The organism is Aureivirga marina (genome assembly GCF_015767265.1).
Lineage (GTDB): Bacteria > Bacteroidota > Bacteroidia > Flavobacteriales > Flavobacteriaceae > Aureivirga > Aureivirga marina.
This window is the reverse complement of record NZ_JADPIB010000003.1, coordinates 288,357-346,027: the sequence shown is the minus strand read 5'-3', so window position 1 is coordinate 346,027 and position 57,671 is coordinate 288,357. Positions and strand designations below refer to the sequence as shown.

Genomic DNA, 57,671 nt, shown 5'->3' with positions numbered 1-57,671 from the left:
CCACTGAATCATATTTTTGCTTTGAATTAAATAAGTTGTTAAATTAAAATGAAAGTTTTTAAACTGAAAATAGTTCCCAATTTCTATTTGTTTTGAATCTTCTGGTTTTAAATCTGGATTTCCTTGATTTGGCCAATATAAATCGTTGAAAGTTGGTGTTCTGAAATTTGTAGAAGCACTTGATTTAATTGTATAAAATGGAAGAATTTGATAAGAAAAATCAATAGCATAAACGAAAGGAACCTCATAAGATTTTGTCCATTCCTTTCGAATATTTACACCATAATCAAATTTGTTGGTTAAATAGTGTCTAAATAAAAAATAAGAAGCATAAGTATTTCGTTGGTGACTTTCTACAGTTCCGTCACTCCAATTTTTTGTGTATTCGACACCAATTCCTGCTTTAATTTTTTCTGAGACTTTATGGATAAAATCGTATTTCGAAATAAAAGTTCTTCCTTTTCCAAAATCATGATTTTCATTTTCTCTATTAGAAAAATATTGATATAAATCTTGAATAAAACCAAATTTTAAATTTGAATTACTTTTTTCTGAAATGAAATTCCATTCCAGTAAAGTTCGAAGATTTTCATCTTTTTGTTTATCTCTTGCTTTATTAAAAAGGGTAGAAGAAAGGTTTCGATCTAATAAATTTCCTAGAGAATAAAACTTTAAAGTATTTTTAGAATTAATTTTTGTAGCAACATTTAATCCAATATTTAAACCTTCATAACTTCCATTATTTTTTTTAGAAGTTCCTAAAAATTTATAATCATTTTCAGATTTAAATGCATTTGCTGAAAATTTAATCGCAAATTTTTCCGTTGCAAAATCCAATTGATATCTTGTTTTATAAGTATCAAAACTTCCAACAGTTGCACTAATTTGATTTTTAAATTTATCATAAAAAGCAAAGGTGTTTTCTAAAAGAATTGTTCCACCAATTGCTCCAGAGCCATAAATTACACTTCCTCCACCTTCACGAACTGAAATTTGATCTATACTATTCGTGAAAACAGTATTAAAATCTGTCTGTCCATTCATAAAAGAATTAATTGGAATTCCGTTCCAAACAACTGAAGTTTGCGAAGAAGAAGTTCCTCTAAAAGAAATAGAAGACAACATAGAATTGGAATAAGATTTTAAATAAATGGAAGTATTTTCTTGTAGGAAATTTCCCAAAGATTTTGTGTTTTTTTCTAATTCTACTTTTTTGAAATTATAAATGTTTAAACCAGAAGAAAAATCGCGTAATTTGATTCCTGTGATAGTAACTTCTTCTAATTGCTGAATGCTATCTTTAGATTGTGAAGTTTGTGCGAAAGAAAATAATTGTAGCAAAAATACTACAAAAAATAGTATAAAATTTCTTGTTTTGTTCATGTTTGTTCACTTAACCTTTCACCCGAAAGTTGTTCTTAACTTAGTTTTTGGCAGGTCTCCTGGCTTGCATTTTATCAAATTCCTTCCCATTTAAAAAACAGTGGATTTTTTATCTGATAATTTTTCTAGCTTACAGTTGCGGGGACAGCTTATGATTTTCACATAATTCCCTTTTAAGAATTAACAAGAATTTTATTAATTCTTAAAACCAATTTAATTGGTACACCAAAAACTTCGGCGAATGTAATTCAAATTTTTTAATTATTTGATATTTTAGATAAAATTATTTTATTGCAGTTTTTTTGAAAAGAAAAAAGCAAAAGAATTAAAAGTCATAGAAAAAATGACTAAATTTTATAAAAAAATAAAACGATATGATTTGTTATATAACTGGAGGAGAACGTTCTGGGAAAAGTAGTTTTGCAGAAAAATATGCAAAAAAAATAACAGAAAAACCTTATTATTTGGCAACTTCAAGAATTTGGGATACAGATTTTCAAGAAAGAGTAGATCGTCATATTTCAGATAGAGATGAAAATTGGACAACAATTGAAGAGGAAATTAATTTAGTAAATGTAATTCCAGAACATTCTGTGGTTGTTATAGATTGTGTGACACTTTGGTTGACAAATCTTATTTCAGATCATAAAAACGATTTTGAAAAGTGTTTGATTATTGCTAAAAAAGAACTTTTTAAATTAAGTGAAAAGAAAGCGACAATTATCATTATTTCAAATGAAATTGGAATGGGATTACATGCGCAAACGCATGTTGGCAGGAAATTTACCGAATTACAAGGTTGGGTGAATCAAGAAATTGGAAGATTGGCAAACGAAGCGTATTTTATCGTTTCAGGGTTACCAATGCGATTAAAATAAAAAAAGCCGATTCATTCGGCTTTTATTACTTTTTATAACGTTCTTGAATTTGATTTCTATGTCGAAGTTTAAACTGTTTTAAGAGTTTTCGATTAAAATCAATTTCCGCCTTTCTCAATAATACAATTTTTTTTGGAGGTAAAATTTGCTGAATTTTCTTGTAAAATTCTACCTTACTTGTATAATTTCGTTGTTCAATATTCTCTATATCAATTAATAGTTTTTTTGCTTCAGTTTCAGAAAAACTATCTGCTTCTTTTATTTTTTTAAAAACACGATGTTCTTTTTTTCTATTTTCATCATGTTTATCTTCATAAGCATTATACAAAGGCCAAAATTCTTGTGCTTCTTTCACTGATAAATCCAATGTTTCAGTGATGTAAGCTACTTTAAGAGCTCTAATTTTTTCCATTCGCTCCTTAGACATTTTTCCAGGAGGATGTGGGCGAGGTGGTCTTTGTGCATTTACTTGATAAGAAGTAAAAATGAACAAGAAAAATGTTACTATGTAAATGTGTACTTTCATTATGATTTAATTTTCAGAATCCAATAAATCTTCTATTTCAATATCGTTTAAATATAATTCTAAATCTTCGTCACTAATAGTATTAGTGAAAAGTATATCTTGTCCTAAAAGATCCTCATTATCTTCGTATAAAGCAGCTAATTCATAAGTTCCTAAATCACCAGTTTCATTAGTAACCCAATTATTTAATTCATTATTAGAAATAGAATCAAAATTTAAGGAATTTTGTTCTTTTTTCGTTGTCATAATCCAAATAATTAGAATTGCAGCAGCTGCAACACTTGCAAATCTATAGAAATTAGAAGTATTTAAAAATCGTATTTTTGATTTCTTTTCTTCTTTAGGTAAATTCTCAAATATTTTTTCCTCTAAAGAGTCGAAATATAAATCTGGAACTTTCATTCCTGTTTTCGTAGATGATTTTTCTTTAATTTCTTCTTCCAGAATTTTAGACATAAGGTCATCTTCAAATGATTCAAAATAAGCATCTGGTGTAGAGAATCCATTTTTTTGATATAAATCTTTTTCTCTATTTAAAAAATCATTATGTTTATCATCTTTTTTCATACTCTTTTGACTATCTGTTATAAGGAAGGTTTAATTTGTTCTTAAAAATTCTTCGATTTTTTTAACCGCATGATGATAGGATGCTTTTAAAGCACCTACAGAAGTTTCTAAAATATCTGCAATTTCTTGATATTTTAAATCATCAAAATATTTCATGTTAAAAACCAATTGTTGTTTTTGTGGAAGACGAGAAATCGCTTTTTGTAATTGAATTTGCGCATGATCTCCTTCAAAATAAGAGTCACTTTCCAAATTATCAATCATTTTTGTTTGCATTTCTTCTAAAGAAATATTTTTTTGTTTTGCTCTTTTATTTATAAACGTAATGGATTCGTTTGTAGCAATTCTGTACATCCATGAATAGAGTTTACTTTCTTCTTTAAAGTTTTCGATGTTTTTAAAAACTTTGATAAAAGTATTTTGGAGTACATCATCAGCATCATCATGGGAGATAACAATTTTTCTTATATGCCAGTATAATCGCTCTTTATAAACAGAAATTAACACCCGAAAAGCTTTTTCTTTACTTTTCGGGTGTTTTAATTCTTGTATTAACTTTTTTTCGTCTATCACCAATTAACATTTTTTGGTTTAGACTATTTAATTTACAAAAGGTTTAAAGAACTTTAAAATTTATTTATCAATTTTGATAAATTTTCTTTTAGAGTATCCAAATAATTTTTCAGCTTTGATAATCTCAGCTACACCTTCTGGTAACATTTCTTCCCATCCTTCTTCACCTTCAGAAATCATACGAAGTACATTTCTTGAAAATACATTTAAAATTTCAGGATTGTAATTTTCAATATCTAAAACTTTTCCATTGTATTTAAAGTACTTATAAAGTTCTTTCATACGAGGATGTACTTTTAAGTTTTCACTTGTGCTAAGTTCTCCAGTTTCTTGATTTTGTAGAGGGTATAAGTAAATTTTTAAATCTTTAAAGAATAATTTACCAAATGCTTCTAAAATTCCTCCACTTAAATTTCTATAATATTTCTCGTCAAAAATTTGAACTAAATTATAAACTCCCATTGCAAGTGCCATACGAGCTTTTGTAAATTCAGAGAAATATTCTACAAGTTTATAGTATTCTTGGAAGTTTGTAATCATTACATATTGTCCAAGAGAACAAAGTAATTCTGCTCTGTCTAAGAAATCTCTTTCGTTAATTTTTCCTTCCGCTCTTAAGTTTGTAAGCGTAATTTCAAAAATAACTTTAGTTTTATCTTTATCTACTCTTTTTTCCTGTAAAAACATGTCTCTTGCTTTTTCAAACATATCCATGTTTACTTTTGTTACAGGACGGAAACTTCCTCTTAATGCTAAAATATTAGCTTTGTATAATTGTTGTGCAGGTAATAAGTTATTTCCATCAGGTCCGAACATCACAGCATTTGTCATTCCATTCTTCACTAATTGCAAACTCATTAAACGATTGTCTACATATGTAAATCTTGGTCCAGAGAAATTAATCATATCAATTTCAATCTGGTCTTTATGTAAATTATCGTAGAAAGATTTTAATAACTCTTTTGGATTATCATTTAAATAAAACGCTCCGTAAATTAAGTTTACACCTAAAGTACCTAACGTTTCCTGCTGTAATTTTGCATCATTCTCTTTAAAACGAACATGCATAATGATTTCATTATAATCTTCTAATGGATCTAATTGAAATCTAATTCCTAACCAACCATGACCTTTAAATTTTTTAGCAAAATCAATAGTTGTAACAGTATTTGCATATGCAAAGAAAATTTTATTTGGATGTTTGTCTCTACTTAATCTTTCTTCCACTAGCTCTATTTCGTGTGAAAGCATTTTTTTAAGACGATTCTCCGTTACATATCTTTTATCATCTTCAACACCGTAAATTGCATCTGAGAAATCTTTATCATAGGCACTCATTGTTTTTGCAATCGTACCAGAAGCTCCTCCAGCTCTGAAAAAATTTCGAACCGTTTCTTGTCCAGCACCAATTTCAGCAAAAGTTCCATAAATATTCTCATTCAAATTAATCTGCAACGCCTTTCTTTTTATAGAAGGAACGTGTGATATTTCTTTATCTCCTTTTATTTTTAGAGCCATTTTGTTTACTTTATATTTTAATACAAAAGTACTAATTTTCAATATTAATTTTTAAATTTAGCCATTAAATTTACAGAAAAAAATAATTTTGAAAGTTACATTTTTAGGAACAGGTACATCTCAAGGAATTCCAGTGATAAATAGTACACATCCCGTTTGTTTTTCGGACGATTCAAGAGATAAAAGATTACGTAGTTCAATCGCTGTTGAATGGGATGGTTTTCGTTACATAATTGATTGTGGCCCAGATTTTAGATATCAAATGTTACGAGCAAATATTTCGAAAATAAATGGAATTCTTTTTACACATGAACATTCAGACCACAGCGCTGGTATGGATGACATTCGTCCTTTCTTCTTTCAGATGGGACCTATACCTGTTTATGCACATAAACGAGTTTTAAAGAATTTTGAAAAAAGATTCGATTATATTTTTATCGATGAAAATAAATATCCTGGAGCTCCAAGTGTTCAACAACATTCTATTGAGAACAAACCTTTTCAATTAGGGAATTTAGAAATAATTCCTGTTGATTTTCTTCATGGAAATTTACAAGTTTTTGGATTTAGATTTAATGATTTTTGTTATGTAACAGATTTAAAATCAATTTCTAACGAAGAAAAAGAAAAACTTAAAGGTTTAAAAGTTTTGGTGATTAACGCTTTGCAAAAAGAACATCATTTTACACATTTAAATTTAGAAGAAGCTTTGGAAATTATCAAAGAAGTTAAGCCTGAAAGAGCATATTTAACGCATATTAGCCACAAACTTGGATTTCATGAAGAAGTTGAAAGAGAACTGCCAGAAAACGTATTTTTAGCTTATGACGGCTTAGAAATAGAAATATAAAACCAAAAATGATGTATTAAATACATCATTTTTTTTATTAAAATCGCTTCAAATCTTTTTTATAAAAAGTCCATTCAGGTGTACTCAATTTATTTTCAATTTTATCTAAAGAATACCAAGGACTATTTTCTGTATTATTTAAATTTTTCAAAATTTGCGTTTCTTGTGCTGGCATATAACTTTGAGCCAACATAAAAATTTTCTCTTTTGTTTGAGAGTTTATAGCAACATCAACAACAATTATCGCATGACCAGGAAATCCACCTTGAATAAAAACATCACCAATTTTTAAATCTTTCAATGGAATACTTTTCAATTCTTTGGATAAAGAAGCTGTTCCTGCGTATGAAAAAACAATTTCCATGTATTTCCAGAAACTTTTATAAGAATTGGAAGGTTTTGCAGATTTTTTCCACCAAGTTTTATTTCCTTTAATTGCAATCCGATTTCCTTCCATCCATTTTTTATAATCCACTCGAAAACCATTGGTAAAATTAAAATGGATAGAATCATATTTTTTTTGATTCCATAAATATTCTGCTCGCAATCGCATCACAGCATCTGCACATTGATGTAAATTTTTTTTTCCAATTTCTAAATCAACTACAGCTTCATAAACATTTTTATTCCATTTAAAAGAACCATCATAATATTTTACAATTGCATTTGCTAGTTTCAAAGGTAAATTTTGCAGATAATCTCCAAAAGAGTTTTTTTGAACAACAATTCTTTCAAATCCTTCAGGAGTATTAAATCGTGTTTTAATTGTATTTCCTTGAGAATTTATTTGCTGTTTCTCTATTTTTTCTTCTTCTATTTTGGTTGTTTTATCTTGACTTTTTACTTCATTACAAGAAGTAAATAATAGACTAGAAGCGAATAAAACATAAATTAATTTCATTTTTCTTTTTTTATAGCTTTAATGGAATACATCATTGGAATTTTATTTCCAAATTTTTCAATTCTATATTTGTTTGGTTCAAATTCAATAGTATGATTAAAACAATTATAAACAGAATAATCAAACTCTTCTAACGACTGAATTTCTAAATTATTTTGAATTAAACTTGAAACAACCTCTCCAATTCCATGATTCCACATCACATATTCTGCTTCGATAGCTGCATTTTTATCTGCATAAGTTCCTTCATAACTTTCGATAATTGCTTCTTTACTTGAATAAGGATAATTAACTCCTTTAAAGTCATCATCAAACATCCAAACAACTGGATGAAATTCTACAAAAACAAATTCACCATTTGGTTTTAAAAAATGAGAAATAATTTTCGCCCATTTATCCATATCTGGAAGCCAACCAATGGTTCCATAACTTGTATAAACAATATCAAATTTTTCATCTAAATGGTTAGATAAATCATAAATATCACAACATATAAATCGAACATCAGTATTTGTTTTTTTGCTAATTCTTTTCCTGTTTTAATCGCTTCATCTGACAAATCAATTGCTGTAACATTTGCTCCAAGTCTAGCTAAAGAAATCGAATCTTGTCCAAAATGACATTGTAAATGCAAGATTTTTTTGTTTTTAATATCTCCTAATAAATCTATTTCAATTTGATTTAAAGAAGATTTTCCTTTTAAAAAACTTGGAACATCATAAAACGCAGAATTAATATGAATTTTGGTTTTTTTATTCCATGAGTTTTTATTGATTTCTAAATATTTTTTTTCTTTTTCCATTGTGTGAATTTTTATGTGAGTTTAAAACTAAAAAAAGCATTGTAATTAAACAATGCTTTTCAATTTATTTTAGTTCATCAAGTGTTTCCAAAATGATTTGGCAACCTTTTCGAATTTCTTCTTCTGATATTGTAAGGGGAGGAGTGATTCTTGCTGCTTTTCCTTCAAATAAAAGCCAGAAAAGTAACAATCCTTTTTCCATACATTTTAAAATTAATTCTGTAGCTTTTTCAGGAGATTCTAAAATGATTGCTAACATCAAACCTTTTCCTCGAATTTCTTTAATTTCAGAATGTTTTAGTACATCTCTAAACAATTTCTCTTTAATTAAAACTTCTTCCATCAAATTTGTTTCAACAACTTCTTTTAAAGTTGCTCTTGCTGCTGCTGCAATTACAGGATGTCCACCAAAAGTTGTAATATGCCCAAGTTTTGGACCATCTGTTAAACATTCCATGATTTCATTTGAAGAAATAAAAGCTCCAATTGGCATTCCGCCACCAAGACCTTTTCCTGTGATAAAAATATCTGGAACGACATTATAATTCTCAAAACCAAATAACTTTCCAGTTCTTCCAACTCCAGATTGAATTTCATCTAAAATTAACAAAGCACCAACTTCTTCACATCGTTTTTTTAATTTAGCTAAATAATCGTTTTCTGGAACTAAAAATCCTGCACCTCCTTGAATTGTTTCTACAATTACACCTGCAGTTTTAGAAGTAATTTTCTGTAAATCTTCTTCATTATTAAATTCAATAAATCGAATTCCTGGAATTAACGGACGAAAAGCGGCATTTTTTTCTTCATTTCCACAAACGCTCATCGAACCTTGTGTGTTTCCATGATAGGAATTTTTAAAAGAAATAATTTCTGCTCTTCCTGTATGTCTTTTCGCAAGTTTTAAAGAACCTTCTGTAGCTTCCGTTCCTGAATTTGTAAGATAAGTAGCATTTAAAGGATTTGGTAAATTATCTGCTAGCATTTTTGCTAAAAGAACAGGTTCATCTTGAATAAATTCACCATAAACCATTACATGAGTATACGAATCTACTTGCTTTTTAATTGCTTCAGAAACTTTCGGGTGTGAATGTCCTAATGTGTTTGCAGAAACTCCTGCGATAAAATCTAAATAAGCTTTATCATTTTTATCATACACATACGAACCTTTAGCCGATTTGATTGAAATTGCTAAAGGATGTTTTGATGTTTGTGCTTGATATTTAAAAAAATCTTCTTTCAATGTTTTTCTTTTTTGCTATTCTTGAACAAGTTTTTTGGTTAATTCTTTTGATTTTTCTTCACCATCATCATCAGGAATAAAAATATCTTCCATAATTAAAGGTTTTTCAGATTCTCGCCAAATAAAACCTTTTAAATATCTTAATTCTCTTGGGAATTTCGAAAGAGGATATGTTTTTCCTTCTGGTTTTCCCATTGCTTGAACTTCAACAATTTCATTATTTTCAATGATGAAACGTAAACTATTTGATTCTTGTTTGTCAACACCAATTAATTTTCCATCTTCATCTCTTGTATAATAAATAGACATACTAAAACCTAGCATATCTACAATTTCTAAATCATTGTTTTTAAATTTTCCAAGAAGTTTTTTTCCACTTAATTGAGTATAACCAGCAGAATCTTTTTGAACAACAAATGCATTATTATATACTTTTAAAGAATCCATTTGTTCTGTTTTTACATTGGAAATTAATTCAATTGTATCTCCTGTAATTTGATTTCCTTGCGCCCAAACAACAGGACTTCTATACATAAAAGTTAATCCAGAAGTTTGATCCGAATAGATAGAATCACATTTTCCTTTTAAATCTTTACTGAAAATTTTCACATGATGAAAAGCTCTTAATTTTCTAGCTTCTGGTTTTCCTGTTAACAATAAAGTATCTCCATGCATATAAAGCGAATCATTTTCCATCACAGAGATTGCAACTGCTCTTTCAGTAATAAAAACAGAATCTTTTACTTCAAATAATTCTGCATAATTTCCTTTTACGACAGAATTATTTATGGTATCTGTAACTTTGATATTTCCAGTAGCAGAAGCAAATCCATCATTTTGATCATAATACAAACTATCTCCTTCAATTATTCGATCGGAATAATGAATTTCAGCATTTTTATTAAAATAAGAAATATTTGTTTTTGTATTAAAATAACCCTTTTCACAATAGATAGAATTTTCTTCATTGGTGATTGTTGAAGGGCCGTGTAAGTATGCGATTCCAGAGTTTGTGTAATAATCTAAATGATTTGATTTTAAAATATGATCTTCACCAGTTACAACAACATCCGTTTGTGCTTGAAATTTATTTGTTTCTAGATAATAATTTCCATATTCACTTTCCAATGTGTTGATACTATCTCGAATTACACCATGATCTTTATAAAAAACAATTTGCTTTTCTCTATCAAAATGAAGCGTGTCCGTAGTTAAAGTCATTTGAGGATCTTTTAAAACTACATCTCCCCAAGAAATAGCTTTCTTAGTTTTTCCGTCATAATTAGCATATTTACTTGTTTGCGTAATTGTATCACCTTGATTTAGATACACATCACCATAAGCTTGCATAAAATTTCGTTTTGGAAATAAAATAGCTCTTTTACAAGTTAGAATTGCGCCATCATGCTCAAATTCTACATTTCCTGTTGCAATTACAGCTCCAGGATATTCTTTTTCATTAACAGTAGTAAAATCAGAATTTACTAAATTGATTTGTTTTTCCTGCGCCATTCCTAAGGCAGAAAAAAGTAGAAACGATATGTAAAGTATTTTTTTCAAATGTCTTTAATTTTGAGCAAAAATACTGAAAAAATTCCGTTTCAATAAATTATTCATGAAACGGAATTTAGATATTGTTTATCGATTTGATAAACAAAAAAATATAAAGTATTGTTTCTAATTTTTATGCTAAAAGTGCCACAGCAACTCCTACAAGAATTGAGATAAATTTATAGGAATTAAATTTGTGATTTTCGGAACTTTCGAATAAAATTGTTGTTGAAATATGTAAAAATATACCAATAATTAATGCTGTTATTTGTGTTTTATAAGTGATAAATAAAGTAATGTATTCTCCAGCTAAATTTCCTAAAGGAGACATTAATGCAAAAAATATTAAAAATAAAAGAGAAAAACTCTTATTGAATTTTGCTTGATTTAAAAATGTTCCTAGAATAATCGTAACAGGGATTTTATGAATTACAATTGCCCATAAAAGTGTATTATGACTTTGGTTATGTGCTAAAGGAATTCCTTCCATAAACGCATGAATACATAAACTTAAAAATAAAAGCCAAGGAATTTTTCCTTTATCATGCACATGAAAATGTCCGTGTTCTGCACCTTTTGAAAAGAAATCTAAAATGATTTGGAGCAAAAGTCCTAAAACAATAAAAATTCCGATATTAAAAGATGTTTCGTGTGCATGAGCTTCATGTCCATAAACTTCAGGAAGCAAATAGAGAGCAGTTATTGATAATAAATAAGCTCCACTAAAAGCTAATAAATAATGAACTATTTTCGCACTTGGTTTTATCCCATAAACTACAATGATTCCGGCTAAAACTGATAAAATAAGCGCAATGTTTTTCATTCGACAACTAAAATTAATCTATTTGATGTTTCTTTATTAAAAGGTTCTAAATTGTAACCGCCAAAAGTAGTAATTAATTTTAATCCTACCTGCTCTAAATATGATTCAATCTTACTTAAATTTAAGTATTTTACTTTTTCATAAAACACATAATCTTTATTTTTTGCATGAAAAGAGATCTTTTTAATAATAAATCCATCTTCAATTGCTCTTTCAATTTGGAACTTTATTTCTCCACGTTGTTGAATTTCATGTGTAACTAATTGTTGTTTTACTTTTTCAGCGTTCATAAAATCAATTACAGCAACTCCGTTTTTATGTAAACCGTTTTTAATATTTTTTAAAACCTGAATATCGTGATTATCATCTTCAAAATATCCAAAACTTGTAAAAAGATTAAAAATTGCATCAAATCTCTCAGGAAATGGTTCACGCATATCATGAACTTTGAAATGTAGATTTTCGTTTTCAAATTGTTTTGCAAATTCGATACTATTTTCTGACAAATCCATTCCTGTAACATGATATCCTAAAGAACTTAGATATCTTGAATGTCTTCCTTTACCTGACGGAAGATCTAAAATTGTTGCATTTTTAGGAAGTTTTAAATAGGAAGTTAAGTTTTTCATGAAGCTTTGTGCTTCTGAGTCATCACGATTATTATATAATAAATGGTAATATTCTGTATTAAACCATGTTGTAAACCAATCCTTTGGAACCTTCATACTTTCATTAATTTCTCTTGCTAAGGTAGTTTATAAAAAGAAACGAATTTTTTGCCAATTATTAGTTTTATTAATAGTATCATTGATGAAATTGATATATTAAAACTAAAAATTTACAGTTTTGTTTCTAATATAAATTTACGAACTTCATTTAGAATAAAATAGGGTTAAGCTATAAAAACTTAACCCTATTTTTTTATTTACATAAATATACAAATTATACGTTGAATCGGAAATTCATCATATCTCCATCTTCTACAACGTATTCTTTTCCTTCAACTCTCAGTTTTCCAGCTTCTTTTACTTTAGATTCTCCACCTAAATCCACGAAATCATTAAATTTAATTACTTCCGCACGGATAAATCCTTTTTCAAAATCCGTATGAATTACTCCAGCAGCTTGTGGCGCTGTATCTCCAATATTGATTGTCCAAGCTCTAACTTCTTTAACTCCAGCAGTAAAATACGTCTGTAAGTTTAATAATTTATAAGCAGCTCTAATTAATTTTGATGATCCAGCTTCTTCTAATCCTAAATCTTCTAAGAACATTTGACGCTCTTCATAAGAATCTAATTCTGTAATATCTGCTTCAGTTCCAACAGCTAAAATGATAATTTCAGCATCTTCGTCTTTAATTGCTTCACGAACTTTTTCAACATAATCATTTCCAGAAACAGCAGCACTTTCATCAACATTACAAACGTAAAGAACTGGTTTTGCAGTAATGTATTGCATTTTGCTTACCACATTCTCCATTTCATCTTCTGTAAATTCTAAAGTTCTAACAGATTTTCCTGCTAATAAAGCTTCTTGAATTTTAAGTAAAACTTCTAATTCTTTTTGCGCTTCTTTATTTCCAGTTTTTGCTGTTCTTTTTATTCTTTCTAATCTTTTTTCTGTAGTTTCAAGATCTTTCAATTGAAGTTCCATATCAATTGTTTCTTTATCTCTTACAGGATCTACAGTTGCATCAACGTGAACGATATTATCATTATCAAAACATCTTAAAACGTGAATAATAGCATCCGTTTCACGAATATTTGCTAAGAATTGGTTTCCTAAACCTTCTCCTTTACTAGCTCCTCTAACTAATCCAGCAATATCAACAATCTCTACGGTTGCAGGAACAACACGTTCTGGATTTACCATTTCTTCTAAAGTCTCTAAACGACGATCTGGTACATTTACAACACCGATATTTGGTTCAATTGTACAAAATGGAAAGTTTGCCGATTGTGCTTTTGCGTTGGACAAACAGTTGAATAAAGTTGATTTTCCTACGTTAGGTAATCCTACAATTCCTGCTTTCATATTTATATGTGTATTCTTTTAGTCTAAATTTTAAGGTGCAAATATACTATTTCCTTTGTAATTTTTCTTTAAATAAATCTTTATAAAATAAATTATGAAAATCTAGCATTTTTATCTATGTTAGTCGCAATGAATTAAAGAGAGAAAATTCTTGTTTTTAGCTATGAATAAAATAAGATTTTAGTCGAAAATTGTTTGAATAGAAATTAATCAAAAATAAATTATGTCATTATTTAAAAAATTGTTTGGTTCAAAACCAAAGCAAAAAGAGGACATTAAACCGAAAAAAGTATATGAGGAAGATAAAGAATTCGTTTTAGAATTTGAAGATGCTTTTAAACGTTACAATGGACAAAAAGGAAAAGATATTTCAGTTGATTTAGAGTTTAAAGATAAAGAAGGAGAAGTTATTCCGATTTCTTATGCTTTTGAAGAATTTTATGAAGAATGGAAAACCATTCATTCTATATGGGATAGAAGATCTGTTCTTTTTAAAGCAATGGATAGTTTTTATTATAAAAATCTTTCTCTTGGGCAAAAATTAGATAGATATACATATGATCGTTATCCACAGCGTGCATTAGAATTAGATCCGAATGTTTTTAAATCGGATGAAGTGAAGAAAATTGATTTTATGATTGGAATAGCAAGAGCATTTTTCTTCTTATCCAATTATGGAGCAAGTTTGAGATTTTCAACAAGAGCTTTACAAATAGATTCAGAAAATAAAGATGCTAAAATTATTTTGGCGGATACTCTTCATATGACAAATGAACATGAAAAAGCGCATGAAATCTATCATGAAATTTTAGAAAAATCTCTAAAAGAATGGGAAGAAGATGATGTAAATTTATTTGATATCTTATGTTATCAAAATGATATTTTACATTCTTCTGTTTATGCAGTAGGTTTATTATCAGATGATGAGGTTTCTGATGAAATGTGGAACAAAGTCGCAGAAGAATTCTATCATTGTGCGTATTTTAGAACCCGTCATGCGTTTAAAATGATTGAAAAAGGACAACATTTTGAAGGTTTAGGGAAAATTATAGTTGTTACAGAAGAATTTCCTTTTTATGAAGAAGCTTTAATAAATGCGAAAGATATTATTCATCAATTTAGAGAACAAACAGATAATCCAGATTTCTTAGAAGAAAAATTAGAAGAAATTGAAGAAAAATTGGAACAAATAAACCAAGTGAATTCTGAAAAAAAGGATGATGAATAAAATCATATTTCTAATTCTTAATAAAAAACAAATAATTTAAGCCATGAAAAGAAAAATACTTTTAGGATTATTACTTTTTGTAAATATTTATTTACATGCACAAACAATTGAAGAATATTTTGAAGAGAATAACTTTGAAGAGGTTGTTAAATTTGAAAATCAAGAAGAAAAATTAAAAGGAGAGGAATTGTATTTCATAGGTTATTCTTTTTTTAGATTAGAAAAAGATGAAAAAGCAGTTGTGTTTTTAACGAAAGCAATTGAAAAAGATTATAAAACAGCTTTTGTCTATTTAACTCGTGGAATTGCAAATCGCTATTTGAAAAAATTAGAGGATTCAGAAGAAGATTTGAAAACTGCGGTTTCTATTGATGAATTGAGTCAACGTTATTTATCAGAATTAGGACAAACCTATTTTGATCAAAATAAAATTGATAAAGCTATTGAAACTTTTGCAAAAGCGAGAAACATGACTTTTGAAACAGGTTTATCTTATTTAATGCTTCCAGCTATTTATGAATTGAAAAAAGAGAAAGAAAAAGCATTGGAAGAATATTATATAAGTGCTGATTTGATTGATAAGCAAGATGATTATTATTTATACATATTAGAAAAAATAGGAACTTTAGAATTGCTAAATAATAAAAATTATGATAAAGCATTAGAATATTTTGATAAAATTTTACGTATTACGCCAAACAATACGTTTATCATTTCAAATAAAATTATTTCTCTTTTTGCAAAAGAAGAATATAAAAAAGGAAATGAAATATTTGAGGAATTAAAGAAAAAGTATTTTGCAAAAGAATTATCAAAAGAATATATGGAAAGAGGAGCTGTTGCAATTGATAAATTTAATTTTAAAGAAGATTATTTAGTAATTACATATAAAAAATTCGAAACTCCAAAAGAATTATTAGATGAGATTTATTATACTTATCTGTATTCTTATAAAGAAGAAAAAGTATTGAAAATATTTAAAACAGAAAAATCATTTTCTCTAGATGCAGATACTAAAGAAAACCATTTGTTTTGCGCAAAAATTCCAGGAGGAGCACACCAAACATTTCCTTTTGGATGGAAAACAAAAGACATTAAATATAAGGAATATAAAAACTATCTCTTGAAAGTTTTAAATGATAAGGAAAATCCTGCTGCAGCGTCTAATTTTTCAACTGCAATAGATGAAAAGAAAGAAGAATAAATAATAAAAAACCTGAGAATTAACTCAGGTTTTTTTATTTAAAATCGTATAATTTTTTCAACTTTATGATTGTCTAAATGTTTCTTCACACAAGATCTGTTATAAGAACTATCTTCCAAAGGAGAGAGAAGAGGTTTTAGAATATCAAGGTTATTGATTTGATATGCTAAATCGACATATCCAAAACCAATTAATTCTTGCGATTCAATTAAAATCACGGAACGTTCACTGATACTTCTACCTTTATCAATAATCAGCATATTCTCATTATTGAAAATAACTGCATCTGCATTTTTCTTCTTTTTGCTGTTAAAAGTAGGTTGGTTTAATTGAACTTCTTTATAGTATTTTAAATTATTAATCAAATTACTTCCTGTAATTTCAAAAGAAACAGAAACTACTTTTTTCTGCATATATTTTGCATTTTTGGTAGTTTTTAAGAAAAGTTGATTAACTGCTTTTTTAATATTATGTGCTTTTCCAATATATAAAATAGATCCACCTTCACGATGTAAATAAAAGATTCCCTTTTTTGTAGGTAAGGATTCTAAAATTCCTTGTAATTTTGGAGCTAATTTTTTAATAGGAACAGCATTTTTAGTATTCTGTTGAATAATTTGTTTACTATTATCCTTATTTAAAAGTAATTTAAAAAGTTTTACAGTTGCCATTGCATCTCCGCTTGCACGATGTCTATCTGCAACAGCAATTCCAAGCGAGCGACAAAGTTTACCTAAACTATAAGAAGGTAAATCAGGAATCAATTGCTTGCTTAATTCTACTGTACATAAAGATTGTCTTTGATAATCAAATCCAAGTCGTGAAAATTCTGTTCTTAAAATTCGATAATCAAAACCTGCATTATGTGCTACAATCACACAATCTTCTGTAATTTCTATAATACGTTTTGCTACTTCATAAAATTTAGGAGCATTACGTAACATTTTATTGTTAATTCCTGTTAGATTAACTACAAATGCTTGAATTTCTTTTTCTGGATTAATTAAACTGATAAATTGATCGACAATTTCATGTCCATCAAATTTATAGATAGCAATTTCTGTAATTCCTTCTTCATTAAACTTGCCTCCAGTTGTTTCTATGTCAATTATTGCGTACAAATTAATTATAATTTCTTTTTCCAAAAATTGCACTTCCTACTCTTACCATCGAACTTCCTGCTTCCATTGCTATTTGATAATCTCCACTCATTCCCATCGAAAGAATTTCAAAATTTTCGTTTTCTTCTTTTAACGAATCAAAATAACTTTTTAAAACAGAAAATTCTTCTTTAATTACAGATGTATCTTCTGTAAAAGTTGCCATTCCCATTAAACCTTTAATAGAAATATTGCTTAAGTTACGAAAAGTTTCGCTTTCTAAAATCTCTTTAACTTCATTTATTGTTAAACCGAATTTCGTTTCTTCTTTTGCGATTTTTACTTGAAGTAAACAGTTGATGATTCTATCATGCTTTTTCGCTTGTTTATCAATTTCTACAAGTGTTTTTAAACTGTCAACTCCGTGAATTAAATCTACAAAACTGGCCATATATTTTACTTTATTTTTTTGTAAATGACCAATTAAATGCCAAGAAATATCTTTTGGTAAAGCTTCATGCTTTTCGACCATTTCTTGTACTTTATTTTCTCCGAAAACTCTATGTCCTGCTTTATAAGCTTCTAAAATATCTTCATTTGGTTTCGTTTTAGAAACTGCAACTAAAGTTACATTTTCAGGAATTGTTTTAGTTATATTTTCTAAATTTTCTTTAATACTAGACATTTTCTTTTTTATTTATTCTGTGAATTCATAAATAGTAATTCCACTTCTTAATTTCGGTTCGATATAAGTACTTTTTGGAGGCATTTGAAGATTTGCATCCGCAATTTGTTTTAATTGTTGCACAGAAACAGGATATAAGCCAAAAGCAACTTTATATTCTCCTGTATCCACACCATTTTTTAAATGTACTCCATCATTTTTTCCGTTGAAATAAGAAATTCTTGTATCATATCTTAAATCTTCAATTCCAAGAATAGGATTTAAAACAGTATCAAAAAGAATTTGTGGATCTAATTCACTTAAAGGATCTGTGAATTTATAATGTTCTTTTTTTAATGAAAGTTTATAAAAATCATTTTCCAAATACATACTAAATGTATGCATTTCGTCAGGTTTAAATAATTGCTGTCCTAAATTTTCAATAAAAAACCATTCAGAAAGTTTCTCAATAAAATCAGAAGTAGATAAACCATTTAAATCTTTTATTAAACGATTAAATTCTGAAATTTTTAAATTTGATTCAGGAATTAAATAACTCATAAAATAATTATAAGGTTCTTCCCCTGTATGTTGTTCATTGTCTTTGCTAAAATCTTGTAATAACAAATGACTAGAAGCCGAACGATGATGTCCGTCAGCAATATAAATAGATTCTACTTTTTGAAAAGCATTTTCTAATGCTTCAACATCTTTTGGATCATTTACTACCCAAAGTAAATGTGATTTTTTATCGTTACTTGTAAATTCGTATTCTGCACGTTCTTTTTGAATATTTTGAATAATGTTTTGAATTTCGTCATTATCAGGATATGTCAAAAGAACAGGTTCTGTATTAAATCCAGTTGCTTTTAAATAATTCTCAAATAATTCTTCACGTTTGTGAAGCGTTCCTTCATGTTTTTTAATTGTATTATTTAAATAATCTTCAATACTTGTTGCTGCAATAATTCCACAAAAAGTATGTTGAGGTGTAATTTTTTTATAGATGTAATAAGCAGGATTTTTATCTTTAATAAAAATTTCTTGCTCTTTAAATTCATTGTATTTTTTATGTACATTCCCAAAGCGAATTGTATCAGAAACTTCACGTTGGTGTTTGTAACCTTGATTTATGATATGTAAAAAAGAGTAAGGATTAAAGTCTAGTTGAGCTCCCAACTCAGCCGGCGTATAATCTTCATAAGAACGAGAAGATACTAAGCTTACTTTGTCTCTAGTTGCTCGAACAGCTTTAAAAGGTTTTACAATAGCCATGTAAATGATTGTTTTTAGATAATTTTTTTAAAAATAGATTCAAAGATAAAGCAAATAATTTATTTCCCTAAATTATAAGACCTTTGATATAAATGAAGTCGTTTATTTTTTAAGGAAATAACAAAGAAAAATTGAAATAAGTCTTTGACTTACTTTGTTTAAAAAAGAGTTTTCTAAAAAATGTTAAAATTATTTAAAGATTCAAAAAATAAAAATACCTTTAAAATAAGGATACTTTCTCTCTAAAATTACCCCAAATTTTTAATGTATTGTTCGTTTCTAAATTCTAGAAACTGTTGTTTTTGTTGAATGTAGTTGATAAAATGTAATATTATGAAAAACGTAAAAACAAGCCTATGCATTACTATTACTTTTCTTTTAAGTTTAAACTTTTCTTTATTTGCACAAATTCCACCAAATTATTATACAAGTGCTTATAATATGAAAGGAGACAATCTTAGAGAAGCTTTGTATGAAATTATTAAAGACCATGTTGAATTTCCTTATACAAGTAGCGGAACTGATACTTGGGATATTTTGAAAGAGACAGATAGAGATCCTAATAATCCAGATAATGTGATTTTAATTTATTCTGGAAGATCAATTGATGCTGCTCAAGAATATAATAATGGAAATGGTTGGACAAGAGAACATGTTTGGGCAAAGTCTAGAGGAGATTTTGGAACTTCAAAAGGAGCTGGAACAGATGTTCATAATCTTAGACCTTTAAGTGCAAGTGTAAATTCTACCAGAAGTAATCGTTCTTTTGATAATTGTATGACTTGTCAAGATGTAATTGATCGTGGATTTAATACAGGTTCTAAAATTGATGCTTTTATCTTTACTTTTCAACCAAGAGATGAAGTGAAAGGAGATGTTGCAAGAATGATTTTTTATATGGCAACAAGATATGAAGGATTTAATGGAGAACCGGATTTACAAATGACAAATGCAACACCACCACAATCTGACAAAGCACCTTTTCATGGTGTTTTAAATACATTATTGGTTTGGAATGACGAAGATCCTGTAGATGATTTTGAAAGAAATAGAAATGATATTATTTATGAAGATTATCAATTAAATAGAAATCCATTTATTGATTATCCTGAAATTGCAGATCATATTTGGGGAAGTAAACAAAATGAAAATTGGAATCCAACATTAAATGTAGAAACGGAAGAATTTGACAATGTTAGAGATATTTATTTATATCCAAATCCAGCAACTTCAGAAATCAGTTTAAAAGGTTTTCAAATAGAAGCTTCTATTCAAATTTTTGACATCACTGGGAAATTAATGAAAGATGAATTTATAAAAAATGAAAATGAAACAATTCAAGTTTCTAATTTATCTGGAATTTATATTGCAAAAATAGTTTATGATAAAAATTATCAGAAAATCATGAAACTAGTTATCAAGTAATTCTGCAAAAAAAAAAATCTCAGATTATTTCTGAGATTTTTTTTCATAATATTTGTTAGAAGAATTAAATGTGAATAAGCTTTATCTAAATTATCCAGTTTTAAATAAATTTTACTCAATTGAAAATTGACTTCCAAATTTGTCGAATCTGCTTTTAGAATAGTTTGATAGATATCAATGGCTTTTATTTTTCGACTTAATGAAATATAAGTATTAATAATTCTAAGTTTATTTTTTTAAGCTTGGATTTCTTTCATCATATAATAAATAATTCTCTAAAGTTTTGTTGAGGTCTCCTGAAAAATAATATAAATCAGCTTTTTTTAAAATTAAAATAGGAGAGGAGTTATTTTCTTTTTCAATTAATTATAGATTAAATTGGTTTTAAAAATTCATAGCTAAGTTTCAGAACCAATTAAAGCAACAAAGCTTATACCAGTTATGATATAAGCTTTGTAAATTATGATGTAATAATGATTGTATTCTAATTAATGATGTCTAGCACCAGATCTGTTCGGTCTTTTTCTTCCACCTTTAAAAGAACGTTCTCCAGAAGAGTTTCCTCCTCCTTTGTTGAATTTACGTCTTCTATCATCACCACCTCTTCTGTCATCTCTTCGACCACCATCTCTACGTCTTCTTCCTCCGCGATCTCCGCCTCCAGATTTCTTCTGTTTTTTAGTAATTTCTACGTTTACAGTTCTTCCATTGAAAGAAGTATCTTCGAATGAAGAAAGTGTTTCGTCTTGATAGTTTTTGTCTAATTCAAAGAAAGAGAAAGTATCTAAGATTTCGATTTGACCAATCTCAATGTTTTTAGTAATTCTTTGATCGTTAATTAATCCGATTAATTTAGCAGGAGTAAGTTTGTCTTTTCTTCCTAAATTAATGAAATAACGAGTCATATTCTCATCGTTTCTTCTCTTACCTCTATCATCTCTATCCGTTGAAACATTGTTCAAGTCAGGAGCATTTTGATAATAATCTAAGAAAGAATTGAATTCTAAAGAAACTAACTTTTGAATGATTTCCTCACGAGTTAAACCTTCTAGTTTTTCGTAAATTCCTTCTAAATAAGGTGTAATTTCTGTTTCATTTACAGAAACTGTTTTTAATTTATCAATTACATTGAAAAGCTGTACTTCACAAACTTCTTTTCCGTTAGGAACATCTGTTTTGATAAATTTCTTGCTGATTTTTCTTTCAATCGGTCTAAGCTTTCCTCTTTCTTTAGGAGAAATAATTGCAATTGAAGTTCCTTTGTTTCCAGCTCTACCAGTACGTCCACTTCTATGTGTATAAGCTTCGATTTGATCTGGTAATTTGTAGTTGATAACGTGTGTAAGATTGTTTACATCTAATCCTCTTGCAGCAACATCTGTTGCAACTAAGATTTGTAAAGTTTTCTTACGGAATTTTTGCATTACGGTATCACGTTGTGCTTGTGATAAATCTCCGTGTAAAGAATCTGCATTATAACCATCTTCGATTAATTGGTCAGCAATTTCTTTTGTCTCTTTTCTAGTTCTACAGAATACGATGCTATAAATGCTTGGGTTAATATCCGCAATTCTTTTTAAAGCATTATATCTGTTTCTTTCATTTACTAAATAATAAATGTGATTTACATTATCTGAACCTGTGTTTACTTTTGCAGTTTCAATTTCTACTGGATCAGTCATGTAATTTCTTGCAATCTGATTTACTTCTTTAGGGAAAGTAGCAGAAAATAATAATGTTTGTTTTGTATCAGGAGTTGCTTCTAAAATGGCATCTAATTCATCTTTGAATCCCATGTTTAACATTTCATCAGCTTCATCTAAAACTAAAAATCTAGTAGATTCTAATTTTAAGACTCCTCTTTTTATTAAATCTAAAGTTCTTCCTGGAGTTCCCACGACGATGTGAGCACCTCTTTTCAGACCTCTAATTTGTTCTTCAATTTTCGCTCCACCATAAACAGCAACGGTTCTAATTCCTTTGATGTATTTTGTGAAGTTTTTGATGTTATCAGCAATTTGAATTCCTAGTTCTCTAGTTGGTGATAAGATGATGGCTTGAGTGTGTTTACTCTCGACATCTATTTGTTGAATAATTGGTAATGAGAAAGCGGCAGTTTTCCCTGTTCCTGTTTGTGCAAAAGCCTTTAAATCTTTACCCGACGACAAAATTTGTGGTATAGACTCTTCTTGAATTGGCGTAGGATTTTCATATCCTATTTCTGTCAAAGCTTCTACAATCTCTTGTTTTAATCCAAGATTTGAAAATGTAGACATATTTTACGTTTAAAATATTGATTCACAAATAAATATAATGTGAATTTGGTTAAAAGGTTGCAAAGGTACGGTTAAAATTTGAAATAAACTTAGTTTTTATCAACTTTATTTAATTGCTCTGATAATTTATTCGAACTAAGATTAGCAAAACCGTTTTCAACCACACCATTTTTGTTAATAATTATTGTTCTAGGGTAGTTACTCGTAACATAGCTATGTGCAATACTTTTTTCTGTAAGTTGGTATTGATTTTTGGAATCAATTTTCTTTACAAAAGTATTTTCAATGATGTCATGATTGCTTTGAGTATTAATTCCAATGAAAGTGAAATTTGGGTGTTTCTTTTCAAGGAAAGATACTCTTTTATATAAATATTCTGGTGATAAATAATTATCAGACCAAAAATAAATTACGGTATTCTTATTTTTAATTAATTGTTTTATATGCTTTGAATCTCCTGTTAAATTCACTACATCAAAATTAGAAAGAGGTTGTTGATGAATTACCTTTCTACTATCATCGTAAAGTTTTTTAACTTCCGTTTGAAATTTTGGATTGGAGCAAAATTTTTGGAAAAGATTATATTCTTTATCGCTGATTCCACAAGAAGTTTCACTTTTAAAATCGTCATAAATAACTTTTCTTAAAAGTTTATTTCTAAACTCTTCCTTATTGATATTATCATGAACAAGATGTAACATATTGGAAGTTACACTTTGTTTTCCTCCTTTAAATTTTTGGTTATATGCTTCATTATAAAGATGTGTTACCACATAATTTGTAAAAGGATAAAAATCATTTAAAAAAGAATCATTGATATTTAATTCAGAACGGAATGCATAGAAATCATCTTGAATTGTTTCAAAATTATCTAATCGTAATCTTTTTTTATGAAGTAATGGATAAATTTCTTTTACTCTTGCAGGTGGATACGAAATTGCAGCTTTTGCATATCTTAAAAATAATGGAGAAACATCTGGATTTTGTGTGATGAAAATCTCATAATTTTTATTATTTCGATTAACGATTGAATCTACTTTTTTCGCAAATTGTTTTGAATTTAAATGAAAATAAGGATATAAATTTTTATAATCTTTTTCATCATTAATCAAAGCATTGATTAGAAATTCATTTTTAGAACTTCCTTTTCCTGTATAAACTAAAGATTTGTCGAAATTCCAAGTATTTAGACGAACTAAGATACTATCAAAAGGTTGGATAAAAACATATTGAAACTCATTTCCATGTCTAAACTTATACAAACCTTCTTGTGGTGTTTGTAGTTTTGTAAGAAATTGATTGTTCTTATTTAGATAAATTGTATCGATAATTAATTTATCTTTTGAAAGAATTACATAATTACTTTTTGGGTTAATAATTCTACCTCCAAAATAGGCGTAATCATCCCTTTTAGTTGTTTGACAACCAATGGCAATTATTGCTGTAAATATTATTAATAAGAATTGTTTCATGTTTGTTTCGAGGGCAAATCTAATAAAATACTTATATGTTGCAAAATTAATTACATCTGTTCGCTATGCTTGTTAAATAGATGTTAAATATAAAAAAGGTTAAGTTTTATAAAATTAGCAATACCTTGGTTTTTTAGTGATTTTTTTCAATTTTTTACGATAAAAATAACTAAAAGTACGAATAGATAAATTTTAATAAATATTTTTCATTCACAGTTTTAACTACAAAAATCATATTTTGTAAAAAAGATTCTCAAAAATAGTTTCCGTACATTAAATATAGCGCTTTTTATTTAAGAAAAAATACATTCTTTAAATATTAATTTTTTAAAAAGAATATATATAAGTTTTAAATCAAACGAGAAGAAGTTTTTTTAATTGCATTAATTTAAATAAAAACTTTACAAAAAATAAATAAAAGTTTTCATCTAAATCTGCTGTAATTTTTTAATTTTGCAAAAAAATAAAAATAAACAATAGTAATATAATGCTTACAGTATCAAATTTATCTGTTCAGTTTGGAAAGAGAATTTTGTTTGATGAAGTTAATACAAAGTTCACACAAGGAAACTGTTACGGAATTATCGGAGCGAATGGAGCGGGAAAATCTACATTCCTTAAAATATTATCTGGACAAATGGATCCAACATCTGGAAACGTTTCATTAGAGCCAGGAAAAAGAATGTCCGTTTTATCTCAGGATCACTTTGCTTTTGATGAATTTCCTGTTTTAGAGACTGTGATAATGGGTAATAAAAAGCTTTATGAGATTAAGAAAGAGATGGATGCAATTTATGCAAAACCTGATTTTTCTGAAGAAGATGGAATTAAAGCTGGTGAATTAGGAATTGAATATGAAGAAATGGGAGGTTGGACTGCTGAAAGTGATGCAGCTTCATTATTATCTTCATTAGGAATAAAAGAAGAGCAGCATTATACTTTAATGAGTGATTTGGATGGTAAAGCAAAAGTTCGTGTGTTATTAGCACAAGCACTTTTCGGAAATCCGGATGTATTAATCATGGATGAGCCTACCAATGATCTTGATTTTGAAACTATTTCATGGTTAGAAAATTTCTTAGCAAATTATGATAATACTGTAATTGTTGTATCGCATGACCGTCACTTCTTAGATGCTGTGTGTACACATATTTCAGATATTGATTTTGGTAAGATTAATCATTACTCTGGAAACTATACTTTCTGGTATGAATCTAGTCAGTTAGCTGCAAAACAAAGAGCACAACAGAATAAGAAAGCGGAAGATAAGAAGAAAGAATTAGAAGAATTTATCCGTCGTTTCTCTGCAAACGTTGCAAAATCTAAACAAGCAACAAGTAGAAAGAAAATGATTGATAAATTAAATGTAGAGGAAATTAAGCCTTCAAGTAGAAGATATCCAGCGATTATTTTTGATAAAGATAGAGAAGTTGGAGATCAAATCTTAAACGTAGAAAACTTAAGCAAAACTTTTGAAGGAGAAACATTATTCCAAGATATTCACTTTAATTTAAATAAAGGAGATAAAGTTGCTTTAATTTCCAGAAACTCACGTGCTGTTACTGCTTTTTACAATATTATTGCTGGAGAATCAGAAGCAGATACAGGAAAATTTAACTGGGGAGTTACAACTACACAATCTTATTTACCTCTAGATAACTCTGAGTTTTTCAAAGATGCTTCTTTAGACTTAGTAGATTGGCTACGTCAATATGCAAAAACTGAAGAAGAGAAAGAGGAGGTTTTCTTAAGAAGTTTCTTAGGAAGAATGATTTTCAGTGGAGAAGAAGCTTTAAAGAAATGTAATGTTCTTTCTGGAGGAGAAAAAGTTCGTTGTATGGTTTCGAGAATGATGATGACAAGAGCGAATGTTTTAATGTTAGATGAACCAACAAATCACTTAGACTTAGAATCAATTCAAGCTTTTAATAATTCATTAAAGAACTTCAAAGGAAATGTGATTTTTACAACTCATGATCATGAGTTTGCTCAGACTGTAGCGAACAGAATCATAGAGATTACACCTAATGGAGTTATAGATAAACACTTAACTTTTGATGAATATTTAGAAGATCCTAAAATTAAGGAATTGAGAGAAAAAATGTATTCTTAAAATATAAGAAAGTGGTTAAGAAAAAACTTAACCACTTTTTTCTTTTTATAATTTGCTTGAAATAAAAGAGTGTATTATACGACTAATAATGCAGAAACTTACTTTAAAAAATTACTTCTCAAAAAGGGTTGGATTGGAGTTAATTTTTTGATGATTTAAAGAAAAAAGGTTAAAATTTTGCAATTAAATTTAATTTATAAAAAGCTAATATATTTTGTAATTCTCTAAAATTTAGTCTTTTAAATTTTAAATTTGAAATTTTTAATATAAAAGAATGAAGATATTTGAATATTTCGTTTTTTTTTTAGAAATTGGCTGAAAGGTTATCCTTAGATGATTTTGTAGTAAAAGTTTATTAACCCCCTAAAACAAAACTATTTATTGTAGGATGGATAGTTTCTACTATTTAATATGAGGAAATATTTACACTTAATATTATTTTTTATATTAATAATACATGGTAATTATTCTTATTCAAAAAATAATACTTCTGAATTTACATGTTCCACACCTATCATCAGATATGTGAAGGCTGATGCGACTCCTGGTGGGAACGGAATGAGTTGGGCGACCGCCTATAATACTTTACAAGATGCTTTGACTGGTGATTTAACTTGCGTCCAAGTTTGGATTGCAGGTGGAACCTATTATCCAACACAAATGATTGACATTACAGATGAAAGAAGTCGATCAATTATTGTGGCAGATAATGTGGAAATATATGGAGGATTTGCAGGAACTGAGACTGCCATAAGTCAAAGAAATATTCAATTAAATGAAACAATAATTTCGGCAGATTTTGATGAAACTCCAACAGATGATACAGATAATTCTTATCATGCATTATACATATTAAATGCAACAGGAAACACAACAATAATTGATGGAATTACTATTCAAGATGGTAGAGGTAAGACAACAAGTACACCTTTTCATCAAGGAGGTGGAATTTATATCAAAAATTCTGTTGTGGATTTAAGAAACATGACTGTTAAAAATTGTAAAGCACAATATGGAGGTGGAATTTATACAATAAATTCGATTGTATCTATTGAAAATAGTACAATTAATAATAATTATGCTAATGTAGCTGGAGGTGGAATTTATAATGATGAAAACGGGATTTTAACTTATATGAATATCATTATCCATAATAACCAATCAGATTATTATGGTGGTGGATTATACAATGACAACTGTTCTATCGTAATGACAAATGCTCTTGTATATGAAAATACTACGAATTTTGTAGGAGGGGGAATTCGTAATCAAAAAACAACAATGACAATAAATAATGGAACAATTGTAAAAAATGTTTCAACAAATAACTTTGGAGGAGGAATTGGAAACAATGAAACGACAAATTTATATTTAAATAATTGTATTGTTTATTTTAATGAAGCTGCTGGTGATGCATTAAGATCGATTTATAATAAACCACCAAGTAATACATACGTAAAAAATTCATCAATTGATGGAGGTCTACCAAATATAAATGTTGGTGTAAATTATGGTGGAAATTTACATGAAGATCCTGTTTTTGTTGATATTGATAATGATAATTATCGATTAGAAGAATGTTCTCCTTTATTAAATGTTGGATTAAATAGTGAAAATACACTTGTAAAAGATTTAGCAGGAAATCCAAGAATTTTTAATTCTGGAATTATTGATATGGGAGCTTATGAATATCAGGGGGAACCATCTACAATTGAAACTCCAACAGGAGATACAGTTCAACATGTTTGTAATATAATTACTTTAGATGAAATTGTTGTTTCTTCACAAGATGGAACTGAAATTGTTTGGTATGCTACTGAAACTTCAACTGATATTTTAGATGGAACAACACAGATTGTTAGTGGAAACACATATTATGCAGAAGCGAAATCTACTACAAATGTTTGTCAAAGTGGAGGAAGATTAGGGATTCAAGTAATTGTTTCTGATACACAAGTTCCAGTTATTGAAAATTGTTTAGGAATTCAAATTTTAAATCCAGAAGCAAATTGTCAAGCAGTAATGCCTGATTATTCTGATATTTTAAGTATTGTAGATAATTGTAATTATACGGTTACACAAACTCCTGCTGCTGGAACAATGGTTGAAAATATTGTTAATGTAAATATTGTTGTTACAGATGATGCAGGAAATACTGCAACATGTGATTTTATAGCAGTTGTTCAAGATATTACAGCACCAGAATTAGTTTGTGGAGATGATATTATTGTAGTAAGTGATCCTGATTTATGTGGTACAATTGTAAATTATGATTTACCTGAAGTGATTGATAACTGTGATTCTGATTTAATTCCATCTTTAACAAATGGAATTGTAAGTGGAGCATTTTTCCCTGTAGGAGAAACAATTAATACTTTCCAAATTGAAGACTCTATTGGTAATGTTGTTACATGTACTCAAAAAGTAATAGTTCAAGAATCAGGTGCTTTAGCATTAAATTGTCCTGATAATATTGTAGTAAATAATGATCCTGGTGAATGTGGAGCAGTTGTTACTTTTGACCTACCTGAGGTTACTAATAATTGTGCATCTGTTTTAGTTGAGCAAACAGGAGGTTTAGTAAGTGGACAAGTATTTCCAGTTGGAATTACAGAAAATACATATAAAATTGAAAATGATTTAGGGGAAGTTATTACATGTTCTTTCACAATTGAAGTAATCGATTCTGAAGATCCAGTAATTGTTTGCCCAACAGACATAACTGCAAACGCAGATTCAGGTGGTTGTACAACGAATGTAACTTATAATTTACCTGAAATTACAGATAACTGTAAAACATATACAATCACACAAACTAATGGATTTGCAAGTGGTGAAGCTTTTCCTGTAGGAGAAACAACGAATACATTCTCAATTGTATCTGATGATGGAACAGAATCTTTTACATGTTCATTTAAAGTTACTGTTGATGCTGTAGATCCAATTGTTATTACATGTCCTTCAGATATTGTAATTACTAATGATTTCAATCAATGTGGTGCAGTTGTAACTTATGATTCACCTACAACTACAGGAAATTGTCTTGGTTTAGTTGCTACTCAAACATCAGGTTTAGCTTCTGGTGAATTATTTCCTATTGGAGAAACAGTTAATACTTTTGTTTATGAAGATGGAGATGGTGTTATCACAGAATGTTCATTTAAAGTTACTGTTGAAGATAATCAATCTTTAGTTTTAAGTTGTTCTGGAGATATTACTGTAGATAATGATCCAGGTGAATGTGGTGCAGTTGTAGATTATCCTATGCCTGTTGCAACAGATAATTGTGATCCAGTTTCATTTATCATGACTGAAGGTTTAGCTACTGGTTCGTTCTTTCCTATTGGAACAACTGCAATTACATATGAAATTATGAGTACAGATGGAACTCTTTATACTTGTTCATTTGATATCATTGTAAATGATGTTGAAGAGCCTCAAGTAGTTTGTACAACAGATGTTACTGTTAACTCAAGTACTGAAGTTTGTGGAGCTCATGTTGTTTATGATATACCACAGATGGTTGATAATTGTGCTTCTTCAGCTAACTTTACATTAATTGAAGGTGTTGAAAGTGGTGGATTTTTTGAAATTGGAACAACTGAAGTTAGATACCAATACATAAAAGATGATGGTGAAGTTTTAATTTGTGGTTTTAATGTTACTGTTGTTGATACAAATGATTTAGTAATTGAAGGATATATTAGTGATCATGAATTAACGTTAAATCATAATTGTACTTTAAGTTTACCAAACTATTTAGTATTAGATATGTTAAACCCAACTGGAACTTGCTCTGAGGTTTCAATGTCTCAAGATCCTGCTCCAGGAAGTCAAATTACTGAAGATACACAAGTGACAATTAAAGCTGAAGATGAATTAGGAAATACAGATACATTCACATTTACAGTTTTAATTAAAGATGAAACAATGCCTGTAATTGAAGAAGGTTGTCCAGAAAATCAAGTAATTTTACTAGATTATGGAAGTCAATATACAATGGAGGATTTTATGGGGGATATTGTTGTTTCAGATAACTGTACATTTGAAGTTACACAAGATCCAGAAGTTGGAGAATTACTTCCTTTTGGAATGCATATTGTAAAAATTAAAGTCGAAGATATTTCTGGAAATATTGAAATTTGTGAATTTGAATTACAATTAGACGAGGATATTTCAGTAGGAGAAGAAGAATTAGTTAATTTTAATATTTATCCAAATCCAACAAGAGATTATTTATATATTTCTTCTTCAAGAATTGTTGACACTGTTGAAATTTATTCTTTATTAGGACAAAAAGTAATGACTGTTTCTGAAACGAATATCAATCAAGTTGATGTATCTGAATTAGAAATTGGAACTTATCTTATCGTTTGTAAGTCAGATGAATTCTCATTACAAAAGAAATTTATAAAAAGATAATCATTAAATTATATATAAAAAAAGCTCGGTATCTAACCGAGCTTTTTTTTATTTTGAATATCCTACTAATCCGAGGAATATTTCTTGTTCACTTGTTTTTCCTATGGAACTAGGAATCGCATATGGAGAAGATGATAATTCCGTTAATGAACCATCTGAATTTAAATAAAAAATAGAAATTTTATGGGAATTCACAGCTGAAATAGCATATACATAATTTCCTAAATTAATAATATCTTTTAATTCTCTTCCATTTAAATCTCTTGCAGGAGTAATATATGGATCTGCAACAATTGATAAAGCATCATCAGCTGCAACTTTATAAGAAGCAACAGAATTTTCTCCTAAATTAACAGTTAATAAATGTTGCTTATCTTCTGTAATTGTAGCCCAACACGAAGAATTGTCTAATTCTAATCCAGATCGAAAATTTTGTTCAATGTCTAAATTATTTGAATTGATTCGAAGTACATCATAATCAATTCTATCTTCTGTTAAATTAAAACTAGTTGTATAAATATTATTTCCAGTATTTGACCAAATTGCAGCTACAGTTCCAGCTACACCTGGTTCTGCAAAAATACCAGTATTTGTTGCACTTCCATTATTAAAATCATAGAAATAAATTTGACTTGATTTTAATAAGTTTGGATTAGGAAAATCAATATCAATATGTATAATTCCTAAAGTTGATACAATCAATTTACTTCCGTTTTCATTAAAATCTACACAGGCAACTCCACCAATATTTCCATCAAAATAAGTATCTAAAATAGTTTCAAAAGTTAGAAGTCCAGTGTCTTTATCTAAAGAATATAAAACAATATTTCTTTCATTTGTGTTTACCAATTCTCCAAAAGGAATTTCATTTGCTCCAGCATATCCAAAAATCGAATGCTGATTTCCAACTACAACCCAAGTTTTATCATTTGTTTCCGTAATTGCAATAGAAACTGGTCGAATTCCTCTACTATCAATATTAAAAGATGAATCATCTGAAGGAGTTTGATCAATTAATGTCAAATTTCCAGAAGGTTTATCAATTTTAAAAACAGAAATTGTCCCATTTACAGGATTCTTTCCAGCATTTACAACTAATAATAAATCATCAATCATTCTTATTGAATATTGAGCATCAAAATCTCCCTGCTCTGTAGCACCCAAATCTTTTGTAAAAAAAGGAGAATTTTCTAATTCTTCGATTGTTCCATCGATAAATTGTTTAAATCCTAATACAGCATTTTGACCATTTGCATTTGTAGAAGTATACATATAACCAGTAATTAATGGTTCAGCTGGAATTGTTTTTACATCATCATCATTATTACAAGAAAATAAAATGATGGATAATAATGTTAAAAAGTATAAATTTCGCATAACTATTTGATTTTCAATATAAATTTACTTTTTTTTCTTGGTTTAATTTATTTTAAATACTGAAAATCAATTATTTAATTATTTTTTAAGATATTAAGAAAAAGTCTGTTAGTTTCTTCAATAAAACGCGTCTAATTATAGCAATTATGTTGAACTTTTTGTAAGAAAATATCAAGTTGTAGATTTTTTTAGCTAAAATTGACTCTTTTTTTATTTAAAAAATCTAAAAAACCTATAGGATAAGTAGGAAAATAAATCTGTTTATTTTGCTCAAAAAACTTAATATTTTTAACTAAAATTAATTTTATGTTAAAAAATAAATAGATTCTCAATAAATTTAAATAGATAATTATTTTTTTATAAAACGTTTTAAAAGATTGCTTTTGTATTATGAATACTAATAATCTATAGTTATTATTGCCAATTACATTATAGATTTCTAATTAATCCCAATTTAATTTAAACAGTTAACACATTTATGAAAAAATTTTTACTACCTATTGTTTTGTTGGCTACTACTGCAATAAATGCACAATCGGATGCACCTGCAAGAAGAGAAGCCGCCAAAACGCAAACTAGTGAAGTTTTAAACTTTAATCAAAGAATTGCAGAATTAGATATGTATTGGAAAAGTGTTCCAAACGATTTTAAAGGAAGCGGAATTAAAGTTTATGAAAGATGGAAGGAGAATTGGAGACACAGAGTAAATTCTGATGGTTCTTTATTTTCTCCTGCTCAAATTGCAGAAGCTTGGAACAGACTAAACGATATTAAATTTAGACAAACAGAAGAAAATACAGGAGAGTGGATTCCTTTAGGACCATTTAATCATAGTAATGTTGGTTCTTGGAGTCCAGGACAAGGAAGAGTGAATATTTCTGTTATTGATCCAAATAATCCTAATACAATTTATGTTGGTTCACCAGATGGAGGATTATGGAAATCAAAAGATCATGGAACTTCATGGAATTCATTAACTGACTACTTGCCGTCAATTGGTATTTCTGGAATTGCAGTCGATTATAATGATTCAAATATTATTTATATTTCTACTGGAGATGAAGATGCACGTGATTCTTATTCAGATGGAGTATATAAATCAATTGATGGAGGTGCGACTTGGAATAAGTTAGAAAATTTAAGTGGATTTACAGTTTCAGGTGAAATTTTGATGAATCCAAATGATTCTAATATGCTTTGGGTTTGTACAAATGGAGGTTTATTCAAAACTACTGATGCAGGAGAGACTTGGACGAAAGTTGTTTCTAATGTGGTAAAAGAAATTCGTTTAAATCCAGAAGATCCTAATACAATTTATATTGTAGTTCGAGTTGGTACGAATTCATATATCATGAAATCAACAAATGCGGGAGATTCTTTTTCGCAAATTCACTATGCTACGCAAGCAGGTAGAACTGTAATTGCAACAACACCAGATGATTCTGGATATCTGTATGTTCTTTACTCTAATAATGATGAATCTTATAAAGCTTTATATAAATCGACAGATAGTGGAGAGTCTTTTATACAAATACATAGTGGAGAAGATTTAGATATTTATGATGGAAGTGGTCAAGCGTTTTACGATTTAGCAATGACAGTTTCTGATACAAATAAAAACGAAATATTTATTGGGAATTTAAATATTTATAAATCTTCTAATGGAGGAAATACATTCTCTAGAATTACAGTTTGGAATCAACCTGAAAGTCCTTCATATACACACTCTGATATTCATGATTTAAAGTTTTATAACGGAAAATTATATGCTTCTACAGATGGTGGAATATATATTTCTTCAGATGGTGGAGTGAATTTTGATGATAAAACTCATGGGTTGAATATTAGTCAATTATATAGAATTGATGTAGCTCCAGAAACAAGTTCAAAAATTGTTGGAGGATTACAAGATAATGGAGGTTTTGCATTTTCAAATGAAAGCTGGAAAGTTTATCATGGAGCTGATGGAATGGATGCTGCAATTGATCCAACAGATTCAAATTATTACTTTGGATTTATTCAAAATGGAGGATATTTATTTGTCTACGATGTTGTAAATAATGATGGTTTTGCAATTGCTTCTGCTCCTGGAGTTAATGGTGATTGGGTTACTCCTCTTGAATTTGGAGGTGAAGGAACTCTTTATGCTGGATATGATAAATTATATAAATTACAACTTAATGATGCACAAACACAATATTCATTTGTGCCTGTAACAAAAGTTATAAGTTCTACTGCACCTAACTTTTATAAAAATTTAGCGATTATTAGAGTAGATCCAACAAATGAAGATAACGTTTTGTTTTCTGATGAATATAGAGTTTATAAAACAAATCCTTCTAGTATTGATGCCAATGGTCAAATGACTTATTCTGTTGTGAATACTCCAACTGGAAGTCAATTCTGGGGGAATTTTATCACAAATATTGATTTTAATAAAAATGATTCAAACATCATTTATGTAACAACTCAATCAGCTGTTTTTAAGTCAATTGATGGAGGAGAATCTTGGACAGATATTACATATAATTTACCAACTGAAGGAGTTTCAAATGTTACAATTGCACATCAGCAAAATTCGCCAAATAATACAATTTATTTAGCACAAAGTAATGCTGTTTATTATATGGATGATACTACAGAGGAATGGACTTTATATAACAATAATTTACCGCACACACATATCCGTGATTTAGAAATTAATTCTATAGAAAATCATCTTGTGATTGCAACTTACGGAAGAGGTGTATGGAGAGCTCCAGTTGTTGATAATAGTTTAAATGATGTTGATGAAGAAGATAACACAGATGGAGAAGATACATTAAATGTTGAGGATTATGCAAATTTAGATCTTAAAGCAGGAGATGTTTTCCCAAATCCAATTCAAAATACAGCACATGTTAATTTAAGTATTGATGAAAAAGCAACTTTACAAGTTTTTGATTTAAAAGGAAATGTTGTTTTAGAAAGAAAATACGATGCAATTTTACCTAATACAGACTTAGATTTTACAACATTAAGAAATGGACAGTATATTTTAAGAATTACTTCGCCAAAGCACTTAGTGACAAAGAAAATTTTAATTAGAAAATAAATTACTTAGTTTTTCAAATATAAAAAGTCACATTTTACGGAATGTGGCTTTTTTTTACATAAATTTTAATAAATTGCTCAAAAATTGATTTTTACCATATTTTGCAACTTCTATTTTAAATTAATAAAATTATCTTGGCATAATTTTCCTTTGAAAATAGTTTTTAAAGTTTAAATAAAAAATGTAAAATATGAGAAATGAAATTGAAAAGCCGATTAAGAGAAGTAAAGTTAGACAAGTTTTAGGAAAAGAATATTTTATTTTAAAAAGAAAGTTCAAATGGATTTTTGATGAAAATATATATGCTAAAACAAAGCTATCTGAAAGCTATGATTATTCTGTTTACAAACACCAATCCGTTATTTTAAGAAAACTCAAAGATGTTGATATGTATCTTCAAGAAAATAAAAGAGTAAACTTAGAATTAGCAATTAAAGAAATTGATGGAATTGTAATTCATCCAGGAGAAACATTTTCGATTTGGAAATTAGTTGGAAGACCAACTGTTTCAAAAGGTTATTTAGAAGGTTTGGTTTTAAAAAGTGGTAAAATTGCGAAAGATATCGGAGGAGGTTTGTGTCAATTAGGAAATTTACTTTTTTGGATTTTTGCCCATAGTCCTTTAACTATTACAGAAAGATATCGTCATGGTTATGATGTTTTTCCAGATGTAAAACGAAAAGTTCCGTTTGGAGCTGGTGCAACTTTATCTTTTAATCATATCGATTTACAAGTTAAAAACGAAACAGAAAATACGTTTATTATAAAACTTTGGTTAGATGAAACTCATTTACACGGTGAATTATTTTCAAAAACAAAAATCGAAGAAACATATAAAATTGAAGAAAGAAATCATCAAATAAAACAACAATATTGGGGAGGTTATTCAAGGCATAATCAGATTTTTAAAATTGTAACTAAAAAAGAAAAAATAATTGAAGAAAAATTAATTGTTGAAAATCATGCAATCATGATGTACAACCCTTTTATTGAATAAATATAGAATACATGAAAAAGATTACTACATTATTTAAAAAAAATCCAGAAGATTTAGGAAGAGTTATTAATGAAATTAACCCTGATAATTTATGGGTTTTAGAAAAAGGAATTGCTACAAGAAAATTTGATGGAACTTCTTGTGCGATTATCAATGGAAATTTATTTAAAAGATATGATGCGAGAATTAATAAAAAAACAGGAAAATATAAAAAACCAATTCCTGAAAATGCAATTCCATGTCAACCAGCAGATGTAAATTCTGGTCATCATCCACATTGGGTTCCTTGTAATAGAGAAAATAAAGCAGATCAATATCATTTTCAGGGTTTTGATAAATTGAATGAAAAAACCGATGGAACTTATGAACTTTGTGGTGAAAAAGTGCAATCAAATCCAGAAAACATTATCGAGCATGAATTGATAAAACATGGTTCTGTAAGTTTTAAATTAGATGATTTAAGTTTTGATGGAATTAAGACTTTTTTATCTGAAAATGATATAGAAGGAATTGTTTTTAAACATCCTGAAAAAGAATTAATGTGTAAAATTCGTCAATCTGATTTTGGTTTAAAACGAATTAAAAATGAAGAGGAAATTTTAAATTATTAAAAAGAAAAAGTGAAAAAAGATAAAGAAAAGAACTATAGAAGAATCAGTAAGTTTTTAAGTTTAGTTTTAAGGCATCAACCAGAAAAAATTCATTTAACAATGGATGAAAATGGTTGGGTTTCTGTTTCACAATTACTTTCTAATATGAATAAATTCCAGCATAAAATAGGTATGGAATTGCTAGAAGAAGTTGTAGAAACAAACGAAAAAAAACGTTTTGCATTTAATGAAGATAAAACAAAAATACGTGCTAATCAAGGTCATTCTGTACAAGTTGATTTAGCTTATACTGCTAAAACACCACCAGAAATTTTATATCATGGAACAGCAATAAAATTCACAGATTCTATTTATAAAACAGGATTGCAAAAGAAAAAGCGTCATCATGTGCATTTAAGTAAAGATTTTGAAACTGCTGAAAAAGTCGGAAGAAGACATGGACAATTAGTTGTTTTTGAAATAAATACTACAAAAATGGTAGCGGAAAATTTTAAATTTTTTAAATCTGAAAATGGTGTTTGGCTAGTAGAGGAAATTCCTGTAAAATTTTTAAAAGAAATTCATAGAGATTAATAAAAAGAAATGCTAAATTTTATACAGACGAAAAAGAAAAGTAATGAAGAATTGATTGCTTATTATGAGGGAAAAGGGAAATATATTGAAGGTTTTGCTTGGTCTATGATAATGATTTTTCTTAACGAATTTATTTATCCATTATTAATTTCAAAACCCATATTATTTGATTTTTTATTTTGGAAAAAAGTAATTTTATGGTTTGTTTTTGGATTTATTTATGGAATTATTTTTAGTAAAATAGTTTTAAAAACCATAAAAAAGAAAGTGAATTTAGATTCTTGAAAATAGTTTAAAATAAAACGAAATAAATATCTGTTTTTGTGATTATAATTTCGTATTTATGTTAAAATTTAAAAATATAATTATGATTAAAGAAAATTCAGTAGAGTCTTTTTTTATTAGTGCAGGTATTTATTTAGGTGGAGCTATCGTTTTTGGTGTTATTTATCCAATGATTTTAGGATTAGGTTACGCCGCTGGAGTTATCTATTTTTTAATTTTTCCAATGGTAATTATCATAACATCGAATTTTTCAAAAGAACGTGAAAAATTTCTTCATAAAGATGGAAATGGAAATATTGTTTTAGCGAAAGGCTATGCAAAATTAGCAAAACCTGTATCTTTTATTCTTTTCCTTTTTGCTTCTTTAATTTCTTGGTTTTTTTGGAGCGAAATGATTTTGAAAATTTTTATAGCAAATATTGTTATAAGCTTTTTAGTTGGATTTATTGCTCAAAAAGCTTTTCAAAAAGGTTATTTTGAAACGAAAGGAGTTTTAGGCTTTTTAGAATAATTAAAACAAAACATAAAAAATGAAACACGATATACTGTTATCGTGTTTTTTTATAAATAATATTAAATATTACATAAAATGTAGCAAAAATTTAATTACAATTTTTTCCTGAACATTTATGATTTACAATTCTCCCTTTTTGATTTTGAATTACATTACAACAATCTGAAATCAAATTCTGTAGTTTTTTTCTTCCTCTTTGAATTTTTGATCTAACTGTTGTGTAATTTATATCTAAATTTTCAGCAATTTCTTTTTGTGATATATCCTGGATTTCGGACATTTCAATTATATTCTGATATTCTTTTGGAAGCTTATCAATAAACTTAAAGATACAAGAACAAATCTCATTTTTAGAATCTTCAAATTTTTCATTTATCACAAATGTAGATTCGATTATTTCTTCATTATAAATTTTCTTTTTTCGATAATAATCAATAATCGTATTTTTAGCAATCTTAAAAAGTAGATTTTTAAAATTTGATTTTTCAGCAATAGCAGCTTTTGAAAATTTATAAAAAACTTCCTGTGTAATATCTTCTGCATCCTCTTTATTATTGATTCTTTTTTTTACAAATAATAGGAGAGGAGCGTAAATTTCTTCAATTTCTTTATTCATAATTTTGCTATTTCTTTTTTAAAAATATAAAATAAAGTTTGTGAAGATTTTTTCCTCACAAACTTTGACTTTTAATTAACAGCAAGTTTTGTTCTCGCTATTACAACAAGTATCTGTTCCATTGTCACAACATGCATTATATTTTCCATCTGCACAACAATCCGCTGAACAGCAAGTACAATTTTCTGGCGGACAACAACAGTTCTCTGTAGAATTATTTACTGAATTGAATTTATTATTTACATCTTTCATGAGTTCTAAAATTTTATGTTTTCATATATAAAGACGTAATACTTAAAAAATGATGCATTTTTTACAATAAAAAAACCGAGATTATTAAACAATCTCGGTTTTCATTTTTTAGGATGTTTAAATTATTTCAATTTAACTTCAAATGACATAATTGATGGATCTTTCATGACTTCTTCTATATCGTATGAAATTCTCAAAGTTTTTCCATCTTGAGAAATCATTGCTTTGTCTGAAGAAACTTTTTTAATTTTTCTTGGAAAAACATATTCAATCTCATATTCCATTGATTTTCCAATCATATTCATCATACTTCCAAATTTATCATCATCATCATTTTCTTCAATTTCAGATGATTCATTTGTTTCTTCTGTTTTTTTATTTGCTGCAATTCTTTTAAATCTTTTTCTTTTATAAGAATAGGTTACTTTTTGTCCAATTTGTGGAATACTTGAATTGTTTTCTTGAACACCTTTTACTTTTGATTCTTTTTTTGATTTATCCATTGCATAATCGAAATTTTCATGCATTAAGTTTAAATCATCTATTCCATTAAAACTTTTATAAATACGAATAAAAGCATCACCAGAATCAATATCCATTTTTGTTTGCATTTTTAATCCTCGAAGATTTTCTAATTTTCTTTTATCATAAGAAGTTTCAGCACTGTCTTTATATGATTCAATAATATCATCAAAATAGACTATTGTATCATATTTCTGTTCATTCTTTTTATCAGAATCTCCCATCATAGATCCTGCCATACTAACCATTGGACTCAAATCTACAGATAATTCATAATCACCAGTCATGTCTTCATTAAATACGATTTTTTCTTTCATACTACATGAAAACAAAGAGATTGATAGTACTAATAATTGTAAAATTTTCTTCATTTTTTGAACTTTTTAAATTTTAAAACAAATATAAGATAACTCAAATGGATTTTTTTTAAAAAGTATAAAATTAATTAATACATATAATGTAGCGAAATAATTATTTTTTTTTTTGATATAGCTTCAATTACTACTTATTATGTAGCAAAAAATATTAAATTTTTAAATAGGTTAATAAAGTATTCTAAAATAAAAAAAGGAATCATAATTTAATGACTCCTTAATTTTATATTATTTATTTTATTTTTCAAACTACTTTTCTAAAACAGCTAAACCAATTCTGATTTTTGAATAGGAAAGTTCTTCATTTAAAAAAGTATAGTAATCTTTCAAACCTATTGGATTTTCAATCTCTTTTTTCGCTTTTTTAACTTTTGATAATTCTTCGTCAGTTATAAAATCAGAAAGATTCAATTTAAATCCCATTTCATACATTTTTAATAAATGACCTAGAATTGTAGTTTTTGCTAAATTTCGTTGCTCTGCAATTTGATCTATAGAATAACCTTGTTCATATAATTCATAAGAAGTTTTATAAGTTCCTCCTTTTTCTCGTTTTTTCTTTTCTTTCTTCTTTTTTGGATTTACAGTAACTAAAACTTTTTTAATTTCTATATTATTTTCTTCTACATATTTTTTAATTTCAGAAATAAAAGCTTCGCCATAAGTATCTGCTTTTTTCTGCCCAACTCCCGAAACTTCTAAAAACTCTGAAATTGTCAAAGGCAATTTTTTTTGCATATCTCTTAAAGCTGCATCACCGAAAACTAGATAAGGAGCAATATTTTTTTCGTTTGCAATTTTTCTTCTTAATGTTCTTAAATTTTCATAAAGAGCTGCATGTTCACTGGAATCTACAATAACCTCAACTTGTTTTGTTTTCTTTTTATTAAAATCTTGAAGCGATGTTAAAGAAACTTTTGTTCCTTGAAACAAGACATTTTTTCCAAGAGGTGTCACTTTTATATGATTTGATTCGTGAAAAGCAACTTCACAAAAACCTAAATTTATTAATTGAATCATATATTGCTGCAAATCTTTCCAAGCCAATTCTTGAGCAACACCATAAGTTTTTAGATTCTGATAATTTTTCTCTAAGATATTTTGATTTCGAGAACCTTTTAAAAAATCAATTACAACATTTAATGGTTCCTTTTCTTGCAAACGCATTATTCCCGAAAGAATTTTTTGGGCTAAAATAGTTCCATCAAAAAAGGTTGGCGGATTTTTACAAACATCACAATTTCCACAATCTTTAATTATATGTTCTCCAAAATAATTCAATAAAATCTTACGACGACAACTTAATGCATCTGCATATTGTTTCATTCGTTCAATTTTTGAAAGTTGCACCTCAGCGTTATTTGAATCTTGAGCAAAATTTTGAAGTTGAATTACATCACCATAACTATGAAAAAGAATCGTTTCCGAATCTAAACCATCACGACCAGCACGTCCAATTTCTTGATAATAACCTTCAATGTTTTTTGGTAAATTATAATGAATTACCCAACGAACATTCGATTTATCAATTCCCATCCCAAAAGCAACAGTCGCACAAATCACATCTGTATTATCTTGAATAAAGTTTTCTTGTACTTTTTCTCTAGATTCATGATCCATTCCAGCGTGATAACTTGCAGCATTAATTCCAACATTTTGTAATTTAGAAGCAATACTTTCTGTTGTTTTTCTACTTAAGCAATAAATAATTCCGCTCTGATTTGGTCGTTCTTGAATAAACTTTACAATTTGCTTAATACGATCATTTGCTGGACGAACTTCCAAAGAAAGATTTGGTCTATCAAAAGAAGAAATAAATTTGGAAGCATTTGGGATATCTAATTGTTTCAAAATATCTTCACGAGTTGCTTTATCCGCAGTTGCTGTTAAAGCTATAAGTGCTGCATTTGGAAATGCCTTTTTAAGATAATTCAAACTAGTATATGCTGGACGAAAATCATGTCCCCAAGCAGAAATACAATGTGCTTCATCAATTGCGATTAAAGAAATTTCCAAAGTCTTCAAAAAATTATCAAACATAGAAAGACTTTCTGGAGCTATATATAGAATTTTTAATTCTTTTTTTTCTGCTAAATGAAAAACCTCAGCTTGATCTTCTTGGCTTTGACTACTATTTAAAAAAGCAGCGGTAATTCCATTTGCATTTAATCCATCCACTTGATCTTTCATCAAAGCAATTAAAGGAGAAATTACAATCGTGATTCCTGGAAGTAGAGTAGAAGGTAATTGATAACAAATAGATTTTCCTCCTCCAGTTGGCATAATAACCAAGGAATCATTTTTTGCAAAAATATTTTTTATAATATCATATTGAAGCGGACGAAATTCATCGTAACCAAAATATTTTTTAAGTGCGTTGTAAATTTCTCTTTTTTGAATCATCTGTTTTTCTTTTTAATAACTATTTCATTTTTGTTTCTTTCGGGGACTGAGCGAAGTTGAAATCGATTTTAATTTTAATTTCAAATTTATTAGACTTCGGCTTCGCTCAGTCTTCGACTAAAAAGATAATTAAATTTACTTATTATAAAAATCTAAAGCTTCAATAAGTAAATCATTTTCCACTTGACAATCGATTTTATATTTTTCTATATTTTTAAGTAACACAAAATTCACTTTTCCTCCAATATTCTTTTTATCATGTTTTAATAAATCAAGAATACCATTATAATCTTCAGATTTTACTTCAATTTTACCGTAAATATTATGTGAAATAGATTTTAGTTTTTCAACAATTTCCATTGGGAAGTTTAGCAGTTTATTTGAAATATAACATTCCATAATCATTCCAAGAGTAATTGCTTCTCCATGTGTAATATTTTCTTTTTCTTCCGAATCTAAAAAATACGATTCAATTGCATGTCCTAGAGTATGACCAAAATTTAAAATCTTACGTAAACTTTGTTCCTTTGGATCTCGAAGAACTACTTCATTTTTAATTTCAATACTTCTATGAATTAAATGATCAACATCCAAAGTATTTAAATCATAAAAAGCTTCCCAAACTTTTGCATCATATGTTAAACCGTATTTAATTACCTCAGCTAATCCAGAACGTAATTCTCTATCTGGAACAGAATGTAAATAATAAGTATCAACAAGAACCATTTCAGGATTTGCAAAAAAACCAATTTGATTTTTCAGCACACCTAAATCTACTCCTGTCTTTCCTCCAACAGAAGCATCAACCATACTAAGTAAAGTTGTAGGAATATTAATAAATGGAATTCCACGTTTGAATGCAGAAGCAACAAACCCTCCTAAATCTGTGATAACTCCACCTCCAAGATTAATTACTAAACTTTTTCTATCTCCGTTTAATTCTGTAAGAGCTTCCCAAAGATGTGTACAAGTTTGTAAGTTTTTATTTTCTTCTCCAGATTCAATTTCAATAATTTCCAAAGTTGCATCTGTTGCCATTTCTTGTAAAAGTTTTGGCAAACAATTTTCATTTGTATGTTCGTCAACAATAATGAAAATTGTAGAAGGTTTATTCTCTGCTAAATAAGCATTTAAATGTTTATATCCTTCTTCTTGAAAATGTATTGAATAATCTACTGCCTGAATCGTTTTCATATTTTATATTTTAACGATGCAAATTACGATGAAATTATTGATAAACTCAAAGCTAGTGAGTATATTTGTGAAAACTTTTTTAAGACATGGATAGAATTTTTAACAATACAGAAGTAGCTTTCAAATTAAAGTCTGATTCTGAGCTAAACAGAGCATATTTTTTATTCAAAATGATTCAAAAAGAATCTTTAGTAAAAATAGGAACTTCCTTAACCAACTTTGCTCTTAAAGCACATTTGCCAGTTGAAGGTATAATTAGAACTACTGTTTTTGATCATTTCTGTGGAGGAGTTACAGAAGATGATTGTTTGCCTGTAATGGATAAAATGTATGAAAAAGGAAATGTTTGTTCTGTTTTAGATTATTCTGTAGAAGGAAAAGAAGAAGAAGAACAATTTGATAATGCTATGAATATTACGTTAAAAATTATCAAATTCGCACAAGACAAAAAAAATATTCCTTTTGTTGTATTTAAGCCTACTGGATTTGGAAGATTTGCTTTATATCAAAAAATCACAGAAGGAAAAGAATTAAATGAAGAAGAGAAAAAAGAATGGCAAGTTGTTGTAGACAGATATGACAAAGTTTGTAAAGCTGCACATGCAGCAGGAATTCCAATTTTAATTGATGGAGAAGAAACTTGGATGCAAGATGCAGCTGATGATTTAGTAGAAAAAATGATGGTAAAATATAATAAAGAAAAAGCCATTGTTTTTAATACACTTCAATGTTATCGTTGGGATCGTTTAGATTATTTAAAGAAATTACATGAAAGAGCTAAAGAACAAGGTTTTTATATTGGTATGAAAATTGTTCGTGGTGCTTACATGGAAAAAGAAAGAGAAAGAGCTCAAGAAATGGGTTATAAAGATCCTATTTGCGCTACCAAACCAGATACAGATAATATGTATAACAGTGTAATGACTTACATGTTTGAAAATTTGGGTGAAATGTCAATTTTCGCAGGAACGCATAATGAAGAAAGCTCTTATCTTTTAATGGAATTAATGGAGAAAGCAGGTGTAAAGCATGATGATGAAAGAGTTTTCTTTGGTCAACTTTATGGAATGAGTGATCATATTTCTTATAATTTGGCTGCTCATAAATATAATGTTGCAAAATATCTTCCTTTTGGACCTGTTCGTGATGTAATGCCTTACTTGATTCGTAGAGCAGAAGAAAATACTTCGGTTGCTGGACAAACAAGTAGAGAGCTTAATTTATTAAAAACAGAAAGAGAAAGAAGAAAAATCTAAGAATGGGAATCGCATTTTTTATCGGTTTTTTGCTAGTTTTTCTAGGAATCGATATTTATATACTAAGAGTTTACTTTAGAATATTGGAAAGCACGTTAGCAAGACGTGTTTTTCAATATTTATATGTAATTACTGGAATTATCGCATATGTTGGAGTAATTAATATTTATTTATCCAGAGCTGTTTTTGAAAATGAATCATTTAATGCTTCTATTTTCAAAAATGTAACTTCAGGTGTCTTTTTTGCATTTTTTATTTTCAAACTACTACTAGCAAGTTATCTGTTTATTTATGATTTATACAGATACATAAAATATATTATTTTAAGAATAAAAAGAAAAAAAGGAGAAAGAAAAGTAAACCTGAAACATAGAAGAAAGTTTATTGGTCAACTTGGATTGATTGCTGCTTCTGTTCCTTTTGCTTCTATGATTTATGGAATAACAAAAGGAAAATACCTTTATACTGTTAAAAATGTCAATTTAAAATTAAAGAATTTACCAGATGCATTTAAAGGATTTAAAATTGTACATATTTCTGATGTCCATGCAGGAAGTTTTGATAGTAAAGAAGATGTACAAAGAGGAATTGATTTAATTAATACACAAAATCCGGATGCAGTATTTTTTACAGGAGATTTAGTAAATAATGATGCTAGAGAAATTACGGATTATGTTGATATATTTAAATCTATCAACTCAAAATATGGAAAATTTTCTTGTTTAGGAAATCATGATTATGGAGATTATAAAAACTGGGGAAGTGAAGAAGCAAAGCAACAAAATATGCAATTACTTTTCCAACAACATAAAGACATGAATTTTGAATTACTAAACAATGAGAGTAGAAGAATTCATAAAGATGGAGAATTTATTGATATTGTTGGTGTGGAGAATTGGGGAAGTTTAGGAAGATTTCCAAAAATTGGAGATTTAGACAAAGCTTTAACTAACACAGAAAATGAAAGTTTTAAAATTCTTATGTCACATGACCCAACACATTGGGATGAAAAAGTTTTAGAACACCAAACACATATTGATTTGACTTTATCTGGTCACACACATGGAATGCAGTTTGGAATTGAAATTCCTGGATTTAAATGGAGTCCTTCTAAATTTATTTATCCAAGATGGGCTGGATTATATGAAGAAAAAAATCAATTTCTTTATGTAAACCGTGGTTTCGGATTTTTAGGTTTTCCTGGTAGAGTAGGAATTTGGCCTGAAATTACAGTTATTGAATTAAGTTAAATACTTATTTAATATGTATATAAAACCGATTAATATTATTAATCGGTTTTATGTTTGTTAATATTTTATATTTTTGGAAAAATATAAAATAATTTTTATGAAAAAAATTACACAAAAATTGCTTTTTACAGCATTCCTTTTATTCTCATTTAATTCCATTTTTTCACAATGTCCAGATGGAGATGTCACTTTATTTTCTCAAGAACAAATTGATCAATTTATTATTGATTATCCTGATTGTACTGAGATTTCTGGGGATTTAAATATTTTCAGCTTTGATACGGTTAATTTAAATGGTCTTGAAAATATAAACAATGTTACAAATACATTGAATATTCAGAATTTATATTATATTCAGAATTTAAATGATTTAAACATTACTTCTGTTGGTAATCTTATAATTAAAAATACAATTCTGACTAATTTTGAAGGTTTAAACATTACAACAGTAACTGAAAATATTACAATTGAAGAAAACGATTTTTTAACTTCGTTTGATGGATTACATTTAATTACTTCTATTAATGGGGATTTAATCATCAAGTATAATGAATCTATTGTGAATTTTGAAGGATTTGAATTATTAGAATCTATTGGAGGAAATTTTTATTTTTCACATAACAATGAATTATTCAATACTTCAGGATTAGAAAATTTAAATACTATTTCAGGAGAATTATTTCCTAGTAGAAATCCTTCATTAGTTGATCTAAGCTTTGATTCCCTAGAAGTTTTAGGGAGTTTTATTATTAATAATTATTATAATTATCTTTCAGATAATGATCATTATAATAAAAAATTAGCAAATATTTCATTTGAAAATTTAGAAACTGTAACTAATATTCAAATTAGATTAGATGAAGATAATATTGTAGGATTTTATAATACCTTTCCAAATTTAATTTCAAGTGAAAACATAAATATACTCTTAAAAAACAATTTCTATAGTTTTGAATCGGTATTTCCAATGTTAGTAAATTGTAAATCATTTTCAATATATAATGGTAATTTAAATTTTGATATTAGTGAAATTGAAAATATAACAAATTTAGAAAGTTTAACTATGCGTGGAAGCTTTATGTTTGAAGGTTTAAACAGTTCTTCTTTAAAAAGTATTAATATTTCTAATAATGATTTAATTGAAAATCTAAATATTCCAAATTCAAATGTATTAACGAGTATTAAAATAGAATATTCAGATATTCTTGAAAATATTACTATAAATAATGCTAGTCAATTAAATGAAATAATAATTACTAATAATCCAAATTTAAATATTTGTAATATTGATTGTTCAAAAATAACAGAATTATATTATAATTACACCCAAGATGATATTAAAATATGGGAAAATGGAGATAATTGTTCTATTGAAAATATGTGTGCCCAAATTCTTAATGTTGAATCTATTGATGAAGAAGAATTATCTATTTACCCAAATCCAACTAAAGAACATATTTTTATATCTTCTTCTAAGGAAATTTCAAAATTGGAACTATTTGATATTACTGGAAAAATAATTATAGAAAAGCGCAATTCATACGAACTTAATTTAGAAAGTATTGAAAAAGGAATTTATTATCTAAAAATATATAGAGAAAAAAATAGAATCTCAACACATAAAATTATAAAAGAATAAAATCTAATTTTTAATTTTAAAAAAGACATTTTACTAAATCAACGTAAAATGTCTTTTTTTTGCCATAATATGTCCTTTTTATACACTTTTCATTTATAGGTTTAAACGTAATTTTGCTTTATATTAATTACCACATACATGAATAAAAGTTATTTAAGAAAAGCATTATTATTACTTACACTTCCAATTTACACATTTGGGCAATGTAATGATCCAAATATCACTTTAGTCAATCAGGCTGAAGTAGATTCATTTTCAACTGATTACTCAGGATGTACAGAATTAGTTGGAAATTTAACAATAAATGGTTCGGATATTACATCTTTGGAAGCGTTAGAAAATATAACTTCTGTTGGAGGAAATTTATTTATTACAAATACTTCTTTAACAGCAATCAATCAATTGATAAATTTAGAAACTGTTTCAGGTTATTTTAAAATTACAAATAACGAACAGTTAACAGATATAACCCTAGATTCCGGAAACATAAATGATCTTTATGTTCGATTAAATACAAACCTTGAGAATATAAAAGCCAATAATCTAGAAACTGCAAATGAAATTGATATTTATGGAAATGCATCTTTAGAAACTATTAATTTATTTGCTTTAGAAACTATCCATAATTTAAAAATTGGAAATAATGATAATTTAGAAACAGTAACTTTCTTTAGTTTAGAAAGCTCTGATAATTTTATTCAAATCTACCAAAATGACGTTTTAACAGCAGCAAATTTTCCAAGCTTAACAACAGCTGACAATTTTAATGTGTATAATAATGATGAGTTGATATTATTAAATATTAGTTCTCTTGAAACGGTTAATGATTTTAGTTTTGATATCAACGAATCAATGTTAAGCTTGGATTTGAATTCAATTACCTCATCACCTGTAATTACAATTGAAGGAAATCCAAGTTTGGTAGAAATTAAAGGTGAAAACTTAACAACATTTAATAGAATTGCTATTGAAAGTAATGATGAATTAAAAAACATTACTTTCAATAATGTTACTGCAACTGGACCAATTAAAGTAGAAGGAAATTTAAAATTAGAAAAAATTGAATTTAATGCTTTAACTCAAATACAAGAATATCCTAATTATATTCCTTTAGACTTACATATTAAAAACAATAATAATTTAAAAGATATCTTATTTCCAAGTTTAAATACTGTGGAAAAAATTAGAATCGAAGACAATCCATCTTTAACTTCATGTTCTATTGACTGTTCAATTTTTGAAAATTTGACAGATAATGGAATTGAAAATGATTTATTTTTTCAGAATAATAATATTAGTATCTCGGATTTGTGCTCTCAAATTGGAATTGATGAACAGGTCTTTAAAAACTTAACAACAGTTTATCCAAATCCAACGACAAATTTTGTTCGTATCAAAACTAATAATAATGTAGATCTTGTTAGAATCTTTGACACTCACGGGAAAATAGTTTTAGAAACAGAGAATCAAAAAAAAATTGATATTCGACATCTTGATGAAGGAATTTACTTTATGAAAATTTATTCAGAAGGAAGAAAGAAAATCGATGCGTGCAAATTAATGTTAAAATGAGAGGAAAAAAGCTACCAATTTTGGTAGCTTTTTTTATTTATAACTGAAGGAGTGTTTGATGTAAATTATCAATCACTTTTGCCATTTTTTCTAAATTTAAAGTATCTATCGTATCTGACTTTTGATGGTAATTGTGATTTCTAAAAAAAGCTGTATCTGTTATCATCACTGCATCAAAACCAAATTTCCAATAATTTAAATGATCTGAAAAATCAATTCCTTCTAAAGAAGTTGGTGCTAAAATAGGGAAGGACTTAATTTTATTCTGTTTTATAAACTTCTGAGAAATTTCCTTTGTAAATTCAGAATTATCTTGTTTAGAAACAATCGTGATAAAATCGGCTTTCGTTCCGTATAATTGTTTCATTTCTGGAATTGGATAATTTTGCGAATTTGCTTCTTCATTAAAATATCCAATCATTTCCAAAGAAATCATTCCGTAAACATTTGTATTATTTTCCTCTAATGATTTTGCATGAATATAACTTCCCATGTTTTTAGTTCTAAAAAAAGGAGGTTCTTCTAAACTATAAGCTACAAGTTCAATTCGATAATTCAATTTTTCTCCTTTTAATAATCTAGCCAATTCTAACAAACCTACAATTCCACTTGCATTGTCATCAGCTCCATCTTGATTACCACAAACATCATAATGCGCTCCAATCACAATTGTTTCTTTATTTTCTTCTCCAAAAACACAAATCACATTTTTATATGTTTTACCATTTACATTAAAATTTTGATAAGAAACAGCGTTTGAATAATTTTTAAATTCCTGATGAATATAATTTGCAACTTTATTTAATACAGCAACATTTTTGTAATTTCTTGGTTTTTCAGTTTTAATAATTTTTTCTAAATGATTTTCAATACAAGTAACATTTAATTGAGCAATAAGAAATTGAAAACTTAATAAAAATAAAATAGAAAGTGTAATTTTTTTCATAATCTAATATTTAAAAAAAGAACGTTTATTTAAAATTTTTATTTTGAAAAATTCATAAATTAAAAAGATAAAAATTTAATACATTTGATTTTTAATTTCCCCTTATTTAATGAGGGTTTATTTTACATAATGAAACATTGTAAACTTTAATGAAAAATAATTTATTATTAGCAATATTATCTGGAGTGTTATTAGCATTAGGTTGGCCGACGTACGGATTTCCAGGATTATTATTTTTAGGATTTATTCCTTTACTTTTTGCAGAAAAAAACATAAGAACAAAATTTCCAAAAGCATCAAAACTTCGAGTATTTGGAATTTCGATGTTAACTTTCTTAATTTGGAATTTTATCACAACTTGGTGGATTTATTATGCAACACCTTTTGGAATGGTTGGAGCTGTAGTAACAAACTCTTTTTTGATGAGTATTGTTTTTTTAATTTTTCATTTAGTTGCAAAGAAAAATGCAATTCCATCAAGTTATTTATTTTTAATGACAGCTTGGATAGCTTTTGAAAAATTTCATTTAGGTTGGGATTTATCTTGGCCTTGGTTAAATTTAGGAAACGGATTTGCAAGTTTTCATAAATGGATTCAATGGTATGAATATACAGGAATTTTCGGTGGAAGTTTATGGGTTTGGATTGTAAATGTTGGATTATTCAAAGCTTTAGAGCAATATTTTAAAACAAAACACAAACCTGTATTAATTAGAAAAATCATTTTTTACTTCTTATTAATTATAATTCCAATTGGTTTTTCTTATAGAATTTATAATAATTATGAAGAAAAAGGAAAAGAAATAGAAGTAATCGCTTTACAACCAAATGTAGATCCATATACGGAAAAATACAAAAAAACAAATGGACAATTTACTTTAGATTTAATAAATCTTACGAAAGAAAAAATTACACCAAATACAGAATTTGTATTAGCACCAGAAACAACTTTACCACAATCTACAACTTTACAAAATTTTAAAAACTCAAGTTCTTATAAATTATTTGATAAGTTTTTTGAAGAATATCCGAAAGTAAATTTCTTAACAGGAATTACACTTGCAGAAATATATCATAACAAAAAAACAAAGCCAACGCCTTCTGCGAGAAAAATGCGTAACTCAAATTTTGAATGGTATGATGTTTATAATTCTGCTTTATTATTAAATAACGAGCATAAAAACCCTGTATATCATAAATCAAAATTAGTTGTAGGTGTTGAACAAATGCCTTTTCAGAAAGTTTTGACTCCAATTTTAGGTGGAATGACAATTGATTTGGGTGGATTAACAGGATCTTTAGGAACACAGAATTTCAGAGATGTTTTTGAATCAAATAGTCATGATAATCGTGTAGCTCCAGTTATTTGTTATGAATCGATTTATGGAGAATATGTGACGGAATATATCCGTAAAAATCCAGATTTCATTGCTGTAATCACAAACGACGGTTGGTGGGAAGATACACAAGGACATAAACAACATTTGACTTTTTCAAAATTACGAGCAATTGAAACGAGAAGAAGTGTTGTTAGATCTGCTAATACAGGAATTTCAGCATTTATCAATCAAAAAGGAGATATTATTTCTTCAATTCCTTATGGAGAAAAAGGAGCTTTACGAGGAACTGTTATTTCAAATGATGAATTTACCTATTATGTACAACAAGGTGATTATATTGCAAAAGTTTCTGCTTTTGTTGCAATTTTATTGTTAGTTGTTTCATTTACAAGAAGAAAAGCAATGATGTAAAAGTCTAAAAATATTCTTATTCAAAAAGAGATTTTACTTTTAGTGTAAAATCTCTTTTTATTTATAAAAATCTGATTATCAATAAATTAAAATAATTTTTATCATATTTTTTGTAAATTGTAGTAAATGCAAAATATATGATTACCAAAAATCATCTTAGATCACATTTTTTTATATTTCTCGCAAATACGATTGTCGGGATTACTTATTTACTTGCAAAAGAAGTAATTCCAAACAATATTTCTGCGGAAGCATTTTTCTTTCTAAGAATTTTAGGAGCAACAATACTTTTCTGGAGTATTTATGTTTTTAAAAAAGAAAAAATTGACAAAAGAGATTATCTAAGAATTTTCTTTTGTGGATTACTTGGTGTTACAATTAGTAAACTTGCATTTTTCAAAGGATTAGAACATACATCTCCAATTGATTCTTCAATCATCAGTACTTTAACTCCTGTCGCAATATTATTCTTCAGTTATTTCCTATTAAAAGAAAAAATGGGAATTTTAAAAATCCTTGGAATAATTCTCGGTTTCGGAGGAACCATTGTTTTAATTCTTTTTGGAGATCATGAAAGCGCTGGAAGTGCTTCTATCTATGGAAATTTATTAACACTTTTAAAAGTTTTGAGTTATGCTGCTTATATTATATTAGCAAAACCATTAATGCAAAAATACCATCATATTACTGTTATTAGTTGGGTATTTTTAGTTGCGTTAATTACAAGTATTCCATTTAGTTATTCCTTTGTTTTAAAAACAGATCTTACATTAATCACACCTTTTGCATTATTTGTAATTCTTTATGTTACAGTTGGTTCAACGTTTTTAGTTTATTTATTTAATCTTTATTCTTTAAAACATTTACCAGCATCCATTATTGGAAGTTATATTTATTTACAACCTGTTGTTACTTATATCGCAATTGAAATTTACGAAGCATTTACACACAGCCCAAAATATACAGAAGATTTATCTCCGTTAAAAATAATTAGTTGTATAATGATTTTTGTTGGAATTTTCTTGGTTTCAAAAAAGAAAAAGAAGGCAAAAATAATTGATTAAAAATCAAAATTATGATATTAGAAAGACGCGTACCAATTCGTTATATTTTAGGTCAAGTTCGAGTAGATTTAATTTACATCATTGGATTTGCAATTGTAATGATGATTATTGAATATTTTGTAAGTTTCGAACTTCCACTTACGATTCCAGCATTTCTTGGAACTGCAATTTCACTTATTCTTTCTTTTCGATTAAATCAATCATATCAAAGATGGTGGGAAGCAAGAAAAATTTGGGGAGCAATTGTAAATGATTCTCGAAGTTTGGTTGTACAGGTAAAAAACTTTACACGTTCACATCAAACTCCAGAAGTCGAACAAATAATTAAAGAAATTGCAAATGTTCAAATTGCTTGGTGTCATGCTTTATCTAAAAGTTTACGGAAACAAAATGCAACAGATTTCTTAGATAAATATATTACAAAAGAAGAAAAAAAAGAAATTGAAAAACATAGTAATGTTCCTTTAGCTTTGATTGATTTAAATTCTAGAAAAGTACAATCACTTTTTGCGATGAATGTTTTAAATAATTTCCAATATGTAGAAGTAGATGCGACTTTTGTACGTCTATGTGCATCTATGGGAAAAGCAGAACGAATTAAAAATACCGTTTTTCCAAAAATGTATTGTTTACTTCTTCATGTCTTCATTTATGTGTTTTTATGTATGTTAGATATTGCAATTACAGAATTAAATCCATTGATTGAACTTTTAATAATTTTAGTTATTGCAACCACTTTTTTCTTATTAGAAAGAACAGCTTTTAATCTTCAAGATCCATTTGAAAATCGTCCTACAGATATTGCGACAACAACAATTTCAAATACGATTGAACTAAATTTAAAGCAATTAGTAAACGAAAAACACGAATTACCAAAAACAGATCCAGACAGTTTTTATGTATTATAAACTTAAAAGCCACTTCATAAAGTGGCTTTTTTTTTAATTATTTTCTTCTTGATGTTTTACCATTTCTAGATTTAAAGCATTAACAAAACTTCTCCAATCTTCTTCTACACAATCTGCATAATTAAAAGCAATTTCTCTTACAGTAAACATAAATTTTTCTTTATCTGTATGAATCTTTGAAACTAAATATTTTGAAAAAACAAACGGATCATAATCTTTGTGTAATTTATAAGCAGCTCTCTGATGTTCTGTTGCTAAAATTTTTCCCCATTGTTGCGAAATCATATAAAAATCCTCTTCTAGTTTTAATTTTTCAGTTGGAAAAGCTTCTTTAAAAGGCGAACGTTCTCTTACAGAATAAATTTCATCTTCTAGTTCTAACCAACCTAAATATTGATCAGGATGTTCTGCAATTGCTTTAAAAGCTAACATATGACGTTCTCCTTCATGCTTAAATGTATTTTTATATTCTTCTATTTCTTCTGTATTCATTTTTGCACAAGCTGGAGGCATTTGCTGCTTTTTTACATCTAAAATAATTGGTAAATGATTTGTTGCTTCATCACCTTTGATTAAAACATAATAACGTTTCGTACCTAAAGAACCTGTTCCAGCTCCTTGTCTTTCTGCGATGTCTAAAATGGTAAAATTAGCTAAAGTAGTTGAAGATAAATTTTTACTATATTCAATAAAACTCTCTTTAATTTTTATATTTAAGACTTCTGAAATTCCATCTAATTTTTCTAATTCTAAATTGAATTTTCGATTATTTCCTTCACCTATTGTCCATTTATCTAACATTTTCAATCGACTTTTTTTCTTTTCAACTTTTTTCAAGAATTTTTTTAATTTTCCATCAGTTGTCTTTTTTGTATAATGCCATTCTGTCCAAAATTCTCTATTCGAAAAGAAAGAAATTTTCTCTAAATAAGCATTAATAAAAGAATCTAAAGCAGCTTTTTGTTGTTTAAAATCAAAAATACCATTTACACGTGCATCCAACACAATACTAATTGCCATTCGCCATAAATCATATTGAAAATCTGCAACAATACTATCATCAAAATCATTTAATCCATAAATTACTTCTCCTTGATGATTTGAAAACGCACCAAAATTATAAATATGCGCATCTCCTTGAACCCAAGTTAAAGTCTCAGGTCTTCCTCCAAAAAATCGAAAACGCCAATCATTAAAAAAATCTTCCCAATACAAATGATTTGAACCACGATAGAAAGCATAAGGATTTTGTGCCATTTTGAAATATTTCTTTGTTTTAGATTCAAAAGAAATAATATCATTTTGTTCTCTTATTTCATGTAATATTTTATGAATTCTATTGTGTAACGTTAAAGTATGTTGTTTCGGAATTTTAACTTCTTCTACTTGCGAATTAATTTCAATTAATTGGTGTTTCATTATTCTATTTTCTTAGAGGAGCTAAATTTAGAAAATTCTAGGAATTATTACTTCTTTCAAAAGTTTAAATCGTTTTAAACTGTTAATTATTTAAGATTTAAAAGAATCTATTATTTGGTTAAAATTTACTTTTTAAGAAAATAACATCCTTATTAAAATCTATTTAAATACTTAATTATCAATATTTTAACTATAGAAATTTTTCTTTTTAGTTAAATTAAAGGTTCTCTCTTTTTAAAAGGCAAAAGCTTAAAAAAAACTTTCTTTTTTCCTAAGAAAATAATAAAAACAAACTTCCTAAAATTCATTTAACAAATCCTTAGAAAAGTATGGTTTCTATTTAGGGTAATTTAGATAAATTATTGAATTACAGCTTTTTAAAAAAAATACAAAGTCTATTTATTAGTTTAAAAATTTATAATCATGAAATTAAAAATCAACTCCTTACTAATATTTTTATTAAGCGTTTCTTTTCTTTTTTCCCAAGAGAATGAAAAGGAATGGTTTGAATTATTAGACGATCCTGAGGTTTCATTTCAAACAATTCAACAAAAAGCAGATGCATATTTTGAATTTGTAGGAAAGAAAAAAGGAACAGGTTGGAAAGCATATAAACGTTGGGAACACTATAAAAAACTACGATTAAATCCAACGGATAAAATTACTTCTTTAAATAATACTCGTGAAATTTACAAAGATTATGCAGAGCGATTTATTTCTGCAAGAAGTTCTGTAGAAGGAAATTGGTCTATAATTGGACCAATCGATTTACCAAAAAATGGAACGACACAATCCAATGGTGCAGGAAGAATAAATTGTATTGCATTTCATCCCACAGATGAAAATACTTTATTTGTAGGAACTCCTTCTGGAGGTATTTGGAAATCTACAGATGGAGGTTATAATTGGACAGATTTAAGTAATGATTTTGTTCGTTTAGGAATCAGTAGTATTGCAATTGATTATACAAATCCGAACATTATTTATGTAGGAACAGGAGATAGAGATGCAGGAGATGCTCCAGGATATGGCGTTTGGAAATCTATAAACGGAGGAAACTCTTGGCAACCAGCAAATATTGGAATGGGTCATATTACAATTAATGAAGTAATTATTCATCCAACAAATCCAAATAAATTAATTGCTGCTTCCAATAATAGAATTCATATAACTACTGATGGTGGAAACACATGGACCTCAACAGGAGTTTCATCAACAGCAAAAGACATTGCTTTAAAACCAGATAATCCTGAAGTGATTTATGTAGGAGGAAAAAATATACTTAAATCAATCGATGGTGGGATATCTTTTACAGAAATTTACACGAATCATGATAGTGCACAAAGAATTGCAATTAGTGTTACAGAAGATGATCCAGAACGATTATATGGATTAAGAGGAGGAAGCACTGGAATGAAATCTTTTATCATGTCTGAAGATGCTGGGGAAAATTTTTCTACAATGTCGGATTCGCCAAATATTTTAGGATATAGTTCTACAGGAAACGATTTTAATAGTCAAGCTTGGTATGATTTAGTTTTAGCTTGTAATCCAAAAAATAAAAATGAATTGTATGCAGGTGGGATTAATGTTTGGAAATCTATAGATGGAGGTGTCACTTGGAGTATGATGGGATATTGGGTAACCGAAATTCATGCAGATCAACATGCCTTTGAATTTTCTCCTCATAATAATGATTTCTATGCAGGAAATGATGGAGGAATTTATAGACTAGAAGAAGAAACAGAAGATTGGATTGATTTATCATCTAAATTACCAATAAGTCAATTATACAAAATTGGACAAAGTCAACAAACTAAAAATTTAGTAATTAATGGGCATCAAGACAATGGAACTACCATTTTTGATAAAGATCATTTTAGAACAGAAGTTGGAGGTGATGGAATGGAATGTGTTATTGATTTTGATGATGATAATTATATGTACACTGCTTTATATTATGGAGATATAAGAAGATCTATAAATAAAGGACATTCTTTTAATAGAATTGCAAGAAGTGGTTATAATGGAATAAATGAAAGTGGTGGTTGGATAACACCCTTTAAAATTGATCCTTCTAATACAGGTAGAATGTATATTGGATATAGTAATATATGGGTATCTAATAATATTAAAACAATAAATACATCTGATGTAGAATGGAATAAAATAACGGATTTTGAAATTGGTGTTAAAGTAGTAGATTTGGCAATTGCTCCAAAT

46 protein-coding genes, 1 pseudogene and 1 riboswitch (2 of these 48 cut by a window edge) are annotated in these 57,671 nt (G+C 27.7%); of the genes and pseudogenes, 21 read left to right on the top strand and 26 right to left on the bottom strand.

Annotated elements, in window-relative coordinates; all coding sequences use genetic code 11:
• On the bottom strand, positions 1–1,383 hold the 5' portion of the coding sequence (locus I1A51_RS08310; protein WP_196892934.1) for a TonB-dependent receptor plug domain-containing protein. 459 nt of this gene lie to the left of the window's left edge; only the first 1,383 of its 1,842 coding nucleotides appear in the window; the start codon lies at positions 1,381–1,383; its stop codon lies off the left edge, out of view.
• Positions 1,384–1,415: 32 nt separating this feature from the next.
• Positions 1,416–1,625, bottom strand: a riboswitch (cobalamin riboswitch).
• 132 nt (positions 1,626–1,757) lie between these two features.
• On the opposite strand from I1A51_RS08310, the gene I1A51_RS08305 reads away from it, so the two are divergent.
• Positions 1,758–2,261 carry a bifunctional adenosylcobinamide kinase/adenosylcobinamide-phosphate guanylyltransferase gene (locus I1A51_RS08305; RefSeq protein ID WP_196892933.1) on the top strand — a complete coding sequence of 168 codons (504 nt, stop codon included), beginning with the start codon at positions 1,758–1,760 and terminating at the stop codon, positions 2,259–2,261.
• Between the two features lie 25 nt (positions 2,262–2,286).
• Here the strand turns inward: I1A51_RS08305 and I1A51_RS08300 are convergent, their stop codons facing one another.
• From I1A51_RS08300 to I1A51_RS08285, 4 genes are read right to left on the bottom strand one after another with little or no spacing between them, the layout of a single operon-like run.
• The gene (locus I1A51_RS08300; protein WP_196892931.1) at positions 2,287–2,787 is read right to left on the bottom strand and encodes a sensor of ECF-type sigma factor; all 501 of its coding nucleotides are present in this window, start codon (positions 2,785–2,787) and stop codon (positions 2,287–2,289) included.
• A 6-nt stretch (positions 2,788–2,793) separates the two neighbouring features.
• Positions 2,794–3,354: a hypothetical protein gene (locus tag I1A51_RS08295; RefSeq protein ID WP_196892930.1), complete on the bottom strand. Its 561-nt coding sequence runs from the start codon at positions 3,352–3,354 to the stop codon at positions 2,794–2,796.
• Positions 3,355–3,384: 30 nt separating this feature from the next.
• Entirely contained in the window at positions 3,385–3,927 is a 543-nt protein-coding gene (locus tag I1A51_RS08290; RefSeq protein ID WP_196892929.1) for an RNA polymerase sigma factor, read from the bottom strand.
• Between the two features lie 60 nt (positions 3,928–3,987).
• Positions 3,988–5,445: a TonB-dependent receptor gene (locus I1A51_RS08285; protein ID WP_196892928.1), complete on the bottom strand. Its 1,458-nt coding sequence runs from the start codon at positions 5,443–5,445 to the stop codon at positions 3,988–3,990.
• Between the two features lie 88 nt (positions 5,446–5,533).
• On the opposite strand from I1A51_RS08285, the gene I1A51_RS08280 reads away from it, so the two are divergent.
• On the top strand, positions 5,534–6,295 hold the full coding sequence (locus tag I1A51_RS08280; protein WP_196892927.1) for an MBL fold metallo-hydrolase: 762 nt from the start codon (positions 5,534–5,536) through the stop codon (positions 6,293–6,295).
• Between the two features lie 37 nt (positions 6,296–6,332).
• Here I1A51_RS08280 and I1A51_RS08275 read toward each other — a convergent pair whose 3' ends face one another.
• From I1A51_RS08275 to ychF, 7 genes and pseudogenes are all read right to left on the bottom strand, one after another.
• The gene (locus I1A51_RS08275; protein ID WP_196892926.1) at positions 6,333–7,196 is read right to left on the bottom strand and encodes a DUF4846 domain-containing protein; all 864 of its coding nucleotides are present in this window, start codon (positions 7,194–7,196) and stop codon (positions 6,333–6,335) included.
• A pseudogene (locus I1A51_RS08270) lies at positions 7,193–7,998 on the bottom strand (class I SAM-dependent methyltransferase). Before I1A51_RS08270 ends, I1A51_RS08275 begins: the two are co-directional and overlap by 4 nt.
• Before the next feature lie 64 nt (positions 7,999–8,062).
• Entirely contained in the window at positions 8,063–9,241 is a 1,179-nt protein-coding gene (locus I1A51_RS08265) for an aspartate aminotransferase family protein (protein WP_196892925.1), read from the bottom strand.
• A 15-nt stretch (positions 9,242–9,256) separates the two neighbouring features.
• The gene (locus I1A51_RS08260; RefSeq protein WP_196892923.1) at positions 9,257–10,801 is read right to left on the bottom strand and encodes an OstA-like protein; all 1,545 of its coding nucleotides are present in this window, start codon (positions 10,799–10,801) and stop codon (positions 9,257–9,259) included.
• A gap of 124 nt (positions 10,802–10,925) precedes the next feature.
• Positions 10,926–11,615: a ZIP family metal transporter gene (locus I1A51_RS08255; RefSeq protein ID WP_196892922.1), complete on the bottom strand. Its 690-nt coding sequence runs from the start codon at positions 11,613–11,615 to the stop codon at positions 10,926–10,928.
• Complete coding sequence (locus I1A51_RS08250) at positions 11,612–12,340, bottom strand: class I SAM-dependent methyltransferase (RefSeq protein ID WP_196892920.1); 729 nt, start codon at positions 12,338–12,340, stop codon at positions 11,612–11,614. The genes I1A51_RS08255 and I1A51_RS08250 overlap by 4 nt, the downstream gene beginning before the upstream one ends.
• Positions 12,341–12,557: 217 nt before the next feature.
• Positions 12,558–13,652: a redox-regulated ATPase YchF gene (ychF, locus tag I1A51_RS08245; RefSeq protein WP_196892919.1), complete on the bottom strand. Its 1,095-nt coding sequence runs from the start codon at positions 13,650–13,652 to the stop codon at positions 12,558–12,560.
• Between the two features lie 223 nt (positions 13,653–13,875).
• Here ychF and I1A51_RS08240 point away from each other — a divergent pair, with 223 nt between their 5' ends.
• Both I1A51_RS08240 and I1A51_RS08235 read left to right on the top strand, forming a co-directional pair.
• Positions 13,876–14,880 carry a tetratricopeptide repeat protein gene (locus I1A51_RS08240; protein WP_196892917.1) on the top strand — a complete coding sequence of 335 codons (1,005 nt, stop codon included), beginning with the start codon at positions 13,876–13,878 and terminating at the stop codon, positions 14,878–14,880.
• A 43-nt stretch (positions 14,881–14,923) separates the two neighbouring features.
• Positions 14,924–16,084: a tetratricopeptide repeat protein gene (locus I1A51_RS08235; RefSeq protein WP_196892916.1), complete on the top strand. Its 1,161-nt coding sequence runs from the start codon at positions 14,924–14,926 to the stop codon at positions 16,082–16,084.
• A gap of 38 nt (positions 16,085–16,122) precedes the next feature.
• Here I1A51_RS08235 and I1A51_RS08230 read toward each other — a convergent pair whose 3' ends face one another.
• The 3 genes from I1A51_RS08230 to I1A51_RS08220 are packed head-to-tail and all read right to left on the bottom strand — an operon-like array spanning position 16,123 to position 19,123.
• The gene (locus I1A51_RS08230) at positions 16,123–17,205 is read right to left on the bottom strand and encodes an exonuclease domain-containing protein (protein WP_196892915.1); all 1,083 of its coding nucleotides are present in this window, start codon (positions 17,203–17,205) and stop codon (positions 16,123–16,125) included.
• 1 nt (position 17,206) lies between these two features.
• Positions 17,207–17,869 (bottom strand): YggS family pyridoxal phosphate-dependent enzyme, encoded by a 663-nt coding sequence (locus I1A51_RS08225; RefSeq protein ID WP_196892914.1) that lies wholly within the window; start codon positions 17,867–17,869, stop codon positions 17,207–17,209.
• Between the two features lie 12 nt (positions 17,870–17,881).
• Complete coding sequence (locus I1A51_RS08220; RefSeq protein ID WP_196892913.1) at positions 17,882–19,123, bottom strand: DUF1015 domain-containing protein; 1,242 nt, start codon at positions 19,121–19,123, stop codon at positions 17,882–17,884.
• Between the two features lie 333 nt (positions 19,124–19,456).
• Between I1A51_RS08220 and I1A51_RS08215 the strand changes: the two genes are divergently transcribed.
• Positions 19,457–20,548, top strand: a complete 1,092-nt coding sequence (locus I1A51_RS08215; RefSeq protein ID WP_196892912.1) for an endonuclease — start codon at positions 19,457–19,459, stop codon at positions 20,546–20,548.
• On the opposite strand, the gene I1A51_RS17760 is transcribed toward I1A51_RS08215, so the two are convergent.
• The 3 genes from I1A51_RS17760 to I1A51_RS08205 all read right to left on the bottom strand — a co-directional run bounded on the left by I1A51_RS17760 (position 20,518) and on the right by I1A51_RS08205 (position 24,296).
• Positions 20,518–20,721: a hypothetical protein gene (locus tag I1A51_RS17760; protein WP_394369305.1), complete on the bottom strand. Its 204-nt coding sequence runs from the start codon at positions 20,719–20,721 to the stop codon at positions 20,518–20,520. The genes I1A51_RS08215 and I1A51_RS17760 overlap by 31 nt on opposite strands.
• 315 nt (positions 20,722–21,036) lie before the next feature.
• A complete protein-coding gene (locus I1A51_RS08210; protein ID WP_196892911.1) occupies positions 21,037–22,824 on the bottom strand; it encodes a DEAD/DEAH box helicase in 1,788 nt (595 codons plus the stop codon).
• 89 nt (positions 22,825–22,913) lie between these two features.
• Positions 22,914–24,296 (bottom strand): TlpA family protein disulfide reductase, encoded by a 1,383-nt coding sequence (locus I1A51_RS08205; protein ID WP_196892910.1) that lies wholly within the window; start codon positions 24,294–24,296, stop codon positions 22,914–22,916.
• A 487-nt stretch (positions 24,297–24,783) separates the two neighbouring features.
• Between I1A51_RS08205 and I1A51_RS08200 the strand changes: the two genes are divergently transcribed.
• Both I1A51_RS08200 and I1A51_RS08195 read left to right on the top strand, forming a co-directional pair.
• Entirely contained in the window at positions 24,784–26,409 is a 1,626-nt protein-coding gene (locus I1A51_RS08200) for an ABC-F family ATP-binding cassette domain-containing protein (protein WP_196892908.1), read from the top strand.
• 411 nt (positions 26,410–26,820) lie between these two features.
• Positions 26,821–30,831: an HYR domain-containing protein gene (locus I1A51_RS08195; RefSeq protein WP_196892902.1), complete on the top strand. Its 4,011-nt coding sequence runs from the start codon at positions 26,821–26,823 to the stop codon at positions 30,829–30,831.
• A gap of 48 nt (positions 30,832–30,879) precedes the next feature.
• Here the strand turns inward: I1A51_RS08195 and I1A51_RS08190 are convergent, their stop codons facing one another.
• Complete coding sequence (locus tag I1A51_RS08190; RefSeq protein WP_196892900.1) at positions 30,880–32,208, bottom strand: lactonase family protein; 1,329 nt, start codon at positions 32,206–32,208, stop codon at positions 30,880–30,882.
• Positions 32,209–32,686: 478 nt separating this feature from the next.
• On the opposite strand from I1A51_RS08190, the gene I1A51_RS08185 reads away from it, so the two are divergent.
• From I1A51_RS08185 to I1A51_RS08160, 6 genes are all read left to right on the top strand, one after another.
• Positions 32,687–35,302 (top strand): T9SS type A sorting domain-containing protein, encoded by a 2,616-nt coding sequence (locus tag I1A51_RS08185; RefSeq protein WP_196892899.1) that lies wholly within the window; start codon positions 32,687–32,689, stop codon positions 35,300–35,302.
• Between the two features lie 190 nt (positions 35,303–35,492).
• Complete coding sequence (locus tag I1A51_RS08180) at positions 35,493–36,299, top strand: VanW family protein (RefSeq protein ID WP_196892897.1); 807 nt, start codon at positions 35,493–35,495, stop codon at positions 36,297–36,299.
• A gap of 11 nt (positions 36,300–36,310) precedes the next feature.
• Positions 36,311–36,910 carry a hypothetical protein gene (locus I1A51_RS08175; RefSeq protein WP_196892895.1) on the top strand — a complete coding sequence of 200 codons (600 nt, stop codon included), beginning with the start codon at positions 36,311–36,313 and terminating at the stop codon, positions 36,908–36,910.
• A 9-nt stretch (positions 36,911–36,919) separates the two neighbouring features.
• Positions 36,920–37,483 carry an RNA 2'-phosphotransferase gene (locus I1A51_RS08170; protein WP_196892893.1) on the top strand — a complete coding sequence of 188 codons (564 nt, stop codon included), beginning with the start codon at positions 36,920–36,922 and terminating at the stop codon, positions 37,481–37,483.
• 9 nt (positions 37,484–37,492) lie between these two features.
• Complete coding sequence (locus I1A51_RS08165) at positions 37,493–37,768, top strand: hypothetical protein (RefSeq protein WP_196892891.1); 276 nt, start codon at positions 37,493–37,495, stop codon at positions 37,766–37,768.
• Between the two features lie 82 nt (positions 37,769–37,850).
• Entirely contained in the window at positions 37,851–38,279 is a 429-nt protein-coding gene (locus I1A51_RS08160; RefSeq protein WP_196892889.1) for a hypothetical protein, read from the top strand.
• A gap of 91 nt (positions 38,280–38,370) precedes the next feature.
• Here the strand turns inward: I1A51_RS08160 and I1A51_RS08155 are convergent, their stop codons facing one another.
• From I1A51_RS08155 to aroB, 5 genes are all read right to left on the bottom strand, one after another.
• A complete protein-coding gene (locus I1A51_RS08155; RefSeq protein ID WP_196892887.1) occupies positions 38,371–38,898 on the bottom strand; it encodes a sigma-70 family RNA polymerase sigma factor in 528 nt (175 codons plus the stop codon).
• A 75-nt stretch (positions 38,899–38,973) separates the two neighbouring features.
• On the bottom strand, positions 38,974–39,150 hold the full coding sequence (locus tag I1A51_RS08150) for a hypothetical protein (RefSeq protein WP_196892884.1): 177 nt from the start codon (positions 39,148–39,150) through the stop codon (positions 38,974–38,976).
• Between the two features lie 122 nt (positions 39,151–39,272).
• Complete coding sequence (locus I1A51_RS08145) at positions 39,273–40,043, bottom strand: hypothetical protein (RefSeq protein ID WP_196892881.1); 771 nt, start codon at positions 40,041–40,043, stop codon at positions 39,273–39,275.
• A 252-nt stretch (positions 40,044–40,295) separates the two neighbouring features.
• A complete protein-coding gene (gene recQ / locus I1A51_RS08140; RefSeq protein ID WP_196892879.1) occupies positions 40,296–42,449 on the bottom strand; it encodes a DNA helicase RecQ in 2,154 nt (717 codons plus the stop codon).
• Positions 42,450–42,584: 135 nt separating this feature from the next.
• Positions 42,585–43,643, bottom strand: a complete 1,059-nt coding sequence (gene aroB / locus I1A51_RS08135; RefSeq protein ID WP_196892877.1) for a 3-dehydroquinate synthase — start codon at positions 43,641–43,643, stop codon at positions 42,585–42,587.
• Positions 43,644–43,729: 86 nt separating this feature from the next.
• Between aroB and I1A51_RS08130 the strand changes: the two genes are divergently transcribed.
• The 4 genes from I1A51_RS08130 (at position 43,730) to I1A51_RS08115 (ending at position 49,360) form a co-directional block, all read left to right on the top strand.
• Positions 43,730–44,899 carry a proline dehydrogenase family protein gene (locus I1A51_RS08130; protein ID WP_196892875.1) on the top strand — a complete coding sequence of 390 codons (1,170 nt, stop codon included), beginning with the start codon at positions 43,730–43,732 and terminating at the stop codon, positions 44,897–44,899.
• 2 nt (positions 44,900–44,901) lie between these two features.
• Positions 44,902–46,149, top strand: a complete 1,248-nt coding sequence (locus I1A51_RS08125; RefSeq protein ID WP_196892874.1) for a metallophosphoesterase — start codon at positions 44,902–44,904, stop codon at positions 46,147–46,149.
• Between the two features lie 97 nt (positions 46,150–46,246).
• A complete protein-coding gene (locus I1A51_RS08120; protein WP_196892871.1) occupies positions 46,247–47,788 on the top strand; it encodes a T9SS type A sorting domain-containing protein in 1,542 nt (513 codons plus the stop codon).
• A 138-nt stretch (positions 47,789–47,926) separates the two neighbouring features.
• Positions 47,927–49,360: a T9SS type A sorting domain-containing protein gene (locus tag I1A51_RS08115; protein WP_196892870.1), complete on the top strand. Its 1,434-nt coding sequence runs from the start codon at positions 47,927–47,929 to the stop codon at positions 49,358–49,360.
• A 37-nt stretch (positions 49,361–49,397) separates the two neighbouring features.
• Here the strand turns inward: I1A51_RS08115 and I1A51_RS08110 are convergent, their stop codons facing one another.
• Positions 49,398–50,306, bottom strand: coding sequence for a M28 family peptidase (locus I1A51_RS08110; protein ID WP_196892868.1), 909 nt, complete (start codon positions 50,304–50,306; stop codon positions 49,398–49,400).
• 149 nt (positions 50,307–50,455) lie between these two features.
• On the opposite strand from I1A51_RS08110, the gene lnt reads away from it, so the two are divergent.
• From lnt to I1A51_RS08095, 3 genes are all read left to right on the top strand, one after another.
• The gene (gene lnt, locus I1A51_RS08105) at positions 50,456–52,057 is read left to right on the top strand and encodes an apolipoprotein N-acyltransferase (RefSeq protein WP_196892867.1); all 1,602 of its coding nucleotides are present in this window, start codon (positions 50,456–50,458) and stop codon (positions 52,055–52,057) included.
• 137 nt (positions 52,058–52,194) lie between these two features.
• On the top strand, positions 52,195–53,121 hold the full coding sequence (locus tag I1A51_RS08100; RefSeq protein WP_196892864.1) for a DMT family transporter: 927 nt from the start codon (positions 52,195–52,197) through the stop codon (positions 53,119–53,121).
• Positions 53,122–53,132: 11 nt separating this feature from the next.
• Positions 53,133–54,029, top strand: coding sequence for a bestrophin family protein (locus I1A51_RS08095; protein WP_196892863.1), 897 nt, complete (start codon positions 53,133–53,135; stop codon positions 54,027–54,029).
• Between the two features lie 33 nt (positions 54,030–54,062).
• Here I1A51_RS08095 and I1A51_RS08090 read toward each other — a convergent pair whose 3' ends face one another.
• Entirely contained in the window at positions 54,063–55,448 is a 1,386-nt protein-coding gene (locus I1A51_RS08090; protein ID WP_196892861.1) for a DUF2252 family protein, read from the bottom strand.
• Positions 55,449–55,871: 423 nt separating this feature from the next.
• Here I1A51_RS08090 and I1A51_RS08085 point away from each other — a divergent pair, with 423 nt between their 5' ends.
• Positions 55,872–57,671: the 5' portion of a T9SS type A sorting domain-containing protein gene (locus tag I1A51_RS08085; RefSeq protein ID WP_196892859.1), read on the top strand. Its footprint extends 1,578 nt past the window's final position; the window shows 1,800 of its 3,378 coding nt (coding positions 1–1,800); it begins with the start codon at positions 55,872–55,874; its stop codon lies beyond the right edge, outside the window.

Bases quoted from the DNA above. Each gene is read 5' to 3' on its own strand.
- I1A51_RS08285 (WP_196892928.1), bottom strand. From the start codon at position 5,445: ATGGCTCTAAAAATAAAAGGAGATAAAGAAATATCACACGTTCCTTCT.
- I1A51_RS08305 (WP_196892933.1), top strand. From the start codon at position 1,758: ATGATTTGTTATATAACTGGAGGAGAACGTTCTGGGAAAAGTAGTTTT.
- I1A51_RS08210 (WP_196892911.1), bottom strand. From the start codon at position 22,824: ATGTCTACATTTTCAAATCTTGGATTAAAACAAGAGATTGTAGAAGCT.
- I1A51_RS08180 (WP_196892897.1), top strand. From the start codon at position 35,493: ATGAGAAATGAAATTGAAAAGCCGATTAAGAGAAGTAAAGTTAGACAA.
- I1A51_RS08255 (WP_196892922.1), bottom strand. From the start codon at position 11,615: ATGAAAAACATTGCGCTTATTTTATCAGTTTTAGCCGGAATCATTGTA.
- recQ (WP_196892879.1), bottom strand. From the start codon at position 42,449: ATGATTCAAAAAAGAGAAATTTACAACGCACTTAAAAAATATTTTGGT.
- I1A51_RS08150 (WP_196892884.1), bottom strand. From the start codon at position 39,150: ATGAAAGATGTAAATAATAAATTCAATTCAGTAAATAATTCTACAGAG.
- I1A51_RS08100 (WP_196892864.1), top strand. From the start codon at position 52,195: ATGATTACCAAAAATCATCTTAGATCACATTTTTTTATATTTCTCGCA.
- I1A51_RS08110 (WP_196892868.1), bottom strand. From the start codon at position 50,306: ATGAAAAAAATTACACTTTCTATTTTATTTTTATTAAGTTTTCAATTT.
- I1A51_RS08145 (WP_196892881.1), bottom strand. From the start codon at position 40,043: ATGAAGAAAATTTTACAATTATTAGTACTATCAATCTCTTTGTTTTCA.
- I1A51_RS08205 (WP_196892910.1), bottom strand. From the start codon at position 24,296: ATGAAACAATTCTTATTAATAATATTTACAGCAATAATTGCCATTGGT.
- I1A51_RS08195 (WP_196892902.1), top strand. From the start codon at position 26,821: ATGAGGAAATATTTACACTTAATATTATTTTTTATATTAATAATACAT.
- I1A51_RS08235 (WP_196892916.1), top strand. From the start codon at position 14,924: ATGAAAAGAAAAATACTTTTAGGATTATTACTTTTTGTAAATATTTAT.
- I1A51_RS08215 (WP_196892912.1), top strand. From the start codon at position 19,457: ATGAAAAACGTAAAAACAAGCCTATGCATTACTATTACTTTTCTTTTA.
- I1A51_RS08125 (WP_196892874.1), top strand. From the start codon at position 44,902: ATGGGAATCGCATTTTTTATCGGTTTTTTGCTAGTTTTTCTAGGAATC.
- I1A51_RS08220 (WP_196892913.1), bottom strand. From the start codon at position 19,123: ATGGCTATTGTAAAACCTTTTAAAGCTGTTCGAGCAACTAGAGACAAA.
- I1A51_RS08300 (WP_196892931.1), bottom strand. From the start codon at position 2,787: ATGAAAGTACACATTTACATAGTAACATTTTTCTTGTTCATTTTTACT.
- I1A51_RS08175 (WP_196892895.1), top strand. From the start codon at position 36,311: ATGAAAAAGATTACTACATTATTTAAAAAAAATCCAGAAGATTTAGGA.
- I1A51_RS08185 (WP_196892899.1), top strand. From the start codon at position 32,687: ATGAAAAAATTTTTACTACCTATTGTTTTGTTGGCTACTACTGCAATA.
- I1A51_RS08130 (WP_196892875.1), top strand. From the start codon at position 43,730: ATGGATAGAATTTTTAACAATACAGAAGTAGCTTTCAAATTAAAGTCT.
- I1A51_RS08120 (WP_196892871.1), top strand. From the start codon at position 46,247: ATGAAAAAAATTACACAAAAATTGCTTTTTACAGCATTCCTTTTATTC.
- ychF (WP_196892919.1), bottom strand. From the start codon at position 13,652: ATGAAAGCAGGAATTGTAGGATTACCTAACGTAGGAAAATCAACTTTA.
- aroB (WP_196892877.1), bottom strand. From the start codon at position 43,643: ATGAAAACGATTCAGGCAGTAGATTATTCAATACATTTTCAAGAAGAA.
- I1A51_RS08155 (WP_196892887.1), bottom strand. From the start codon at position 38,898: ATGAATAAAGAAATTGAAGAAATTTACGCTCCTCTCCTATTATTTGTA.
- I1A51_RS08240 (WP_196892917.1), top strand. From the start codon at position 13,876: ATGTCATTATTTAAAAAATTGTTTGGTTCAAAACCAAAGCAAAAAGAG.
- I1A51_RS08090 (WP_196892861.1), bottom strand. From the start codon at position 55,448: ATGAAACACCAATTAATTGAAATTAATTCGCAAGTAGAAGAAGTTAAA.
- I1A51_RS08200 (WP_196892908.1), top strand. From the start codon at position 24,784: ATGCTTACAGTATCAAATTTATCTGTTCAGTTTGGAAAGAGAATTTTG.
- I1A51_RS08225 (WP_196892914.1), bottom strand. From the start codon at position 17,869: ATGTCTAGTATTAAAGAAAATTTAGAAAATATAACTAAAACAATTCCT.
- I1A51_RS08250 (WP_196892920.1), bottom strand. From the start codon at position 12,340: ATGAAGGTTCCAAAGGATTGGTTTACAACATGGTTTAATACAGAATAT.
- I1A51_RS08095 (WP_196892863.1), top strand. From the start codon at position 53,133: ATGATATTAGAAAGACGCGTACCAATTCGTTATATTTTAGGTCAAGTT.
- lnt (WP_196892867.1), top strand. From the start codon at position 50,456: ATGAAAAATAATTTATTATTAGCAATATTATCTGGAGTGTTATTAGCA.
- I1A51_RS08275 (WP_196892926.1), bottom strand. From the start codon at position 7,196: ATGAAATTAATTTATGTTTTATTCGCTTCTAGTCTATTATTTACTTCT.
- I1A51_RS08190 (WP_196892900.1), bottom strand. From the start codon at position 32,208: ATGCGAAATTTATACTTTTTAACATTATTATCCATCATTTTATTTTCT.
- I1A51_RS08295 (WP_196892930.1), bottom strand. From the start codon at position 3,354: ATGAAAAAAGATGATAAACATAATGATTTTTTAAATAGAGAAAAAGAT.
- I1A51_RS08165 (WP_196892891.1), top strand. From the start codon at position 37,493: ATGCTAAATTTTATACAGACGAAAAAGAAAAGTAATGAAGAATTGATT.
- I1A51_RS08115 (WP_196892870.1), top strand. From the start codon at position 47,927: ATGAATAAAAGTTATTTAAGAAAAGCATTATTATTACTTACACTTCCA.
- I1A51_RS08160 (WP_196892889.1), top strand. From the start codon at position 37,851: ATGATTAAAGAAAATTCAGTAGAGTCTTTTTTTATTAGTGCAGGTATT.